Below are 57,671 nucleotides of genomic sequence, written 5' to 3'. Positions count from 1 at the left end.
TTGAAACGGTCTACGGCGCTGACCCTAAAGGTTTATCACCACGTACTGAAGGTGAATGGTCACTTACAGAAGAAAGCCAAGAGCAAACGCTTGAGAACAGCCGTTGGCGTAAGTTTAGTCGTGAATGGATTAAAGAACAAAAAGGCGATTCTTTAGATATTTCATGGTTAAAAGACAATGACGCCGTGGATGCTGCAAACTTACCAGAACCGCATGTGTTGGCAAGTGAAGCAATGTCTGAACTAACGCAAGCATTGGTTGAGTTGGATGCGTTAATGAAAGCCTTAGGTCAAACCGATGAAGCGAATACTCAAAAACAGCTATTAGCAGATGCTTTAGGTTTAAACGCTGAGGAACAGGCATGAGTTTAGATAATTTGCCTGAAACGTGGTTAAGTACTAAATTAGTAGACGTATGTGAAATTATTCTAGGTCAATCTCCGGAAGGTACAAGTGTAAATCAAGATAAGCAAGGCATTGTATTTTATCAAGGTAAAACTGAATTTGGTAAATTACATCCTACACCTAGAAATTACTGTACAGCACCTAAAAAAATTGCTGAAAAAAACGATATTTTACTGTCTGTAAGAGCACCTGTCGGACCTACAAATGTTGCTAATGAAACTACTGCTATTGGACGTGGATTAGCAGCTATTAGATCGCCATTAAATATTAGTTTTTCATACGTGCTTTATTATTTTAAATATCTTGAGCCGTGGTTAAGTCAACAAGGGACAGGAACAACATTTAAAGCAATTTCTGGTGAATTTATTAGAAATTTGGATTTTATTGTACCTACTGAAGTCGAACAACAAGAAATCGTTCGTCAGCTTGATGTGATGCTTGCCCAAGTCGAGCAAATTAAAGCCCGTTTAGATGCCATTCCTGCCATTCTTAAAAAATTCCGTCAGTCGGTTTTGGCAGATGCGGTGAGTGGGAAGTTGACGGAGGAGTGGCGTAAGTCTAATCCGCATACGATTTCTATCGAGACTATAGAATCTTGTAGACTAAATAAATGGTGGTTAGAGAAACAAAAAGATTTACTTTCAAAGGGAAAAAAAGTAACAGAAAAGGATAAGGCTAAATATAAGCCCGCTTATTTACCTGAATCTAATTTTTATGGAGCTATCCCACCAGAGTGGTCATTATGTACTATCGATCATTTGTTTGATGTGACGAAGCTTGCTGGTTTTGAGTTTACAAAATTTGTTAAATATCATGATGATTATGATATTCCAGTAATTAAGGCAGAGAATGTAGGTAAAAATGGTTTTAAAGAAACCCAATTTTCTAAGGTAGAAAAAACAGTTGTTGATGCCTTACCTCGTTCGTCAATATTTGGTAATGAGCTATTAATTGTATTTGTGGGTGCTGGTACAGGCCAAGTAGGAAGAGTGCCAAATAATAGAAGGTATTTTTTGGGACCAAATGTAGCTTTAGTTAAACCAAATCTTTGTGATTTAATAAATTCTGAATTTTTTGAGTATTTATTAAGATCATTGAGTGGGCAGGATAGTTTGCTAAGTTTTGCAAAAGGTGCTGCACAGCCATCTCTATCTATGGATCAAATTAGACATGCTACGATTGTAGTGCCTCCGATTGAAGAACAAGAAGTGATTTTGGCTAGTATTAAGATTTTATTTAATAAGGCTAGTCAAATTGAATCATTAGTAAATATAGCCCAAAAACGAGTGAATTTACTGACTCAATCTATTTTAGCCAAAGCCTTTAGCGGTGAACTCACTGCCGAATGGCGAGAGCAGCATCAAGAGCTGATTACAGGGATCAATAGTGCTGAAAGTTTGCTTGCTAAAATTCAGAAGGAAAGAGAAGCGAGTAAGCCTGTGAAAAAAACACGGGTGAAGAAGGCTAAGTAGTTTTTTATTTCCCAAGTTTTAATGTTTTCGTTTTTTTGGCACTTGTAAAAAGTGCCTTAATTTTGAGTGTGTACGTGTTTATATTATTCTGTTATTTCGTTGCTTTATCTTGTTTCTTTTATATTTGTATCCAAGTTGGACTCATTATTAAAGAATCATTAGATAAACTTAGTGCTAAAAAGACTCAAGCCAAACAAGTAGCTCAGAAAATATCTCAGGGTTATCAAGCAACGAGTAAAGTTGTTAAGACAGGTGCAGAGGCTCTCAATAAAGGCTTACATCATTTAGAAAATGGTGCAGATAAAGTAAATAAAGCTGCTGCTGATCTAGAATCAAAAACAATAAAATGGGCTGATGAAGAACGCATACGTGATTATTATCGAGTAAAAGCTGAATTAGTTAAAATTAATCAGTCACGTAAAGAAGCAGGTTTACAAGAGATATCATTGGTTGATTTTTTTGATCATGATAAAGAATTACAACAACTAGCAAGAGAGGAAGCATTAGCTGAAACTCGTACTCAACGTATTAAAAAGGATGAAGAAGAGGAAAAGCAGAAAAGGGCTACTGAAGTCGAAAGAATCAGAGCTGAGCACAAACAGAACTTGGCTCAGGAAGAGCAGTTAAGAAAAGAGAAAATAGAAGCTGAGAAGTTAAAGGAAGAACAACTCAAAAAAAATCAAACGATTGAAATCGAATTAGACCACCTAGAAACTGCTTTAATAGAATTTATCTATATTCGCTACTATCTAACAGGTCTAAAAACACTGCCTCTGCTTAAATGTATATACGACAGTTGGGCTAAAACACCGTATTCGGCAACTGAATTAAATGAAGAAGTGTGGGGCAAAATTATAGAGCAGATGTCTTTTGATGAGACGAAGTGTAAAAAAATTGATGCACTGTATCACTTCACGCATAAATCTAATTTACCTTCTATTATACAAAGAGGCTTGATGACGAAAAAAGCTTTGGATGATAAAGATATTTATTATAAACATAACGATGAACATCGCTGGGATGAAGTCGAAGATTCAATATCTTTATCATTTAGTCATCCCAATTGGAAGATGTTCTATAAATATCGAGCGTTATCAGGTCTGAATGATTGGGTGGTTTTAAAAATATCACCTACACTCTTGGCGGGTGTGGAGCGAAGTCAGTCTGAATCAATCAAAAATTATGATTATTTAGATAAAGCAATATTTAATAAATTTAATGCGGCTTCTTTTTCAGTTAAAAATTTCAGCATCGAAGAAAGGAAAACACACAAAGCATTTTTAGATATGTTTGAGTCTAGAATAGGTAAGACTTTAGAAACGTATACCTATGATAACCAAGCGGAAGTACTTTATCAGGGTAATATTCCAACGTGCTTTTTTGATGAACTTTATATTTTTGAAGAAGATGATAATTTGGCTTGGGTACAAGATTTCGGTTTTAAATTGACTGTGAATAAGACAGTATTTGAGAAAAGATAAGGAAATCATCATGGCAAAAAGACCAGTATTTGTACCTAAATTCGACGGCGCTACCTTAGTTGATATTGTAGATGTCGAGTTTGAATGGTTTGCAGGTATGCACTTTACTCAAAAGCAAAAATCTATCCGTTCACTACATGATGCGTATAGATCACAACATCCAGAAGCACAAATTTTAGAAATCTCCAGTAAATCTGAGATTGAGTTGGGTACCAAGCTCAGTGCATTTAATTTAATGTTTAAAACCAAGAGTGGTAAAAGCATCAGTGTGGAAAGTATCTTCCAGGCATCGAAAGTCTTTTCCAATGGTGGTCCTTATAAAGACATCATGGACATGACTTCACGTGACGCAAAGAAAGATGAACGCCTAAAGAACTCGGGGAATTTAATTGCTTTTGAGTATAGGGATACACGTTGGAAGCTTGAACCTAAAACCGCATTCTATGACTGGATTTATTTGAATGCACTCAATCTGAATGATGACCTAAAGCAACAAGCACTTGCATATGATGCATTTACTGATATTGAGTTTAACCCGCAAAAGTCGATTAACTGCCAGGCGTATTCAATAGCACTCTTTGTTGCTCTAACTAAACGTAATCTGTTGGTGGGTGGCACAATCCCGCCTAAAGATAAGTTTATTGCGTTGATTGAACAATTTACGATTAAGAATACAAGTGACGGTTTATTATTTTAGATTTTGACTATACCAATTGAATAGCACTTCCGTAGATGTGAAATAAATAATTTTAATTAACTGTGTCGTATATACAAAAAAATGAGAGAGAAAATGAGAGCACTTGGTCTACACCGTAAATCTAAAGATTACTTAGATACATTAAATATTGACCCTTATGCTTTTGAAAAGCGATTCATATACCTCGAATCATTAATAAAAGCGAATCTTGCATTCAAGACAAAACTTGAAAACTTTAAGCAATTTATTGACTGTTTAAGTGCAGATCGTTGTTTTTCTCTATGGATATGGGAAACGGAAGAACTGCTTGCTCAGTCTGAAGAAACGCTTCGCCACTTTTCACAAGACTATATTTCTGAAGATTCTCTAATTGAAACACATTATAAACTCGCAGAAAAAATGTGTGAGTTAACAGAGCGTGTTTACGAAGGACATTGGGAATATGGCGTTGCAAGTGAAGTAGACCAACAATTTAATGATCTGACTGAATTATGCCGTCGTATTTGGTCCAAAGAAAGTAAGGCTTGGCTAACCTTGGCTAAAGCTTGGAATAAAATTGATATTCATCTAATAGTCCATAATGATGAACATGTTTGAAAAGGAAAATATGGATGAACCAACATATTGAAAATAATCTATCCCAAAAAGAATATCCATTTATATGGTGTACAGGTCAAACACAACTTAGAGGAGCTTTTCTGACCTTAAGTCAAAGCACATCAAACAGTACCACATTAAGTGACGACGTACCTAATGCCCAAACTGATCTGATTGCAGCGTTATATGGGCTACATTTCAAGGTTAAGCCTTTAATTCTGAATACGGCGCTGCAAAGCTCAAGTACATCAAAGCAGCTCATTTGGGTTGAACAATCTCAGAACATGAAGGCAGATGAATTTGATGCAGCCTTGAATAAGATCATCCAATATTTTGAGATTGATCCATTCTGTACAATTCGTATAGACAATGAGAAAGCTGAAGTTTGTATAAGCCAGCAACAACAGCAATCTCATTGCCATATACCGACCGATCAGATTGAGCAGTATCTACAAGAGAATTTTTACAATTTATGTTTACCGTCTGCTGGTCAGGCCTATCTGGTTGAACTCGATGCTGGATATATGGGGACTCTCGAACCGCAAACAAACTTAGGGAAAGTAGCAAGAGATCTTCGAATTAAAAGTGTCCTTGAAAAAATGAAATAATAAAGAGCATAGATTTATTTTTTGTGCGACATATAATGTCGCTAATGTGCTTATGATTGTAGATAAATATTAGGTAATTGATTAATATTTAAAAGAAAAGAGAGTAAATATAATAAGAGGGTAAACGTATTTCAAATCTAGATCAGGCATTAAAATTGGCATGTGAGCGCCATGCAGGGCAAGTAGATAAGGCAGGACAGGATTATATTCAACATCCATTGCGCGTTATGGAAAATGTTCAACAGCCACATGCCAAGATCTGCGCTGTTCTCCACGATATTTTAGAAGATACACCAACGACAATAGATGAGCTCAAAGTCTTGGGATTTGAGCAAAAGATAATAGATGCGATTATCGCCGTGACTAAAGTAAATGGTGAAAATCGCTTCCAAGCGGTACAGCGTACTGTTAAAAATCCGATTGCTTGTGAAGTTAAGCTCGCTGATTTGAGCGACAATATGGATTTATCTCGACTCCCAAAAATATCTGCCAAAGATTTGATACGCTATAAACAATATCAAAAGGTCCAAGAAATACTAAAAGAGGCTTATGCAATTCATCAGCATGTAAAAGCTTTAGATCTGGATACTGAATATCCAGAGTTTGAATATGGAAGTATGCGATTTAATTTTCAATATTTACTTAATGCACTATTTGATCAATTGCATCCGCTAGGAGGGAACCAAATTGATAGTCCCCAGGAATGGTGGATTTTATTTGAAGATGCTAGTGAATATTTTGCTTACTGTAAGCGTAAAAAATTAAGACCTTCTCCAAAACACTTTATCCAATTATTTAATACGACTGATCGTGATTTTTTCGGCAGTTCATTTCAAACCTTAGCGGATCAAGATGTTTTGATGGATGTCTACAATAATGTTCTTAGTCATCATTTTACGAAGGATATCGCATGATTTTGAAAGAAGACTTGATGATTGATGGATTACACTACGTATTAAAGTTTGATCATTATAGTTTTTCCTTCTCATTGAATAACCCACCACGCGCCAAAGTCCAAATCAATTATCGTAGACATCCAGAATTAGCCTTATTTAGAGATGACCCCATATATGAAGATCTCAACTTGAAGTTACCAGCCTTGAAAGTTTTTAATGCGATTAGTCAGAGAGTTGAAGAACTTATTTATAAGCATAGGATTCATTATTGGTCTTTTAGTGCCACTTCAACTAAAAAAGCCAATGTTTATGAAAAACTTTTAAAGCGATGGATGAGTCGTAACACCATGGTCTTTAAATATGATCGTGTGGGAAATGATTTTTATGTATATGTAGAGAACAATTTTAATGAGTAATATTGCCATAATATAAAGAATCTAATGCGGATATTGATTAAAAGTTCTTGAAGATCTAGAAAGCTTAAAACTGAAATGTGTTAAATATAGTAAGTGTATTTTTGTCGTATATACACAAATAGATTGTAAGAAATGAGGGTGTTGTGAGTACTGATATACTAAAACTATGGTTCAACGAATATCTTGAATCAGGTGATGGAAAAGGTTGGCGTAAAGATTATGAAAGTACTTTCAAAAAGGTACAGGAAATAAAACATAAGCTGAATAATGGTTACAAATTAAGTGCCCAAAATGATTTCGAGTTTTTAAGTGAACTTTTAAAAAATGATGCAAATGGGGTTGCATCTAAAGGACAATCAAATCTCGCAAACGAAGTATTTTATAAGATCATTCAGGATGTGGAATTTCTTAATGTTGTAGAAAAACTGATTCAACAGCCTAATGAAGAGACATATAAAGCACTGCATAGTTATGGTAGTCAATTACTAGCTCAGTTAGGCAGTACTAAGCGACCTTTATTATTCAATCGAGCATGTGCTTCATGTACTTTAGATGTTTCCACAATTGTCGATCGGAATAAATTTCATCAATTCGTTGAGTATGTAACAGCTCAACAAATCATAGATTTTCCTCAAGAAATCAGAGAGAAGAATTGGTATGTACAGAATATATATCTAGTTCAGCAAGTTAGAGAGATATTAAAAGCAGAACTTGAATCAGGTCAAACAGATATATTTTGGTTAAATATGTTCTTGTGGGACATATATGCTGAGAAAGTGGCAACAAACTTTAATGCAAAAAATGCTATTGATTATCTAGACGATAGATATCCAAATACCTATACGAGTACTAAACATATAGCAGCGTTTAAGACATCTCAAGGTCGAGAGTTGGCATTAGATCCAAAAGCAAAAACGCCTGTTATTTTCTGTGATGCAGAGCCACCAGTAGAACTTAAATTACCAATTAAAAAAGCCTATTCAGAAGATGATACGCGGAATCATCATTTGTCTACACATGCAAAATCAATGATGGTGGGCAAAAAAGCATATTCTATTATTGTGAGTACGCTTGATGATTTAGAAAAGCTTTGTGATTGGTATGAACAAAGTGGTGATCAGACCACGGCGCTTGAAAAAAAGGTACAGCAATTTTTAAAACTTTGGTCAATTGAAAATTTAAACAACTTATCTATAGAGGATTATCATCAAGCGAAAAACACAAATTGCTTTATTGCTCAGATTGACAGTTTTGACCCAACCCAAGGGGATCCTACCTTTGCTAACTATTTTGATATCTGGGAGCCTATTAGCTTAGGTAAGGATGATAAATATTATAATGAGAAGCCGTATTCGTGGCATAAACGACTAGGGGATAATGCAGAGTTAGCATTTGAAACGCTCAAACAAGAAATACTCAATATTGTAGATGCCGTTCAGCGCCGTGACTTAAAAGCAATTGATGCAATTCAGTTCCCTAAACGACTGAAATGGATGATTGCATTTTTATACCAAGATTTTAATGATCCTTTGGTTATTCCTATCGTGAGTAAGGTAAATACCAAACGAATTGGTTATGAACACTTATATCCAAAATTACCACTTCCTGAGTTTTTGCCAGTTTTATTGAAAGATCGTGGTGAACAAGCATTTTTCCCATATGTGGAAAAACTTTTTGCAATGGTTAGAAAAGGCTATTTGGATAACAAACAAAAGACACAGCAAACTAAAGAATTAATGGATGAAGTCATGAATCAACAACCTTTAAACCGCATTTTATTTGGTGCAGCAGGGACAGGTAAAACCTTTCACAGTATTAACCATGCTTTATCTATTCTTGAAAACAAACCTCTCGAAGTTTTAGAAAAAGAAGATCGCACGGCGCTAAAAGTACGTTTTGATCAATACAAAGAGCAAGGTCAGATCAAATTTGTGACTTTTCATCAAAGCTTTAGTTATGAAGACTTTGTTGAAGGGATTCGGGCTGAAACAAATGATGCGGGAAAGTTAACCTATGATGTTAAGCCCGGTGTTTTTAAAGAGATTTGTGATATTGCCTTTAATCAAAATTTGCCTCATTCAAATATTGATGAGGTGATCACCAATTTTTGCAATGAAATAGCTGAACAGCCTTTGCAACTGAAAACTAAAACTGGTTTAACATATGAAATTACATATGAGGGTGGAAAAACCCTAAAATGTTTTTTGTTGGAGTCAGTAAATAAAGGTACTTATAGTTTAAGCTTAGATACAATCAAAAAATTATTAAATGGTGTCAAACTTGAAACTTATGGAATGCCTAGTTATATAAAACCAATTGTAAGTTTGCTATCTGATAAAATTAAATTTTCAGAAGAAAAACAAGATATAGAGTACAAACCCTACATATTGATCATCGATGAAATCAACCGAGGGAATATTTCCCGTATCTTTGGGGAACTAATTACCTTAATTGAGGATTCCAAACGCCAAGGTGCTGAGGAAGAGTTATCTGTAACGCTGCCATACTCAAAAGAAGAATTCTCTGTTCCAAGTAATGTCTACCTCATTGGTACGATGAACTCATCAGATCGTTCTCTAACAGGATTAGATATTGCTTTGCGCCGTCGGTTTACCTTTATTGAAATGCCCCCAAAGCCAGAGCTATTAAATGAAATTGAGGTGGAAGGGCTGAATATTGGTGAGCTGTTAAAAGTCATTAATCAACGTATTGAAGTGCTTTTAGACCGTGATCATTGTATTGGTCATGCCAACTTTATGAATTTGAAGAAACAGCCAACACTTGAGAATTTAACATTAATCTTCAAACAAAAAATAATTCCTCAACTTCAGGAGTACTTCTTTGATGATTGGTCAAAAATCAATATGGTGTTAAATGCCAATGGGATGCTGAAAGCTAAACTGGTTGAACGCTCTGTATTATTTCCAAATGTAGATAGTGAGCCAGAAGGGTTCTTCGAAGAACAGAAAACGTGGCAATTGGTAGATACGGCTTTTGATTCGATCACAAGCTTTAGCAAAATCATCAAGCATTAATCGGGGATTTATATGCCTGATTTTACCGTCCGAGAATATGCCTTCATTAGCGTTGCTTATGAAGGTTGTCCTACGTCTAGTCTAGACCATGCTTATATTCCCGAAAAAGCATTTGAGCATCTGTGTGATCTCTCTGCTTCTTTTTCCAAGCATGGCGCAAGAGTCTTTGAACTTGCAGGACGTAGAAAGATAAAGCTAGACCAGTATGTTGGTGTAATTGAAACGCCGTGTGGTACACGTATAGAGATATTACCGAAGCATGTAGAGCTGAATGGAACAAGTGATCAAGAGCTTATTTTAGCAGAGCGTAAACTCCTACAAAAAATGTTGAGTGTATCCTTACACTTACCTTATAGAGAGGCAGGGAGTGCAAATCTAAATCGTTTTAAACAACCTCTGCATGAATGGATTATTACTCAGTTCCTCGCGTCATTTGAGCGTTTATTGCAACGTGGTTTACGATTTGACTATAACCGTGTGCAAGAAGAACAAAAGTTTCTACGTGGGCAATTACAGCATATGAAATATATGCGACAGCCACCTGCAAAGAAACATATATTCCCGATTGAGCATGATGTTTATGAGGTCAATCGACCTGAGAACCGTCTAATTCGTACAGCGTTGGAAGTCGTTTGTAAAAAGACCGAAGATGCGAACAATTGGAAACTTGCCCAAGAACTCAGGTTGATGACCAGTGAAATACCACGAAGCCAAAAGATTCAGCAGGATTTTAGACAATGGCAGTCAGGTCGCTTACTTGCGCTATATGCTGAGATCAAACCCTGGACGGAATTAATCTTAGGTGAATACATGCCTGTGTCTACACAAGGTACATGGCGTGGCATGAGTCTATTATTCCCGATGGAAAAACTCTTTGAACACTTTGTTGCATATCATTTGCGCCGTGGAATGCCTGAATATCAGGTCAAAACACAGCATTCAACCGAACATATTTGTGAACATCGACAGAGTAAGATCTTCAAGTTAAAGCCTGATATTTTTATTGATCGTTCACAAGCGAATGCAAAAAATATAGTGATGGATACCAAGTGGAAACTGATAGATCAGAATGACCGTGGTGGACGGTATGGCTTAAAGGATAGTGATATCCAGCAGATGTTTGCTTACAGTCACTATTACCTGAAACATGAGAGTGAAGTGATTTTGGTATATCCGTATCGAGCAGGAAAGTTTGATAAGCCTTTGGATGATTTTGGCTTTAGGCATACATATGGTGCAAAGCTTAGAGTGGTGCCTTTTAATTTAGATGAGCCACAAAATTTCAAAATAATTTAAGGTGAAGGTTCTGTGTTAAGTACAAAATTTTGTACTTAAAGCTACTTTTTTGATGATTAAGTGCAATTTTCTGTACTTAATCTCAAGTTATAATGACTTTGCCTCATTAAAAGAAAAACAGATATTTTTGTTATAGGTATATGTATACCATCAATGCCATGAGAGTTCATCTGGAATGAACTCCATGTTATGACAGCTATTTTAAATTAGAAGAAAATTTTCTTGTTAAGAAATTCAGAGATGTGTAGTAAAGAAAAAATTGTAATTGATCAGTTTCTTAAACTTGGGAAAGGTGAATTATTCTGTCGCTCCGATTTTGGTATTGAAATTAGCGATAGAGAACTTAAAAGGATTTTATATCACTTTATCCTGTCAGGTGAGGTGCATATCATCTTATCTAAAGTTTATTATAAAGTTGAAATGAATAAATTCAGCCAATTTAAAAATAAACCTTTGAGTCCTGATATCACGGCTGTACTTCAGACATTGTCGAGAGCCACGGCACTCAAATTTCAGGAACATGGGGGCGTTGCTGCTAATCGGATAGGATTAAGTACTCAGGTGCCTGTTATCCATGTTTTTTATACAACGGGAAGATCTAGGGAAATTAAACTGTACGGGCAAACTGTACGTTTCATTCGCACCCGTTGTCTAGATGTATTTCAGTATGCTCATGAGCCAGTTGGACTGGCAATTTCCGCGTTATATTTTTTAGGCCCGAAAATTGTTGATTTAGTTATTATTAAACAGTTAAAAAAATCATTGGGTGAAGATAATTTTCAGAAGTTTTTAAAAGCTAAAAAGCCGTTGTGGATACAAAAGAGAATATTAGAGATAAAAAATAATATTTGTTTTCTTGAATAAACTTCTAAAAATATTTTTATAAAATTTTGATTAATAAATGTGCTGTAATTTTTTTATTTATTTTTATTGGTTGTTAATTGTACAGGTTAAAAAGTGGATTAATTCAATATGTAGTAATATAAAATAAAATTAGAGGATTATTTAAATATGTGGTTCTTCTGGTATCTAATTTTATTTTTAATTATTGCTTTTTTGGTCTATATGACCATAAAAACAAAGGGGAGATATCCTTTACATAAGCTAATTTTAGTTTTATGGAGAGTACTTCGATTTAAGTATTTTTTAGATCCTCAAATTGAAAATATAAAACGAGGACATGCAAAAATATTTATCACACCGCAGACCTTATGCTATTTGGATGCCTTATTGCAATTCCGATTTAAAGGCTTAGATTGGTTAGATAAACGTGACCTTCTAATGGTTTACAAAGTCACTCTTGGAGTTCCAACGGAAAAACTTGAAGAGCTAATTGATATATTTATTTTTTATAGAGAAAATCTTGCAAAAAAAGATGATCTCAATTTTGAATACTATTTAAGTGATATTGAAAAAGAATATTTAGTTGATCGAAAATATTGTAATTCATTTTTTGAATTGAATTTAAAGATGAGTCGTTTTGACAACTACAAAAAATATTCAAAGTATTTAGTTGCAGATGTGTAAAAAATAATTTTAAGTTAGCTCCCAATAGCCACAAACGAAATCTATGCGTGGCTTTAATTCACCTAAAGAAAATCTATTATGTTAAATCTTTTACATTACGTAGCTATTGCAGTAATTATAGGCCTGTTATTTTACTTCATTAGTTTAGATAAAAAATATCAAAAAGCGAATCCTCAATTTCCAAGTATGCTCATAACAGTTGGTATTGGATTTACTTTTTTAGGGATTGCTTGGGGCCTTAAAGACTTTAATACAGAAGATCCAACAGCAAGTTTAGGAACTTTAGTAAATGGTATTAAAACAGCATTTTGGGGTTCTTTAGCAGGTGTTATTGCATCAATCATAATAAAAATACATGCTCTTATATACTTAAAAGAGCAAGAAGTTGATAAACAATATGATCAAAAAATTGAAGAGTTTTATAAAAATCATGAAGACTTAACTAAGAATTCCAGTTATTTGGAAGTAATTAATAATAATCTAAATACTAATAATGAAAAGTTAATGGCAGTAATTCATTCATTAGGAGTTAATTTAGAAACAACCAATAAAACAAATATGCAAAATGTTTTAAATTCAGTAGTGAAAAGCTTAGATGGTATTGAGCATATCCAAAGAAGTACCCAAAGTTTAATTGCTGGAGAAATATCAGAGTTGCGTCATGAATTTGTTCAGTATTCACAGAAGCAAGCTGAGCAAAATACACAAATATTTATTGAAGCTTTGGAAGGAGCGATTAATCGATTTAATGAAAGTTTAACTAACAGTTTGGGTGAAAATTTTAAACAATTGAATGAATCTGTAAATGCTCTGGTAGAGTGGCAGGATAACTATGCTCAGCAGGTCGAAGATCAGACAAATAATTATGCTGATATGTTAGCTCAAGTGGACTTATTAAAATCAGATTTTGCCACTTTCCTTGAACAAACAGACTCATTTGGTCAGGTGGTAGATCAGCTCGCTAATGGGTTGGAATCTATCGATCATGCAAATAGTAACTTTAATCGACGTATCGAAAGTTTCTATGGGGCACTAGATGAAAAAGTTGCGGACATTGAAAAAACTAGGAATTTACTTGAAGGCGGTTGTGTCAAAATTGAAGAGCAGATGACATATACAATGCAATCTACTCGCAAGATATTTGATGGCATTAATACATATATTGAAGAAAGTCATAAAAATAGTACTCAGATTCAAAATAACACAACTCAAGAAGTGCAGCGACTGGCTCAACAGATGCACACGACTTTTGATCAGACACAAAAGCAATTAAGTGATAGTTTAGGAATCATCGAGAATAAGCTTCAGCATACCCTTAACCAATCTTTGATGACGTTAGGACAGCAGTTAGGCTCGTTATCGACTAAATTTGCAAATGACTACGAGCCAATTACAGTAAATTTAAAGAAAATTATAGACTCATTAGATGGGGGAGTTAATTGATGCTCCCTTTTATGAAAAACCATTCGAATAATGGATCAGATCATTGGATTAGCTTAAGTGACATTATGACGGCGCTAATGATGGTTTTTTTACTGATCAGTATTATTTATATGATTCGAGTAAAGGAGTCTGTGGATATTCCAAGAATATTCAAGGCTGATGAGCAGCAGTTATATTCTCAACTCAAAGATAAATTGACAGTTAAACTTAACAAGTGGGGGGCAACTTTAAGCCCAGATTTAACAGTCCGATTTAGTAATGAAGATATTCTGTTTAAGGCAGGGTCATCAGATTTACAACCAGAATTTAAAAAAGCATTAGACGAGTATTTCCCAGATTATCTGCGTTCGCTCATGCAAGCTAAATTTATCGACAATATTAAAGAAATCCGTATCGAAGGACATACATCAAGTTTCTGGGCCAAGGGTGCATCCCCAGAAGTTGCTTATATAAATAATATGCAACTTTCCCAGCAGCGAGCACAAAATACACTGATTTATTTGCTGAAAAGCGATAGGTTAACAAAAAGTGAAAAGGAATGGCTGAAGATTAAATTTAGAGCCATTGGTTATTCTTCTGCTGCAACACTAGGCAAAGACGGTAAGCCGTCAAGTGCTAGTAATCCAGAAAACTTTGGTACATCTCAGCGTGTAGAGTTTAGGGTTGTAACGACCGCAGAAGATAAGATTCGTGCTGTTGCTTATGGGAATAAATAATGCAGTTATATGATTTCCTGCAAGACAGTAGTCTGAATAATTTAAGAAATAAGATGAAAGCACCACTGATAGATCCATCAGAGATGCCGTATAGACCAGGTATTGTATATGCGGATATTTTTGATGTCTTTGGGGGAAAAGAAGTTGATTTTCAAGAATTAACAATCGGGGAAAATGGGCTTTTATATCATAAGGGAATCCTGATCTCTCTCAATATTAAAGATGTGAATCAAATGTCTCAGGAGGAGAAACTACCGCGTCTTCATATTTCTTTTTGTAAGACGCTTCAAGAAATGAAAAATGGTGGGAGATTTAAGCGCTATATAACATCCTGTAAAGATAATTCTATCCGAGATATTCGCTTTATTTCATCCAATCATCGCAATGGTTTTAAATTAGTCACTAGCGAATTAGATGTCTGTAAATTTTGTTTAGAAAAAATCCGTTGGAATGATTATAGATCTAACATGTCTATGCTTGATAAAGATAGATTGGTCAAATCATTTGATTTAGCAGCGTTTTACAAAAAATTTGAGCCACAGTTTTATAGTGATTTCCAGGGCGTGTTATTTCGAGAGAATGACACAATGGATATAAATAACTATCAGCTCAATTGGAGTTTTATATCGCACAATTATCGAAAATCGAAGAATTGGTGCTGTGAAATTTGTGGCAAAAATTGTTTACAGAATAAAGGAAACTTGCATGTACATCATATAAACGGGATCAAATCGGACAATAATCTATCCAATTTGAAAGCATTATGCTTTGATTGCCATGCTAATCAGCCATTTCATGAACATATGCGTAAATAAGAGCAGTTAGATGTTATGATTTGAATCCGAATGAACAACAAAATTTCAAAATAATTTAAAGTGAAGGTTCTGTGTTAAGTACAAAATTTTGTACTTAAAGCCACTTTTTTGATGATTAAGTGCAATTTTCTTTACTTAATCATCAGTCATGCTGAATTTGCATTGTTAAAAGGAAATGACATATCTTGGTAATAGGATTATTAATTTCAACAAAATATGCAATTTCACCGCAATGATTTCCCTACGTCGATTGCTGAAGCTTTAGGAAGTAGGCTTAAGCGTGCAAGGCTCAATAAAAACTTCACGCAAAATGAAGTTGCTCAATTGGCATGGGTCTCAAGGCGAACAGTGTTGAATGCTGAGAAAGGTGACGTACGTTTAGTCGATTTAATTGCGATTTTACACGCACTAGATTTGGTTGATCAGTTAAACCTATTTCTGGCAGAGCAACCACTATCACCAGTCCAACTTTTGAAATTACGAGGCAATATACGTAAGCGTGCATCGGGTAAGAATGAAAAAAATAATAATCAGAGTTTAGAATCCTTAGATTGGTAGCATAAGGCAAAGCGAGAAAGATTTTTTCTTTTTTAGGGCGGATGACCATGGTGAATTACTGTGTATTCATTCATTTTTTAAACCTAAGTAATTGATTTTATATAGGGTGAGAAAGGTATTTTCTCGTTAATAAATTCAATAGTCATAAATCAGTAGACTAAAAAATAGAGTGCAATTGAAAAGTTGAGCTTGCTTTTATTATGTTATCAGGCTTCATTTGTTGGGCGAGTGATTAAAATCCTTCACAGGGTAGTGACTATAAAGGTATACGCACTATGCTAGAAATAGTTAAAAGTATAGACGGTCAAGAATTCTCAGCTATATATATTGTAGGTGACTTACATGGTTGCCATAGTTTGTTGATTCGAGAGCTTAAAAAACTTAATTTTGACTTTAGAAATGATTTACTTATTTGTACTGGTGACCTTGTAGATCGAGGGAACGAAAACTTGGAGTGTATTGGATTACTTAATGAGCCTTGGTTTTCTACAGTACGTGGTAACCATGAAGAGATGTGTATAAGATCACCAGTTGATCACAAAATAAAAGATATTCATGCACGCAATGGAGGGGAATGGTTTTATCAACTGCATAGGATTAAGCAATCGGAAATTATTGAGCGTTTCCAACAATTACCTTTGGTTGTAGAAGTTCAATTAGAAAATAAAAAAATAGGCGTGGTGCATGCAGATATTGATATTCATGATTGGAATGCTTTTAAGGCAGATATTATGCAAGGTGACTACAAAATATCAGGTGTAACTTCTGCTTATAGTAATGCGTTATGGGGGAGAGGACGTATTCGCCAGCAATCAGCTCACTATGATAGTGTCGGGAATATTGATGAAATTTATCTAGGTCACACCATTGTGAAAGAGCCAATTAAAGTCGATAATTGTTATTATATAGATGTCGGTTCCTACTTCACCAAGAAGCTCTGTATTGTAAAAGTTCAATAAAGATATTTGGGAACACCTCATCGTATAGTTCAATAAAAAAATGATTTTCTTGTAGAGGGAAAGGTTATTGAATTTAGTGTCAACACACTTAATTTTTACAAAAAATTACAATAAAAAGCATATATTTTCTTGTATCACCACGTGTATCACTAAATTTGATTTGTAAGAAAAGTTATTTAAAATCATTGGATTAAATGTTGCTACGGTAGAGGATATACCTACCAGGATTCAAAAACTAATGTTATAAGGGTTTTAAGCGAAAACAGTAGCTTAAAACCCTTTTTTTATACCTACAATAAAAAGTATCTTTATCCGCGTTATCCTTAAAATCGCTGCTTTTTACCGATTATCCAGCTTAATTTACGTCAAGGTTACGACAAGAATTTTGGAAAGTACGTCATGAAATTAACTGAGCCAAGAATAAGAAAGTACATTGAATCTTTTGATAATAAAATAATGCTATGAATAAGGTCAGATCATTCTGTTATATGGACATTTCGGTTTGCACTTAAAACTGCAATGTGATGGGGGAAATGGGTATAAAGATAAAAAATATTTACGATAGAAATGTTCATCTGCCAAAGACTAAAAATGGTGATGCACTTAATATGCCGTTAACTATAAAGGCTATAGAGCTTCTGGATTTGATTCAATATGACGGACTTAATATTAATCCCTCAAAAAGAGAATTCATTTAAGTTGATATGGAAACGTAGAAAGCAAAAGGCAGGGCTTCCAGATATTCATTTTTATGACACGCGACATAAAGTACTCAACTCTTTGTGAATAAATAGAAATTATCGATTGATGTGCTGGCCCTGATCACTGGGCGTATATCAAAGTGCTGGCAAATACTTACTACACCCGGGATCGAAGATATTGCTGACATGTTAGAGGCTGCATACGAAAAGCCTTATTCAGTTAATGGGGTAGGGTGAGTAGTGAGGCTGAGGATTTTTGTGTGATATGAGATTGTTAATCTTCAGTTATCGTAAAGTGATGTCTCATTAAGTCAGTATTATTTGCATCATTTATTATAGAAATTAATACATCATATATAGCAGTTAGCTCATCTAGACTATGGAAAGCGCTCTTTCTGTTTATACGCTTACACATATCAAAAATATCTTCTTGGACTTCTTCAGCATGGTTAACTTTTTCTTTAGTGAGTGTAATTAACTTTCGAATATCACCTTCTATTACTTCGCTATTCTGATCGAGTGATTTGATAGACCCTTCCGACAATTTCAATATTTTTTTAAAATTATTTATTTTTAATGCGTTTTTATCTAAAGCTATGAGTGACATATTAAGGGATTGTATCTTTAATTCAAATTTTCTTTGTTCATCTGCACGATCTTCATGTTTTTTTGCAATTTTTATCTGTTCAATTATTTGTCTATAACCAAAATATAACCAAAAATTGCAAGACTTAGCGCTAATATGCCTATCAGAATCTGAATCTGTCCTGAATTGCTCTCAGCCCATGTCGAAAAACTAACTAAATAATTCAGCATAAAATAAGTCCTTATTGTAAATTAATCAGCATTCTACCCAAATTTAATTAGAAGATTCTTATTAATTAAACCAACATACTGGCATTATCTAAAGCCTATTAAACCAATAGAACCATTTTTTTATTTGAATTACGGTCGATACATTTCCAGTGTTTGTAAAGGTAATTAAAAAAATGCACATAATTTAAACTGAACAAAGAGTAGAAAGGTGACTATTATTTAGGTTGTCTTAAGTCTTTAGGATTAACTATCAATTTATCAGGTGCAGATCATAGATTTCGATAGGGAATAGCAGATCTGTTTCAATTCGCTTTTTAACCCATACTTATGGAAATTACGGCCATTGATAATTTATTTTCATGATACCCAACATGTAGATAAAAATTGATGGCAAAAAACCGAATTAAGCACACATTAAGTTTATAGGTGAATTTGTCTGATTTTTAATTTAAGTAATTGAATCATAATGATTAAATTATAATTTTTGGTGAAATTAAGCAAAATCTGCAAATTAACCTTCTAATGCACAAATCGCATGGTTTGGCAATGTGCCGATTCGAAAAAAGGTTCATTTTCACGTAGAATACTGCTGTCGGTGAATCACGCTGACAATTTTTACGAATTTTTCAGGCAAAGTTGAATATGTATTGATATTCCTTTGACTGAGGTGCAACCAGCACCACTACTTTCAAAGTTTATTTAAGTAACCGGTTCGCTGAAATTAGGCCAAAAGCCTGATGATCAGAAACTCAATCCAAAGCAAGGGGCTATATATGGCTGGTGGAAAGTCAACAATCATTTACACACTGACCGACGAGGCGCCATTATTGGCGACTTACTCTCTACTGCCGATCATTGAGACCTTTACTAAGCCGGCGGGCGTTGAGATTGTTAAGACAGACATCTCTGTAGCCGCACGCGTACTTGCAGAATTCGCAGACTATCTAAGCGATGAGCAGAAAGTTTCAGATAACCTGGCAGAATTAGGTCGTCTTACTCAGGACCCAGATACTAATATCATTAAACTCCCTAATATTAGTGCGTCTGTTGCTCAGTTGACGTCATGCATTAAAGAACTTCAGTCTAAGGGCTATGCACTGCCTGATTATCCGGAAAACCCGACTACTGAAGAAGAAAAAGCAATTAAAGCGCGTTATAGCAAGTGCCTAGGTTCAGCAGTGAACCCAGTACTTCGTGAAGGTAACTCTGACCGTCGTGCGCCGACAGCAGTGAAAAACTACGCGAAAAAACACCCACATTCTATGGGTGAATGGAAACCTTGGTCACAAACTCACGTTTCTCACATGCAAGAAGGCGACTTCTACCATGGCGAAAAGTCTATGACTTTAGACCGTGCACGTAATGTGAAAATGGAACTGATCACCAAGTCTGGTGAAACTATCGTTCTTAAGCCAAAAGTTGCGCTTCAAGACGGCGAAATCATCGACTCAATGTTCATGAGCAAAAAAGCCCTTTGCGACTTCTATGAAAAAGAATTAGAAGATTGTAAAGAAGCTGGCATCCTGTTCTCTTTACACGTTAAAGCGACCATGATGAAAGTATCACACCCGATCGTATTCGGTCACTGTGTACGTATTTACTACAAAGATGCGTTTGAGAAACACGGTAAATTATTCGACGAGCTCGGCATTAACGTAAATAACGGTATGGCTGGTCTTTACGAAAAAATCGAATCTTTACCAACTTCTTTACGCGAAGAAATCATTGAAGATCTTCATGCATGTCAAGAACACCGTCCAGCACTTGCGATGGTTGATTCTGCAAAAGGTATTACCAACTTCCATTCTCCAAACGACGTGATTGTAGATGCTTCTATGCCTGCAATGATCCGTACTGGCGGTAAAATGTGGGGTGCTGACGGTAAACCTTACGACTGTAAAGCAGTTATGCCTGAATCTACATTCGCACGTATTTATCAGGAAATGATCAACTTCTGTAAATGGAATGGTAACTTCGACCCACGTACTATGGGTACAGTTCCTAACGTTGGTCTGATGGCTCAAAAAGCTGAAGAATACGGTTCTCACGACAAGACTTTCGAAATTCCAGAAGCGGGTGTTGCGAACATCACTGACCTTGAAACTGGTGAAGTGTTGATGTCTCAAAACGTGGAAGAAGGTGATATCTGGCGTATGTGCCAGGTGAAAGACGCACCGATCCGCGACTGGGTGAAACTGGCTGTAACTCGTGCACGTAACTCTGGCATGCCAGCAATCTTCTGGCTTGACCCGTACCGTCCACACGAAAACGAACTGATCAAAAAAGTTCAAACATACCTGAAAGACCACGATACAGAAGGTTTAGACATCCAAATCATGTCTCAAGTACGTGCGATGCGTTATACACTTGAACGTGTTGCTCGCGGTCTGGATACCATTTCAGTAACTGGTAACATCCTGCGTGATTACCTGACTGACTTGTTCCCAATCATGGAACTTGGTACTTCTGCGAAAATGCTGTCTATCGTGCCTTTAATGGCAGGTGGCGGTATGTACGAAACTGGTGCTGGTGGTTCTGCACCTAAACACGTACAACAATTGGTAGAAGAAAACCACTTACGTTGGGATTCTCTAGGTGAGTTCTTGGCATTGGCTGTTTCTCTGGAAGAAATGGGCATTAAAGAAAACAATGCACGTGCGAAACTGCTTGCGAAAACACTGGATGCTGCGACTGGTAAATTGCTTGACAATGACAAGTCTCCATCACGTCGTACTGGCGAGCTAGACAACCGTGGCAGCCACTTCTACCTGGCTAAATTCTGGGCTGAAGAACTTGTAGCGCAAGACGAAGATGCAGAATTGAAAGCGAAATTTGCACCGATCGCTCAGTCTCTTGCTGAAAATGAAGAGAAGATCGTAAGCGAATTGAATGCAGTTCAAGGCCAATCTGTAGATATCGGTGGTTACTATGCAGTTGATCCTGCAAAAGTAAATGCTGTAATGCGTCCAAGTGCTACATTGAACCAAATCATTGAATCACTAAATGCTTAATCAGGCTGTACTAGCTTTAAAGCTCGTAAAGTGAATAAAACCGGTGCTTAGGCGCCGGTTTTTTATTGTTTTTAGATATACATTTAGATAAGAAATGAAGAAATGAGATTTCAGTTAAGTTTCTGATCTATCGTTATTTGATTGAATAATCGAAATGATTAAAAAATAATTCTGAAATTGTTATATTGATTTAAAGTATAAGCGCTATATTAAAAAAAAGGTTTTATTGACCTGGGTAGGGTAGAGCCATGAGTAATCAGATATTCATACAGCAGACTTTTGATGGTCCGGTGGATATTGTTGGCGATATTCATGGTGAGATTGATGCGCTACAACAATTGTTAGAAGTATTGGGCTACGATCTGCAAGGTCGTCATCCTGAACAGCGTAAACTGATTTTTGTCGGGGATCTGTGTGATCGTGGACCAGACAGTATCGCTGTCATCAGACAGGTTAAAACCTTAATAGAAAATGGCAATGCGCAATGCATTCTGGGTAATCATGAAATCAACTTGTTAACCGATACGCTACGGGAAGGCAATGGCTGGTTTTTTGGTTCACCGCATCAGGATGATTTCAAAACTTTTGATTCAGTTCAGGCTTCAAGTCGGGATCGTGCATGGATTCTGAAATTTCTAAACAGCCTGCCTTTGGCTCTAGATGCACCCCATTTAAGAATTGTGCATGCTTGCTGGGATACGCAGGCAATTCAACAATTGAAATCTGTTCCTTTTAATTCAATCAGACAGGCTTATGATTATTTTGTCCTGAAAAATGAGCTTGAGTTGCAGACGTTAGGCTTTGATGAATATATCCAGAGTGAACAGCAGCAATACCAAGGACAATTCAAGGATCCAGCAGCTAGCATTCCCTTATTAAAATATATCGCTGAGAAAGAGTTACGCGACCAGATGCAAAATCCGATTCGTACCTTAAGCTCAGGCGCAGAGAAAATTGCGCAACGTCCAGTCTATGCAGGGGGACGCTGGCGCATGATTGATCGTTTGCCATGGTGGGAGTATTATACAGATACGATACCTGTCGTGATTGGCCATTATTGGCGAAACTTTAAAACCACCGAAGAAAAATCCGGTCTGTTTAAGCATATTGATGCCCTGCAATGGTTTGGACAGCAGCAGAATGTATTCTGTGTCGACTATTCAGTGGGCAGGCGTTATCGTGACCGACAGCAACAGGCTGAGTATGCTCATCATCTTGGGGCTTTAAGACTGCCTGAAAATCTGGTGATTTTTGAAGATGGCCAGCAGTATTTCACTCAAAAAATGACGTAAAAAAAGCAGCCACGAAGACTGCTTTTTTAATGAAATTAGCGGATCATTCCACTTCTACAATTTCAAAATCGTGGGTGATTTCGACACCACCATCAGACAGCATTTTGCTGGCAGAGCAGTATTTCTCAGCAGAAAGCTCTACGGCTTTAGCGACCTGTTTCTCTTTGATGTCTTTACCGCTGACCACAAAGTGTAGATGGATTTTGGTAAATACCGCAGGAATTGTATCGGCACGTTCTGCTTTTAATTCACAGCGAACATCAGTAATCTCCTGACGTGCTTTCTTTAAAATCGTCACAATGTCAAAAGAAGCACAACCACCCAGACCGGTCAAAATCAGTTCCATTGGGCGAGGACCACGGTTTTCACCGCCATATTCAGGTGAACCATCCATGATGATACTGTGAGCACTTTGAGTTTTTGCTTCAAAAGCAACATTCTCTAGCCAATGAACACTCGTTTGCATTGCAACTACCTAAAAAAAGCTATAAATTTACGAAGTAACTGTACACTAACATAAATTGGGTTGATAAGGAATTTCAATCCCACTGTGTGACAAGTTCACATTAGGTCTTGTGCGATCTATAAATTATCCATATTCGGAACTGTAAGCATGACTTCAAACTTTTCACAATTAAGCACAGACGCACTTTCGCCGGGGCAACTACCTGAATCAGTGAAAGCGTTATTAAAACGTGCATATATCAATCGCTATCCAAAACGTACCACGATCGTGGATGCAGGATCAGAATCTAAATCGCTGTATTTAATTCTGAAGGGGTCTGTATCTATCATTCTTCGTGAAGATGATGAACGTGAGATTGTGGTAGCTTATTTAAATGCGGGAGACTTCTTTGGGGAAATGGGTCTTTTCGAAGCAAATCCACAGCGTACTGCAGAAGTGCGTACTCGTGATGTCTGTGAAATTGCTGAAATTACCTATGAAAACTTTCATGAAATTAGCAAACAATATCCAGATCTAAGCTATGCAGTTTTTGCTCAGCTGGTTCGCCGTCTGAAAAATACCACACGTAAAGTGACTGACCTGGCATTTATTGATGTATCTGGTCGTATCGCACGTTGTCTGATTGACTTGTCATCTCAGCCAGAAGCGATGATCTTGCCAAATGGTCGTCAGATCCGTATTACCCGTCAGGAAATTGGCCGTATTGTTGGGTGTTCACGTGAAATGGTCGGTCGTGTTCTAAAAACTCTAGAAGAACAGGGCATGATTGAAACCGATGGTAAGGCGATTCTGATTTTTGATGCATCGCTGGAAGAACCTGAAGCACTGGGTGCTGGCGAGTTCGAAGACGAATAAGCCAAAAGCACGATAAAAAGCAAATCTTCGGGTTTGCTTTTTTTATTCCTGTTTAAAAATTTCAGCCTGATTCAGAACATAACAAATTGGCACAAGCTTGTTAGAAAAGATGATTTAAGTCCGTCTTATAATTCCGATAGGCTATAGCACACTTGCTCTTGATAAATAACAGATAAACTTAAAGGACATTTTTATGCAATTCAGACCATTGGCGGATACGGGAATCTTATTGCCAGAAATCTGTTTGGGCACCATGACTTTTGGTGAGCAAAATACTCAGGAAGAGGCTTTTCAGCAATTAGACTATGCCTTGGATCAAGGTTTATATTTCTGGGATACCGCAGAAATGTATCCAGTGCCACCTAAGGCAGAAACGCAGGGTGCAACTGAACGCATTATTGGTAACTGGATTGCTTCACGCGGTGGTCGTGACAAACTGTTTTTAGCTTCGAAAATTGCGGGTCCGTCACAAGGTGGGAGCCATATCCGTGATGGTCAGACTAAGTTCGTGGCTTCGGAAATTGCATCAGCAATTGATAATTCATTGTCACGTTTGCAAACTGATTATATTGATCTGTACCAATTGCACTGGCCACAGCGTGCGACTAATTTTTTTGGCAAGCTGGGTTATGGCAATGCAGAAGCTGCAGATGATCGTGCCGTAACGAATCTGGAAGAAACCCTGACGGCTTTGCATGACGAAATTAAGAAAGGTCGTATCCGTTATATTGGCCTGTCGAATGAAACCCCTTGGGGCACCATGAAGTTCCTGCATCTGGCAGAGAAACTGGGACTGTCCAAATTTGTTAGCGTGCAAAATCCATATAGCCTACTGAATCGTACTTATGAAATTGGCATGTCGGAAATTGCCAAATATGAAGGTGTGGGTTTGTTGGCTTATTCACCGCTGGCATTTGGTTATCTGACTGGTAAATTCCGCAATGGTGCACGTCCAGCCAATGCACGTGTGACTTTATTCTCTCGTTTTAGCCGTTATAGCAATCCGGAAAGCGAGTGGGCCGTCGAGCAATATGCAAAACTGGCTGGGCAACATGGCCTGACATTAACCCAGTTGTCACTGGCTTTCATTAAACAGCAGTTCTTCGTGACCAGTACCATTATCGGTGCGACCAATCTGGATCAGCTCAAAGAAAACATTCAGGCGTTTGACGTGAATCTGTCTGAAGAAGTCTTGCAGGGCATTGAAGTGATTCACCGTCAGCAGCTCAATCCGGCACCATAATCGTTTAAGTGTTCTCTTTAAATGCCCTCCAAGTGAGGGTATTTATTGTTTCAATAAAGGATCAAATTTAATGATAAACAATATAGCAAGAAAAGGATAAAGGCAGCATAATCAAAACAAGATTGATCAATAGAATTTGACAAAAATGAATAATGAAACGGATATTTCTAAATCCCAAGTATTAGCTATAGCAATATTCAATCTCGCTGAACAGTTGCAATTGCAAGAATTTGAGCTTGCATTAGTTCTGGATCTATCTAAAGCAGAATTATCGTCAATCATAAATCAAAAAGAATTAGAGCCAAATACTACCGCAGGTAAAAGAGCAATAACTTTAATCAATATCTATCAGGCATTATTTAGTCTGACTGGTGGAGACTTGAGCTGGATGCGCCAGTTTATCAATTCGCCTAACAAGCTTTTAGATGAGCAAACGCCAAGATCCTTGATACAAACAGAACATGGTTTGAGTGCAGTAGTGCGATTACTAGGACGCTTGCAACCGCACTAAAGGTCTTTCTCTATTTTCTACCCAGCCGTAAAATAGCAGAGTCAATTAAATCAGATATTAATTATTGATCTTCACTTTAAAAATTCTACTTTCGCTCACTTGAAATATTTTCCTGGAATACCAATATTAATACTGATAACTCTGTCCATTATTAAATTAAGTTTTTGAAAAATAAATAAAAAAATTATTTGAAATTTTATTTCCAGCACCCATATATTCATCAAGTAGAAAATTTGTTGTGAGGAATAACAAGAATGCGTTTTGAGAAATTTACCAATCGCTTACAGCAAACCCTTTCCGATGCGCAATCTCTGGCAATGAGCAAGGATCATGCTGCCATTGAAGGGATTCACATCTTGTCCACCTTGATGGAAGAAGCATCGAATGTGAGCTTGCTGCAACAGGCAGGAGCAAACCTGCGTGAACTGCAAAGCAAAGTACAAACTGCGCTAAATAATGTAGCTACGCTCGGCAATCCCTCTGCCGATATCAATATCAGTCAGGAAGCAGCCAAAGCTCTGCATCTTGCGGACAGTTATGCACAGAAAGCAGGAGATGAGTTCCTGTCTACAGACTGGGTATTACTGGCACTTGCAGAAACGGGTGCCACCAAAACCTTATTAAATAGTGTTGGCGTAAAAACTGAAAATTTACGACAGGTTATTAATCAAATTCGAGGCGATGAAAAAGTCATGAGCAATAATCATGAAGATCAACGGGACTCACTGAATAAATATACGATTGATTTAACTGAACGTGCCATGTCAGGCAAACTTGACCCGGTGATTGGTCGTGATGATGAAATCCGTCGTACGATTCAGGTGCTGTCACGCCGTACAAAAAACAACCCGGTACTGATCGGTGAACCGGGTGTCGGTAAAACTGCGATTGTCGAAGGTCTGGCACAACGTATTGTCAATGGTGAAGTTCCAGAAGGCCTGAAAGGCAAACGCGTTCTGTCACTGGACTTGGGTTCATTGTTAGCTGGTGCCAAATATCGTGGTGAGTTCGAGGAACGTCTAAAAGCTGTTCTGAAAGATCTGGCTAAACATGAAGGCGAAATCATCCTGTTCATTGACGAGCTGCATACATTGGTCGGTGCCGGTAAAGGTGATGGTGCTATGGATGCGGGTAACATGCTGAAACCTGCATTAGCGCGCGGTGAATTACGCTGTGTCGGTGCAACGACTCTGGATGAATACCGTCAGTACATTGAAAAAGATGCAGCCTTAGAGCGTCGTTTCCAGAAAGTGCTGGTGGATGAACCAAGCGTGGAAGACACCATTGCGATCCTGCGTGGTCTGAAAGACCGTTATGCGACTCACCATGGTGTGCAGATTCTGGACTCAGCAATTATTGCTGCGGCGAAAATGTCACATCGTTACATCACTGACCGTCAATTGCCGGATAAAGCCATTGACCTGATTGATGAAGCAGCATCCCGTATCAAAATGGAGCTGGATTCTAAACCTGAAGCACTGGATAAACTCGAACGCCGTCTGATTCAGCTGAAGATGCAGCTTGAAGCGGTGAAAAAAGATGCAGATTCTGGTGCGCAGGGCGAAGTGAAACACCTGGAAGAGCAGATTGCCACTGTAGAGAAAGAGTACAGCGAACTGGAAGAAATCTGGCGTGCCGATAAAGCGCTGGTAGCAGGCAACAAAGATATTCAGGTGAAACTGGATCAGGCTCGCATTGCGCTGGAAAAAGCCCAGCGTGAAGGTGATCTGGCTGAAGCAGCACGTTATCAATACGGTGTGATTCCGGAACTGCAAAAACAGCTGGAACGCATTGAAGCGGCTGAAGAAAGTGAAGCACCAAAACTGCTACGTGACAAAGTCACTGACAATGAGATCGCTGAAGTAGTCAGTGCTGCGACCGGTATTCCTGTGGCGAAAATGCTGCAAGGTGAGCGTGACAAACTGCTGCATATGGAAGACTTCCTGCATAACCGTGTTGTTGGTCAGGAAGAAGCCGTAGTAGCTGTATCTAATGCTGTACGTCGTTCACGTGCCGGCTTGTCAGATCCAAACCGTCCAAGTGGTTCATTCCTGTTCTTGGGCCCAACAGGTGTAGGTAAAACAGAATTGACCAAAGCCTTGGCGAACTTCCTGTTCGACAGTGACGATGCCATGATTCGAATCGACATGTCCGAATTTATGGAAAAACATTCGGTGAGCCGCTTGGTCGGTGCGCCTCCGGGCTATGTCGGTTATGAAGAAGGTGGTGTGCTGACTGAAGCGGTGCGCCGTAAACCATATAGCGTAGTGTTATTTGATGAGGTCGAAAAAGCGCATCCGGATGTATTTAACATTCTGCTGCAAGTGCTGGACGATGGTCGTCTGACCGACTCACAAGGCCGTGTGGTGGATTTTAAAAATACCGTGATTGTGATGACTTCGAACTTGGGTTCACAAGATGTCCGTGAGCTGGGTGATAAAGCAACTCGTGAAGAAGTCCGTACAGTGGTGATGAATGCGGTATCGGAACATTTCCGTCCAGAGTTTATCAACCGTATTGACGAGCTGGTGGTGTTCCATGCACTGGAAAAAGACCAGATCCGTGGTATTGCCGATATTCAGTTGAACCGCTTGCGTCAACGTCTGGCAGAACGCGATATGCGTCTGTCTGTGGATGACAGTGCTTTCGATCAGTTAATCGAAGCTGGTTTCGATCCGTTGTATGGTGCGCGTCCATTAAAACGTGCGATCCAGCAACGTATTGAAAATGGTTTGGCACAAAGCATCCTGGCAGGTGAGTTTGGCCCTGGTGATACCATCGTCGTTCGAGGTGAAAGCGGTGAGCTGGTCTTTGAAAAATTGAAACTCAGCTAATACCAGTTTTCCTCGCAACAAAAAACCCAGCCTAGGCTGGGTTTTTCTTTATCTTATATTCACACCTTACATTTTTGGATGAGTAATTTTCCAGGCACGGTGAATTTTCTGGTTACGCTTGAAGTCTGGACCAATGGTTTCATGCGTGATTTCTTCCACGTCATATAAACCTTCAATCATTTCATCCATTTCGAAACCACGGTAGTTGTTCGAGAAATACAACGTACCGTCAGTGGTTAAACGGTTCATGGCACGTTTCAATAAAGAGACGTGGTCACGCTGAACGTCGAAAGTCCCGTAGAATTTTTTCGAGTTAGAGAATGTCGGTGGATCGATAAAGATCAGGTCATATTGTTCATGACCTTCTTTCAGCCATTCAAAACAGTCAGATGCAAAGAATTGATGTTGTTGATCGGCATGATCTACAGTCAGACCATTTAGCACAAAGTTCTCTTTTGACCAGTTCAAATAAGTATTAGACAAATCCACGCTGGTGGTACTCGCTGCACCGCCTAAAGCTGCATGTAAGCTCGCCGTAGAAGTATAGCTGTACAGATTCAGGAAGTGCTTGCCTTTGGCTTCTTTGGCAATACGCAAACGTATCTGACGGTGATCCAGGAACAAACCAGTATCCAGATAGTCGGTCAGGTTGACCAGAATCTTGGCTTGGCCTTCCTGGACGATAAAACGTTTAGACGCTGTACTTTGTTTGGTGTACTGGTTTTTACCTTCCTGACGGGCACGGGTCTTTATAAAGATCGCATCACGGCCCAAACCGGTTACGGCGCGAATCGCCTGTAGAGCCAGGTTAAAACGTTTTTTAGCTTTTTCAGGATCAATTTTCTTCGGTGGTGCATATTCCTGAACATGCAAACGTTCGCCGTATAGATCAACTGCTACGTTAAAGTCCGGCAAGTCCGCATCATACAAACGCAGACAGTGAATATTTTCTTTTACCGCCCATTTTTTCAGGGTTTGCATATTCTTGGTCAGGCGGTTGGCAAATTCCATCGCACCTTCGATCGGCTCGAATTGTTGTGGCTGCCAGCTTTCCAGGAAAGGACGTGTGACTGCTGCTGGTTTTACTGTACCAAAACGGATATAGATCGGCAGTTTACCGTTCATCAAACGCAGAATTTGTGGATCATTGAAAGCCAAGACATCGGCCTGTTCTACCTGAGCAGCAATGACTGCCGCTTTCTGATTCGGGAAATTCTTTTGCAGCAGATTAGACAGACCCAGATACAAGGCACGGTTAGAGGCTTTATCACCTAAACGCTCACCGTACGGTGGATTGGTGACGAAGAACACTTTCTTGCCTTCAGCCTGGAAATCTGGCCAGTCATTCAAAGTACGCTCTTCGATCTTGATCTGATCGAGGGCTGATTCAAAACCTGCCGCAATAATATTCTGTTTAGTGGCTTTCACCGCTTCCCAGTCTGCATCGAAAGCATAGAATTTTGGTAATGGGTTTTCTAGCGCAGCTTTATGACGTTCAGCCGCTTCAGCTTTAATCCCCATCCACAATTCATGATCATGACCATTCCAGCCATTAAATCCGAAACGACGAACCAGACCTGGGGCACGATCCGTCAGAATCATCAGGGATTCAATGATAAACGTCCCTGAACCACACATTGGATCAACCACAATATCCGGGTTGATGTCTTTCAGGCCGCCTTTTTGCAGGATCGCAGCCGCCAGATTTTCCTTAATTGGTGCTTCAGTCATAAAGCGGCGATAGCCACGTTTATGCAGGGAATCACCAGATAAATCTAAACAATAAGTGTGTTCTTTTTTACCGGCCAGAATGTACATGGTAATTTCTGGCTGTTTGGTATCAATACTTGGACGTTTGCCCACAGCTTCCATAAAGGAATCGACGACACCATCTTTGGCACGTAGAGTTGCAAACTGGGTGTTGACCTTAATATCACGTTCAACGTGCAGACGAATCGCAAAGGTGCTTTGTGGTGCAAAAATCAGTGACCAGTCGAAGCTCATCGCACCTTCATAAAGCTCTTCTGCAACATCACGCGCATCGTGGGAGAATTCGATTTCATGCGTGTGAATTGGCATCAGGACACGAGAAGCCAGACGAGACCACATACAAATGCGGTAAGCATTTTCAAGCGTGCCTTTGAAGGTCAGACGACCTGGGAAACGTTCAATATCCTGAACACCTAAACCTTTGATTTCTTCTTCTAATAAGGTTTCCAGACCATCGGCACAGGTGACCCAATAATTGCTTAAACGTGAAGAGGTATTCATAAAATAGAGAGACCGGAAAAGAATAAATAAAAAACTGCGCTCAGTTTAGCGTATTTTGCCTGTTAAAGCTTTGGAAATTTTTTAAATTCGAGCATATACAGCCTAGTTTTACTCATCCTAAAAAGCGCTAAATGTTGACTTAAAAAGTAAACTAAAAATTGACGAGAGATATAAAATTACAAAATACCAAGAATGAAAATATTTTGAATAAAACCTTTATTTTATAGATGGGTATGTGATGATTATTAAACTAATTCGCAATCTAGATCTTCAATTGCAGCCATGTTGTATGTGTGATTTAAAAAATAAATAATCGGGTTATTGATGTGATGGATCTGATGCCGGATCGTTTATATACACCTTATGGCATCAACATTACTCTAAAAGTAAAAGCTAAAATTGGGTCACTTATGTCAAGTGATCGAGACTAAGAATTGATTAGCCAGACGAAGATCGAATCTAAAACAAAAAAGACGCTGACCTAATATTGCTCAGGGGTAGATCAGTTTTCATTCATATCAATTTATAACTCACATAACTTATTTATTAATTTTGGTACGTTTATTGCTCTATCTAATATCAATGAAGCTGTAATGCTGAGGGGAATCATTACAGCTTCATCTTTATTTTTAATTATTATTTCGGAGGGGTTTAGATGTTGGATCTTCAATTACGCAGGAATGAGGCATTTTCAATCGCTACCTTGATCTATGCACGGTTAAGACGAGTAACTGGGCGAGTGATTGATGCCATGTATCTTGCAGAAAATATCCACTATGCAAAGCATGTGATTGGGCTGGCAGAGCAGACTGAAGATCCTGAATTATTACATCTAATCAACCGTTTAAAAACCACTCTGGATTTATCGTCATTTTCAGAACTGCAGGCTGAAGAACAGGCGGAAAAGGAACTGATTTCTGTGGAACCAAGTGAAGAAGATATCTATCGCGCACAGGTTTCACATCATTATATTGGCGCATTGCGCTAATTGGGGGATTGAGTGTGGATGCTCCAGACTGAAGCACTCATGTTTAAATGAAAAAACAAGCATATAGATAGACAGGTTAAATTATCTTATTGAAAAAATACATGGGAATTTAAATTTCCATTCTTATTACCGAGATGGTTTTTGTACAACCGAGCTTTTTATCAACTATAAAGATTCGCTAATCTCTGTATAATACGTTGACTTAACGTATAAGGAATCTCTCATGCACTTGGCGGCATTGCATACACCGAGCCAGATTCAACTCAACAAAGCAGGTAATCTTAAACATTTCCTGACCATCGAAGGTCTTTCTAAAGAAACTCTTACAAAAATACTGGACACTGCGTTGTCCTTTTTTAATGACCAAAATCAGCTGATCACCAATAATTTGCTCGAAGGCAAAACGGTGATGAACCTATTTTTTGAAAATTCTACCCGAACGCGTACTACTTTTGAGGCAGCGGCCAAACGTCTGTCTGCCAACGTGCTGAATATCGATATTGCCCGTTCAAGCACCTCTAAAGGTGAAACTTTACGTGATACCTTGTGGAATCTTGAAGCCATGGCGGCAGATATTTTCGTGGTACGTCATTCATCTTCAGGTGCAGCGCACTTTATTGCCAAAGATGTCTGTCCAAATGTCGCCATCATTAATGCAGGCGATGGCCGTCATGCCCATCCAACTCAAGCGATGCTGGATATGCTGACCATTCGCCGTGAAACCAATAAAAAATTCGAAGATATGTCGATTGCGATTATTGGCGATATCAAGCATTCGCGTGTAGCACGTTCAGATGTGGCGGCACTGCAAACCTTAGGCTGCAAAGATATTCGCGTGATTGCACCGAATACGTTATTGCCATACGGTTTTGATGACTACAGTGAAGATGTACGCCTGTTCAATAATATGGAAGATGGCATCAAAGACTGTGATGTGATCATTACCTTGCGTATTCAAAACGAGCGTATTGATTCGCCAGCGCTGTCTTCTCAGGCTGAATTCTACAAAATGTATGGCCTGAATAAAGAACGTCTCGCCATGGCCAAGCCGGATTGTATCGTGATGCATCCAGGACCAATGAACCGTGGTGTGGAAATTGATTCCAGTATTGCAGACGGTCCGCAATCCGTGATTCTGAAACAGGTTACTAACGGGATTGCAGTACGTATGGCGGTACTGGCTCTTGCGATGCAGGGTCAGTTACAGGAACAGGGTTTGATTGAAGCGATTGCGGTATAAGGAATAAGTCATGTCTATTGTAAAAATTGAAAATGTCCGTGTTCTTGACCCAATCCAAAACACTGATTCAGTCGAAACGGTTTATCTGGAAAATGGTAAACGTATTGCAGAAACTGCTCACGTCTCTGAAACCATTGATGGGCAGGGCAAATGGCTGATGCCCACTATGGTGGATCTATGCGCACGTTTACGTGAACCGGGCCAGCAGCAACACGGAACTTTAAAGTCTGAAGGTAAGGCTGCACGTGAAAACGGTATTCTGCATGTCTTTACCCCGCCAGATTCCAAACCGATTGTGCAGGATAATGGTGCGCTGATTCATGGTCTGGTTGAAAAAGCCATGCTGGATGGCGGTATTTATTTACAGGTGATCGGTGCGCAAACCCAAGGTTTGCAAGGTCAGCAACCGGCCAATATGGCTGGTTTGAAAAAGGGCGGTTGTACTGCGGTTTCTAATGCCAGTGCGCCGTTTGCCAATGATGATGTGGTATTGCGTACACTTGAATATGCAGCGGGTTTGGATCTGACTGTAGTGTTCTATGCAGAAGAGCCGCAAATTGCCAAAGATGGTTGTGTGCATGAAGGCTTTATTGCTTCGCGCCAAGGTTTGCCAATGATTCCATCGCTAGCGGAAACTGTGGCCATTGCCAAATACCTGCTCATGATTGAAGCAACTAAAGTACGCGCTCATTTCGGTTTGTTATCTTGTGGTGCATCAGTAGAACTGATCCGTATTGCTAAAGAAAAAGGTCTGCCAGTAACTTGTGATGTCGCAATGCACCAATTGCATCTGACTGACCATCTGATTGATGGCTTTAACTCTCTTGCACACGTGCGTCCACCATTACGTTCTGAATCTGACAAAGAATTACTGCGTCAGGGCGTAAAATCTGGTGTGATTGATGCGATCTGTACCCATCATGAACCCCTGAGCAGCTCTGCCAAAATGGCACCCTTTGCGGAAACACAGCCTGGCTTTACCGCGTTTGATACCTACGTACCGTTCGGTATCCAACTAGTGAATGAAGGCTTCTTTACGCCGTTAGAATGGGTGGAGAAAGTCACAGTTGCTCCCGCGAAAGTCGCTAACATGTTTAATCGCTGGAAGGCAGAAGCTGGCTGGGTACTGGTTGATCCAGAACAGGAGTGGACGCTGAGTAAAGAAACGATCGTTTCTCAAGGTAAAAATACACCACTGCTCAATCAAAAAGTGAAAGGTAAAGTGCTGCAAACTTTTATTGCTGCATAACACTTACATTTCGCGTTTACAAAAAGTCAGCTTCGGCTGACTTTTTTATATCTTAATTAAAATACTAGAAAAGTTAGCCTTACATAAACAGTGAAACTTTATGATATCAGTACAATTATTAACATTCCAAAGAGGGTGGGTCGCTACACTGATTAAATATTAAACATTATAAATCAGAATAATGGTGATCTTGATGAATACAGATTTAATTGAACGTTTAAAGAGTGATGTGACCGCCATTGTGCTGCAAGGTGAAACAGAACATCTATTTGCCAAGGATCAGGCCTTAGCCCAATTCTATCCTGTATTGTTAAGTATTCTTCGTGCAAGACCGGCCTGGATTGAAAGTCTGGGTCAGCAACTTAATCCCAAGATTGATGAATTATTTAATAATAATCCGACCCTAAAACAACAATTCCTGGCTCAGTTAGATTCAACTGCACCTCAAGATGAAATTGAACAGACCCTGAACCGGGCAATTGTTCCAACCATGAACTTCTTGCAAGCAGAAGCGGGTGCACCCACTGCTGAAGCAGTAGGCCATTTGTTAGATACCCATGCAGACTCGATTCAACGGGCATTACCAGTCTGGGCTGGCCCCATACTGGCATCTCTAGGCGTATCTCCGCTGGCGGGACAAAATCTGAACCGCGCACCGGGTCTGGCTTCCGAACCGGAAGCAGAACCAGTACTGACTGAAGAGAAAAAGGCAGTGGTGTTCTGGCCTTTTATTCTCCTCGTGATTATTGCGGCGATTATCTTATTCTTCTTCCGTGGATGCCTGCGTGATGATGATCCGGATGAATTGCGAAATGCCCAAGCAGTGAGTGAAGCTGCTGCAACGAACCCTGCAATTCTCAAAATCAGCACCGGTAGTCAGGGTGAAATCGTCAACTGTCAGGTACAGATGAATGATTCGAAATATATGCAGATTTTGCAAAATGAAATCAAACAGATCTTTAATTACAGTATTGGCTGTGGTGCAGTAGCCAATGAGAATTACCACTCAGAATTTATTGATCAGGATACGATTCCATCTGTATTGAAACTGCTGCAAGGCATGTCAAATGTGACTTTGACTTGGGCGGGTAATCAGGTGTCTGTACAGGCAGCAAACAGTGCGGATGCACAGCGTTTGGCAGGTCAGATTCGTGGTCTGGCTAAAAATGTAGAAGTCGTGACCCAAAAACCAGTGGATATGGATGAGGCGATCAATACAGCCAATACCGAGGCTAAAAAAGCTTTAGACGAACTTCAGATGGAGAATATTGAGGCATTGGATGTTGCTACTGCCTTAAACCTGCAACTTATTCATTTTGCGACAGGTTCTACAGAAATTCCTGAAGTGAATAAAAGCTTGCTGGATCAGACCGCAGCTTTATTGCAATATGCCAAAGATGTACGTCTAACCGTAATAGGCCATACTGATACGGAAGGCAGCAGCACTCAAAATCAGGAGCTATCTTTAAAACGTGCTCAAGCCATTGTGAATTATCTGGTACAGAAAGGGGTGAATCCGGCACAATTACAACCTGTAGGTATGGCGGCGAATCAGCCTGCTCAACCGAATGCAACCTCGAACGGTCAGTATCAAAATCGTCGTGTAACTTTTGAAGTTATGAGTACCGAAGATGGTCGTGTACATACTGTAGATAATGAAGGCGTAGTTGAAAAGAAAGCCAGCTAAATAATTCTTTCATCATAAAAAAGGACGAATGATTCGTCCTTTTTTATTTGTTATGAATTAAGAGAAGACAGGTGGGGTATAAGTCAGGGTTCTTCCTAGAAACCAGAGCAAGAATAGTACCAATGGAAGATGAAAGACCAGTTGGGTCACTGTAAAACCAATCACATCTTTGGCTTTTAATTTTAAGATACCCAGCATAGGGAGCATAAAGAAAGGATTGATCAGATTGGGCAAGGCTTCGGCCGCATTGTAAATCTGGACAGACCAGCCCAGATGCACTTTCAGGTCATGTGCAGCCTGCATCACATAAGGCGCTTCAATAATCCATTTTCCTCCACCAGAAGGAATGAAGAAGCCTAGAATCGCTGAATAAATTCCCATCACCACTGCAAAGGTTTCCTGCGAGGCAATCGAAACGAAGAACTCGGCGATATAGTGCGATAGGGACAGGTCAGCAGAATTCAGGGCATTGGTCATCATAAAGGCGATGCTGCCATAAAGCGGAAACTGGATCAGCACCCCTGAAATGGCCGGCACAGCTTTGGACACAGCATTGAGAAAATTACGTGGTGTACCATGTAAAGCTACACCCAAAATCAGAAAGATAAAGTTATAGGTGTTTAAGCTGGAGATTGCCAGAATAGGATTACTTTTGGAAAACTCGTTAAACATCCAGACCAGACCCAGAACCACAATCAGAATACTTAAGATTGGCGAGTTTTCCAGCCAGTCACCCGGCCGTTTATGGGTCACGGTTTCAGTCTTTTCTTCTTCAATCTGGATCGGGAAGTGATCAATAGTTTTAATATGATTGCCTTTGGGCGCAGACCAGTAAGCAATGGCAATCGAAGCAATAATCAAGACTGCTGTCATGATCATGGATTGCGGCAGGAAAATCGTTTCGGTAAAAGGAATCACACCAGTCAGATTATAAAGCGGTTCTGGTAGGCTGGATTTGTTGGCTTGTAATTGCGCGGCAGAGGAGCTGATGCCGAGCGCCCAGGTTGCACCCATTCCGATAATCGCTGCTGCGGCAGCTGCACGGTAATCCATATTCAGCTCTTTACGCTGCGCCAGTGCAATCACTAGAAGAGCAGTTAGTACTGTACTCATCGCCCAGTTAATCAGGGAAATCAGTAGACTAACTGTGGCGACAAGAACGATGGCTCCACGTCCAGAATGAGGAATGCGCGCCATTTTCTGAATCAGTAATTGCATCGGTTTGGAAACTGAAACTACATAACCGACCACGATCAACATGCACATCTGTAAGGTAAAGGGAATCAGACTCCAGAATCCGTCACCAAATGAAATCGCGACGTCTTGTGCCGGCGCACCAATGCCAATCGCGGCAATCGCAACGATGATGACACCGAGTAGGGCAAAGATATAAGAGTCCGGAAACCATTTTTCAGACCAGTCGCTGACGCGCATGGCAAAGCGCTGCAAGATATTTTGTTGAGTTTGCATGATTAAAATCCATTTATTCTGCATTTGTTATTAAGAAGCGGCTTTCTTCAGCCAAAAAGAAACCCTTAAAATTTTTCATTTTAAGGGCTGGGAAAAATCAGGCTGCTTTACGGAGTAAAGGTACGCCGGTGACTTTCTGAATTTCATCAAAACTGACATCGGGTGCCAGTTCTACAAGTTGAATACCTTCAGGTGTGACATCCAATACACCTAAGTCAGTAATAATCCGGTTCACTACGGCCTGGCCAGTAAGCGGAAGACTACATTGTGAGACAATTTTAGGCGTACCATCTTTAGCGCAGTGTTCCATCAGCACCACAACTTTTTGTACACCCGCGACCAGATCCATGGCACCACCCATCCCTTTGACCTTTTTGCCCGGAATCATCCAGTTGGCCAGATCACCAGTTTCAGACACTTCCATAGCCCCCAGAATAGCGATATTGACATGACCGCCACGGATCATGGCAAAGGAGTCGGCACTGGAAAAGAAAGATGCACCTTTGCGGGCAGTTACCGTCTGTTTGCCAGCATTGATCAGGTCGGCATCCACAGTCTCTGCCGTTGGAAATTCTCCAATACCCAGCAGACCATTCTCAGACTGAAGCCAGACATTAATATTCTCTGGAATATAATTTGCGACTAAGGTTGGCAGACCAATACCCAGATTCACATAGAAACCGTCTTCAAGTTCCTGTGCGGCGCGCTGCGCCATTTCATTACGTGTCCAAGCCATGATCAAGCCTCCGCCTTTAAAGTCATCTGTTCAATGCGTTTTTCCGGTTGGGTATTCAGTACAATCCGGTTCACATAAATACCTGGAAGATGAATTTCATCTGGATCAAGGGCACCGATCTCGACAATTTCTTCAACTTCAGCAATGGTCACTTTACCAGCCATGGCACAGACCGGATTGAAGTTCTGGGCAGTTTTACGGAAAATCAGGTTGCCGGCTTTATCGGCCTTATAAGCTTTAACCAAAGCTACATCAGCAGTTAAGGATTCTTCCAGAATATAAGACTTGCCATTGAATTCGCGGACATCTTTACCTTCAGCAATGACGGTTCCAACACCGGTCGCGGTATAGAAAGCGGGAATACCTGCACCACCGGCACGTAATTTTTCAGCTAAAGTTCCTTGCGGGGTCAGTTCAACTTCAAGTTCACCGCTTAAGTATTGGCGTTCAAATTCCTTATTCTCGCCTACATAGGAAGAGATCATCTTTTTAATCTGTTTGGTTTCCAGCAATAGCCCCAAGCCAAAGCCATCGACACCGGCATTATTGGAAATACAGGTGAGACTTTTGGCACCGGTTTCTTTTAAAGCTGCAATTAGGGCTTCTGGAATACCACATAGACCAAAACCGCCTACCGCCAAGGTATGTCCATTCTGAACCACGCCGTCTAAAGCGGCTTTTGCACTGTCATACACTTTATTTGACATTTTTACCTCGATTTATTCTTCTCTTACAGATCTCTTTCATCTAAAGATCTGCTGATTTCTATCCATGAGGACTTATAGAGTGTCCGGCTATTTTAAGTTTTTAAGCACAGGCTTTTTGCCAATAGGCATTGGCATAATTGGATGGATTATTGCGTTGTAATACCTCGCTGATATTACGGCTGGCCTGCATCAAAGCATCCAGTTGAATACCGGTTTCAAAGCCCATCTTGGAGAGCAGGTAATACAGGTCTTCAGTTGAAACATTGCCGGAAGCACCTTTGGCATAAGGACAGCCACCGAGACCGGCAATAGAGGAGTCAAATATCCGAATCCCTTGCAGCAATGACTGGTAAATATTAGCGATGGCCATGCCATAGGTATTATGAAAATGACCGGCTAGCACTTTACTATCAATTTCTGAAAGACAGGCATCCCAGACGTTCTTCACGCGATCCGGAGTTGCCGTACCAATGGTTTCACCTAATGACACTTCATAGCAGCCCATGTCTAGTAGACGCTGTGTAACTTTGACGACCTGCTTCGGATCAATTGCACCTTCATAAGGGCAGTCCACCATACAAGAGACATAGCCACGCACCCTGACATCATTTGCTTTGGCAGCTGCCATCACATCTGCAAACTTCTCAAAGCTTTCATCAATCGAGCAGTTGATATTCCTGTGGGTAAAGCTTTCAGAAGCTGCGGTAAATACCGCAACTTCTTTACAATCCACAGCCAGCGCTGATTCAAAACCTTTCATGTTTGGCGTCAGCAAACTGAACTGGATATTCGGATCTTTAGGCAAGCTGGCAAATAGCGTATCGCTATCTGCCATCTGTGGAACCCATTTGGCTGAAACACAGGAGCCGACCTCAATCGCCTGCAAACCTGTTTTCATCAGGTCCAGAATCAGATTTTTACGGTCATCTAGTGTTAAAGGTGTTTTTTCGTTTTGCAGGCCATCGCGTGGCCCGACTTCTACGATTTTAACGAAATCTGTCATGCAACTTCCTCCGCTAGAGGCTGAAACTCAACCAGTTCATCACCGGCTTTAACCTGATCACCTTTCTGGAAGTATGAGTTTGCGATAATGCCATCATGCGGAGCGCGAATGGTATATTCGATCTTCATTGCTTCCAAGGTCAGCAGTACATCGTCTTTTTTCACTTTGTCATTTGCCGCGACCAGAACCTGAGTAATCACGCCAGGCATTGGCGCAGTCAAGTTATTTTCAGTCCCTTGTTCATCCTGGTTATTAAAGTCATTTTTCAAATAATTGAACTTGTAGCTTTGACCATTCTGGAACAGGGTAATGCCATGCTCAGTCTGGCTAAATGCCAGTTTCTGCTGCTGACCCGCAAGATTTAACTGGAGTAGGTGTTGATCAAGCAGCTCACCCTGGATGGTAAGTGTCTGGCCTTCATAATTTGCCAGGAAACTATTTTCTAGCGCTTTAAAGCTCACCACACGTAAAACGTCATTACATTGTAATTTAATTGTGTAGCTATTTTGCTGATTCAGACGCCAAAATGCCTTTTGCTGCCAGACGGGATTATTGCTAGTCGGGTTTTGAGCCAGACGCGATAACAGTTCAACCAAGGCTGCAGTGACCACTAATTCTGCACTGATATCAGCAGATGGTTTGAGTAGGAACTCTTCTTCACGTTGAATCAGGCCAGTATCGAGATGGGCATTTTTAAATGAATCACATAATACTAAGCGATCAAGAAAAGCGATGTTATTGCCAAGACCATCGACATGAAACTGACCCAAGGCATGATGCATCTGGGTTAAAGCAGCTTCACGGTTTTTGCCCCAAACAATCAGTTTGGCAATCATCGGATCATAATAGGTGCTGATTTCATCACCTTCGACAATGCCACTATCCACACGCACGCTGTCATTTTGTTCTGGATAGTGCAAATAGCTGATCTGACCGATGGCAGGAATAAAACCTTTTTCTGGTTCTTCGGCATAAACACGGGCTTCCAGTGCATGACCGTGTATCTGTAATTCATGCTGCTGTTTCGGTAAAGGTTCACCGAACGCTACACGTAACTGCCATTCCACCAGATCCTGACCGGTGATCATTTCAGTGACTGGATGCTCAACCTGCAGACGGGTGTTCATTTCCATGAAGTAAGCAGTACCGTCTTGCTCAACGATGAACTCGACTGTACCGGCACCGACATAATTTACAGCACGTGCAGCATCAATTGCGGCTTGGCGCATCGCCTCAAGTTTGTCTTCTGGCATTTTAGGTGCAGGTGCTTCTTCCAGAACTTTCTGGTGACGACGCTGCACGGAGCAATCACGTTCAAACAGATGCACATAATTGCCATGTGTATCACCAAAGACCTGAACTTCAATATGGCGTGGCTGCACGACATAGCGTTCAATCAGCACATCTTCATTGCCGAAGCTGGAACGTGCTTCGCTTTTACAGGAAGCGAGTGAACTCAGGAAATCTTCACTACGCTCGACCAGACGCATGCCTTTACCGCCACCGCCGGCACTAGCCTTGATCAGTACCGGATAGCCAATACTGTCTGCCTGCTGTTTCAGGAAATCCGCATCCTGATTGGTACCATGATAGCCGGGGGTTAAAGGTACACCAGCTTTTTCCATTAAGGCTTTAGAGGTCGCTTTCAGACCCATTGCTAAGATCGCATCCACTGGCGGACCAATAAAGACAATGTTGTTATCCTGACAGGCCAGGGCAAACTGGTCATTTTCAGACAGGAAACCATAACCTGGATGAATGGCCTGAGCACCGGTAGTTTTTGCTGCCTGAATAATACGTTCAATCTGTAAATAACTTTGTGCAGCAGGCGATTCACCAATATGGATGGCTTCATCTGCCAGTTTGACATGCTGTGCCTGTGCATCGGCATCGGAATATACGGCAACGGTGGCAATCCCTAACTTTTTCGCTGTACGAATCACACGGCAGGCAATTTCACCACGATTGGCAATTAAAATCTTTTCAAACATCCTACGATCCTTCTTGTTGTTATGCCGTGGTCTTAATCCAGGCCGGGCTTTGTTTGTTTAAAAATGCATTCAGTCCATTTTTCGCCTCATCTCCCTGGCGAACATGGGCAATATGCTGTGCGGTTTTAAACAGCAGATCTTCAGTCAGGACCTGTTGATCGACCAGTTGAATCAGCTGTTTTGAGGCGTTTTGCGCTGCTGGTCCACCGAGTAAGAGCGCTTCCACAATCTCATCAATTTTGCTGTCGAGCTGTTCTGGTGCAGTCACTTCATGTGCCAGACCAATGGTTTTCGCCTGTTCAGCTGAGATTCGCTCAGCAGTCAGGAAATAACGTGAGGCCTGACGGGCGCCAATCGCACGAATCACATACGGACTAATGGTCGAAGGGGCTAATCCTAAACGTACTTCAGACGTTGCAAACTTGGCATCAGTGCTGGCGATACAGATATCACAAGCGGATGCCAGTCCCATACCGCCGCCAAAAGCAATTCCATGGACACGGGCAATCGTCGGTTGTTTCAAGGTCGCCAGACTTTGCAACATTTTTGTCAGTTTGAGAGCATCGGCTTCATTGTCTGCCTGTGAGGCCTGACCGGCCTGTTTCATCCAGTTCAGATCTGCACCCGCAGAGAAGCTTTTGCCTCGGCCTGCCAGAATCACCACGCGTACGTCATCACGCTGATTTAAAGACTGGAAACAGGCATGTAGCTCTTCAATGACCTGGGTATTAAACGCATTATGCAGTTCAGCCCGGTTAATCCAGACCGTTGCCACCTGATTCTGCTGTTCGAGCTGTAAAAATTGATAGTCCATTTTTGTCACCTCTTACATGCGGAACACGCCGAATTTGGTTGGCTGGATTGGTGCATTCATCGCTGCAGCCAGACTTAGGGCCAGGACTTCACGCGATTGCGCTGGATCAATGACACCGTCATCCCATAAACGCGCAGAAGCATAATAAGGATGGCCTTGGCGTTCATATTGGTCACGAATTGGCTGTTTAAACTGGTCTTCTTCTTCAGCTGACCAGGTTCCACCTTTTTGCTCAATCTGATCGCGTTTCAAAGTCGACAATACGCTAGAGGCCTGTTCACCGCCCATCACCGAAATACGTGAGTTTGGCCAGGTCCACATAAAGCGTGGCGAGTAAGCACGGCCACACATGCCATAGTTACCGGCACCAAAAGAACCGCCAATCACCAGAGTCAGTTTAGGCACATTGGCTGTCGCGACGGCCATCACCAGCTTGGCACCATTTTTAGCAATACCTTCATTTTCATACTGACGACCCACCATAAAGCCGGTGATGTTTTGCAGGAAGATCAACGGAATATTGCGCTGGGTACACAGTTCAATAAAATGTGCGCCTTTTTGTGCTGACTCAGAGAATAAAATTCCATTGTTGGCAATAATTCCAACTGGCATTCCATAGAGCTTGGCAAAGCCAGTGACCAGGGTAGTCCCAAAGCGTGCCTTGAATTCGTCAAAGCGTGAACCGTCGACAATACGCGCAATCACTTCACGGATATCAAACGGTTTACGTGCATCGCTTGGCACAATGCCATATAGTTCTGAACTGTCAAAACGCGGTGCTTCAATTTCATCTGCAGTTTTATTTGGCTTTTTATTCAGGTTCGCCACAATGTTGCGGGCAATGGCAATTGCGTGTTCATCATTTTCTGCCAGATGATCGGCAACCCCAGATAAACGGGTATGTACATCACCACCACCTAAGTCTTCACTAGAAACCACTTCACCGGTTGCCGCTTTCACCAGAGGAGGGCCGCCGAGGAAAATCGTGCCTTGATTACGCACAATAATGGTTTCATCTGACATCGCTGGCACATAAGCACCACCTGCCGTACAGCTACCCATTACCACTGCAATCTGGGCAATACCCAGACTCGACATACGTGCCTGATTGTAAAAGATACGACCGAAGTGATCACGATCCGGGAAGACTTCATCCTGTAAAGGTAAATAAGCACCGCCAGAATCGACCAGATAAATACATGGCAAATGATTCTGTTCGGCAATTTCCTGGGCACGTAAATGCTTTTTCACCGTAAGGGGATAATAAGTCCCGCCTTTGACTGTGGCATCATTGGCCACGATCATGCAGGTCACACCATTGACCTGACCTACACCTGCGACCACACCTGCTGCAGGAACATCATCCTGATAAACCTGATAGGCAGCCAGTTGACCGATTTCCAGAAAAGCCGTGCCTGGATCAATTAAATGATTAATCCGTTCACGCGGCAGTAATTTGCCGCGATCCAGATGTTTCTGGCGGGCATTTTCTCCGCCACCCAAGGCAATTTTTTCTACTTTCTGTTTCAGATCATCCACCAGTTGCAGCATGGCAGCCTGGTTGGTCTTAAACTCTTCACTACGTATATTGATTTTGCTCTGTAACTGATTCATGACGAACATCCTTGTTTTATTCTAAGTGTTAATGTTTAGGCTGTTTCGTTGAAGAGCTCACGGCCAATGAGCATGCGGCGGATTTCGGAAGTTCCGGCGCCAATTTCATAGAGTTTGGCATCGCGCCATAAACGGCCTGCAGCAAATTCATTGATATAACCGTTCCCACCTAGGGTCTGAATGGTTTCACCCGCCATCCAGGTGGCTTTTTCAGCGGCATATAAAATGGCACTGGCAGCATCTTTACGCAGGCTACGGCTATGATCGGCCTTGTCACATTCAGCACCAACGGCATACACCAGCGCCTTACATGCCAGCCAGGTAGAGTACATGTCAGCAATTTTGCCTTGCATCAACTGGAATTCGCCCAGTGCCTGACCAAATTGTTTACGGTCATGAATATAAGGAATCACGGTATCCATGCAGGCATCCATAATGCCCAGTGGGCCAGCACTCAGAACCGCACGTTCATAGTCCAGACCACTCATCAGCACTTTAGTCCCATTGCCGACACCGCCAAGCACGTTTTCTTTCGAAACTTCGACATTGTCAAAAAATAGGGGATAAGTATTGGAACCGCGCATACCCAGTTTATCTAAATGGGTGCCGTGGCTAAAACCTGGCATATTTTTCTCAACCAGGAAGGCGGTCATGCCTTTGGCGCCAGCTTGTAAATCGGTTTTAGCATAGACCACAAGTACATCGGCATCACCGCCGTTAGTGATCCACATCTTGGAACCGTTGAGTAGATAATGATCGCCTTTGTCTTCAGCTTTCAGTTTCATGCTGACTACATCTGATCCGGCATTCGGCTCAGACATGGCCAGTGCACCGACATATTCGCCAGAAATCAGTTTTGGCAGGTAGCGCTGCTTCTGTTCTTCATTACCATTTCGCTTAATTTGGTTAACACATAGGTTAGAATGGGCGCCATAGGACAAACCAATGGATGCTGAAGCACGGGAAATTTCTTGCATGGCAATAATATGGGCCAGATACCCCAGATTGGTACCGCCATATTCTTCACTGACCGTTAAACCAAGTAGGCCCATATCACCAAATTTTTTCCAGAGGTGAGCCGGGAATTCATTGTCACGGTCAACTTGCTGGGCAATTGGGGCAATTTCCTTGGCGCAAAATGCGACCACTGAATCACGAAGCGCAATAAGAGTTTCATCCAAACCGAAATCTAAGCTTTGTAAATTCATTCTTCATCCATCCTGAGATTATATTTGTTGTGTCCAAAAGCATTTTTGTTGTGCTTGTTTTTTTAACATACAACGAAAAATTAAAAAAGTGAACCTATATTCACAAAATGATTTACAATTCATTTTATCTGGTTGAGAATAAGATTATGAGTTATAAAAGATCATCACTGATGCAGGAACGAATGGAACAAAATCGTTTGTCGATTTTACAGTCTGCTCGTGAACTGATTACTCAAGGGGGCTTTAAAGAGGCGTCGATTCAGGCGATTGCAGAACGCGCAGGCGTTTCTACAGGGCTGGTCTATCGATATTTTGAAAACAAAAGCCAGATTTTGATTGAGGTTTTGTCGGCAGCGATTCAGCATGAAGTTGGAATTCTTGTTTCCATTGCCGGGTCGGATTTATCGCCAAAACTGAAATTGCAAAAATCTGTTACAACTTTTGTGAAACGTGCCATGAATAGCCCCCAGTTGGCGTATTCACTTATGTTTGAACCGGTTGATCCGGAAATGGAACATGAGCGTTTTCGCAGTAAACAGCTGCTTAAACAAAGCATTAAGGAAATCCTGGCCGAAGGAAAGGTGAATGGAGAGTTCGAGTTTGAAGATTTAAATACGGCAGCTTTGGGTGTGGTCGGTGCCATGACCTTTGTCGTGATTGAACCTTTAAATCCGTCCCGTAATGTAATGTTTGATCAGAACTACAAGGATCACTTTGTCAAACAGATTGCCGATTTTTGTGTTAACGCAGTACATCGACAGGAGGGAAATTCAGCAGCATAGACGCACAAAAACAGGCACATAGACAAGGTCGTCGTGGTCATAAAACAATTAGTAAAGTTGAAAATCAGAATTACAAAGAATCAAGGAGATCGATTCAATGACACAAGTACGGTTAAGCTATGCCTATGGAACCAGCAGCCAGCCTTTATTGGGTATGACGATTGGTGAAAAATTTGATCAGGCTTGCGAACAATATGCAGATCGCGATGCAGTTGTCAGTATGCATCAGAACATACGCCTGAGTTATCGGCAGCTACAGGATCAGGTCAATGCCTTTGCCTGTCAGCTGCTGAAATTGGGTATGCAAAAAGGTGACCGTCTGGCGATCTGGTCGCCGAACTGTGTGGAATGGACTATTACCCAGTTCGCAGCTTTCAAGGCAGGCATTATTCTGGTTAACCTGAATCCGGCCTATAAAAGCAATGAGCTGGAATATGTCCTGAATAAAGTGTCCTGTAAGGGACTGGTCATTGCATCGCAGTTTAAAACCACGGACTATCAGGAAATCCTGACCAAAATTGCGCCTGAATTAAAACAGGCTGAAAATAAATTACTGAATGCAGAGCGTCTCCCACATTTAAAGCATGTTATTAAAATTGATGAGCAGCAGCATACTGGCATTCATCGTTTTCAGGATTTAATGCCTACACCAAGTGCTCAAGAGCTGGAACAGCTGCAACAGATCTCCACTGATTTGCAGTTCGATGAAACTATCAATATCCAGTTTACGTCAGGCACCACAGGGAATCCTAAGGGTACGATGCTGACCCATAACAATATTTTAAATAATGGTTACTTTGTCGGTGAGGCGATTCACTTAAGTCCGGAAGACCGTGTCTGTATTTCTGTTCCACTATTCCACTGCTTTGGCATGGTAATGGGCAATCTGGCCTGTATTACCCATGGTTCAGCCATGATTTATCCGTCTGCCGTATTTAATCCGCTGGAAACCTTAAAAGCTATTCAGCAGGAAAAATGTACGGCAGCTTATGGCGTACCGACCATGTTTATTGCCGTGCTGGAACATGAACAGTTTGACGATTTTGATCTGTCTAGCCTGCGTACCGGCATTATGGCGGGTAGTCCGTGTCCACAGGAAATTATGCAGCGTGTAATAGAGCGAATGCATATGTCTGAAATTACCATCTGTTATGGCATGACTGAAACAGCACCGGTAAGTGCTCAAAGTTCAACAGAAGACAGTGTTGAACGTCGTGTGAGTACAGTTGGCCGTGTCCATCCGCATCTGGAAGTTAAAATTGTCGATGAAAATGGCAAGGTGGTGCCGCGCGGTCAATTAGGTGAACTCTGTGTGCGGGGTTATTCCGTGATGCTCGGTTACTGGGAGGACCAGGACAAGACCCAAGAAGTCATTGATGCTGCGCGCTGGATGCATACTGGTGATATTGCGGAAATGGATGATGAAGGTTTTGTCAAAATCAAGGGTCGTATCAAGGATGTGGTGATTCGTGGCGGTGAAAACCTGTTCCCGAAAGAAATTGAAGATTTTCTTTATACCCATCCAGCGGTGTCGGATGTGCAGGTGATTGGCGTGCCAGACCATAAATATGGTGAAGAGCTTTGTGCCTGCATTATCCTGCATGAAAATGACCCATGTACCGAAGAAGCCATCCGTCAATATTGTGCTGAGCATATTTCTCACAATAAAGTGCCACGTTATGTGCGTTTCTTCCATGAATTCCCGATGACAGCTTCAGGTAAGGCACAGAAGTTCAAGTTGCGTGAATTTATGCGTGAAGAATTAAATTTAAAAGAGATTGCTTAAATTAATTAAAGCTAAGTTTAAATAGTATTTGATCAGATGACCTGGCGGCATGGATGCCGCCGTTTCATTGTATGGCAAGGATGCCATATCAATGAAACAGAGGGGTTTGGTTACTTTGCCCAGTCAAAGTAACGAAGCACCTGCACAATGGAAGAAGAATCCATCTTGCAAATTGAGGTCATGTATTTAGCAATTTCTTTAAATAGATAAAAATCTATTTCTATATAAATCAGAGTAAACAGATGGCAAAAAACTTTCACAGTGAAGTGGTGGTCGCCAGTTATGATGATCATATCCGTAAACTGATTCCTGGCTATGAACTGGTGCATCAACAGATTGAAGCAATACTCAGTACTGAGCTTCCAGAAAATGCACATATCCTGATCGTGGGTTGCGGTACTGGTTATGAGCTATCTTATTTATTGCAGCAGCATCCCAACTGGACATTTACTGCGATTGATCCTTCCGCTGCGATGCTTGAACAGGCAAGGAAGCATCTGGCTTCTATTGGAGCTGAACAACGAGTTCAGTTTATACAGTGCACCACTCAGGAACTGGATCAGCAGGATACTTTCGATGCTGCACTTGCTATTTTAGTCGCCCATTTTATTCCTGAACCTCAGAAATCTGATTTTTTTCAGGCTATCTATCAGAGCCTTAAAGCTGGCCGGATCGCGTTGACTTATGATCTGATGCAGCCAGAAGGTGAGAATGAATTAAAGGTGATGCAAAAAATGGCACAGCAAACCGGACTTAGTGTGCAGCAAAGCGAAAATATGCTGGCCAGATTGCAGCAGGACTTTTTTCTGATTTCAGCGGAAGATTCAAATGAACTTTTAACAAAAGTCGGATTTAAACAGCACAAAATTTATAGTCAAATCATAAATTATTATGGTTTTTTACTTAGAAAATAAAGATCATGAAACTTTATATGAATTTTAAAGTTTAAGAGAATAATCAAGGAAGTTTAAGAAGAATGTCAGCATATTATAGTTTGATCCAGCGCGAGCAGCATACAGATGGCAGTACTACTGCCTATTATCGTTCCAATATTCATGCTCAAGGTGCGTGGAATCCTCATGAACAGCACATGGCGCCAGCAACCGGTATTCTATGTGTTGAACTGGAACAGTTTCAGCCTAGATCAGAAATGCGCATTGGCCGGGTTGGACTGGATATTTTTGGGCTGATTGCATTTGGTGAATTTTCTATTACTACACGCATGATCCGTCCTGGCAAAACTATTGAACTGATTGAGGCGGAAATGCGTGCCAATGGAAAAACCTGTATCGTTGCTCGTGCCTGGAGGATGCTGACTTCGGATAGCCGGGCCATTGCAGGTATCGAAGATTTTCCGATTGAAAGCCCTGAGTTTTTACCGGTTTGGGAGGGTATGAGTTGCTGGCCGGGTGGTTATATTCAAAGTATTGAAACCCGTGCACATACCGACCATCGTGCAGGTAAAGGTATTGTCTGGCTCAGAAATTCATTGGATATGGTAGAAGGACAACTGACTACAGATTTTAGTCGTTTACTCGGTATGGTCGATACCGCGAATGGCATTGTGCCACGTCAGGATCCAAATGCAGGCTGGGGATTCCCGAATCTGGATTTGCAGATTCATATGCACCGTCTGCCGCAAGGTGAATGGCTGGGGCTGGAAGTGGTGCAACAGTATGGTGAAGATGGGATTGGTCTCACCAGCGGTGTGCTGCATGATATTCACGGGCCTTTCGGTCGCAGTGAACAGATTCTGACCTTACGAAAATTCTAAAACTGATTTAAAAGCAAAAGGATGAATTGATTCATCCTTTTTTTATTGGCATGCTGTGCGCAATGGTTCAGGAATATTGATGAATGCGGATTAGTATTATTGGGGCGGGGCGTGTGGCTTATCATCTTGCCCATGCATTGTCAGCACAACATGAAATTGTACAGATCTACAGCCGGACTCTGGATAAAGCACAGCAACTGGCTGATCAATTTAAAGCGCAAGCCATCGCTCAACCTGAAAATCTGAATCAGGATATAGACTTGATGATCATTGCCGTGAGTGATCAATCAATTGCTGAGGTCATCAGACAAGTCTATTTTTACTTGCAAGATGTGCTGATTGTCCATACTTCAGGCAGTTCTCACCTGAATGTTCTAGCAGATGTACATGCAAAGTCTGGCGTCTTTTATCCATTGCAAACCTTTAGTCTGGAACGTGAAATTGACTGGGAAAATACACCTTTATTTATTGAAGCGTCTGAGCCAGAAGATCAAGAAATCTTAACTCATTTAGCAAATAGCCTAAGCAAACGAGTTTATCAATATAGTTCAGACCAACGTTTGAGCTTACATCTGGCTGCAGTGTTTGCCTGCAATTTTAGCAACTACTGTTATGACATGGCCAAGCAGATTGTGGATGCACAGCAGGTAGACTTTAGCCTGCTTTATCCATTGATTCTGGAAACAGCCCATAAAGCGACGCAAAATGATCCACGCCCGGGGCAGACTGGACCTGCGATGCGTGGTGATCAGAATATTCTGAATATGCATCAGCAGATGCTAGAGCAATCTGAACGACAAGACTTGGCAGATGTATATAAATTATTCAGTCAGCAGATTTTAGAACGCCATAAGAGCTAATAAAAAAGCGCTGAATAATCAGCGCTTTTTAGACTTATAGATATTAAGAAATTTTCTTAAAGATAAAGTCATTAATCTTGTGGCCAGCTTCGATCCCGCGACATTCAAACTTGGTTTGTGGGCGCCATTCAGGGCGAGGGTAGCTGTTGCCTTTACCTGCCAGGTTTTCTAAACGTGGACGTTCTTCCAGAACTTCCAGCATCCACTCAGCATACGGTTCCCAGTCTGTTGCAGCATGGAAAGTACCGCCAAGTTCCAGCTTTTGCTCAACCAATGGCATGCGGTCATGAGATACAAAACGGCGTTTAAAGTGACGTTTTTTCTGCCATGGATCAGGGAAATACAACTGAACGGTGTTGATGCTATTGTCTGGCATTTCACGAAGTACCTGAATCGCATCAGCATCCAATACACGTAAGTTCGTCACGCCAGCCATACCTGCTTCATACACGCACTGCGCAATACCCGGTACATGCACTTCGATTCCGACAAAGTTACGTTCAGGATTCGCTTTAGCCATGAGTACCAGTGAACGACCCATACCGAAACCGATTTCGACAGTCAGCGGACGTTCAGGATGCTCAAAATGCTGACGCAAGTCACCCACCGGATATTCCAAAATTAAGTGACCATATTGTTCAAGCGCAGTACGTTGAGAGGTATTTAATGGCGCTGAGCGGCGCATAAACGTTACAATTTCACGGTGCTCGCTTAAATTGTCCAGCTCCACGACTTGCTGGTCTAATTGATCGTTCGACATAATTTTGGCAAATCTAAAAATTCAGAATGCGGTATTTTAAGTCCTGAGCGGTGCAAGTCAAACTTTTCTCGGTATTTCTCCATAAAAATCGAGTCAGATATCTCAGACAAAATAAAAGAGCCAATCGGCTCTTTTACAGATCAAGCTTGATTAGGTACTAAAACGGTCGATCAAAGTGCTACTGGCTTCATTTAAACCGATTACAGTCACGTCTATGCCTTGGGCTTTAAACTTCTGGATGACGTTATTGAGCATATTTACTGAAGTCACATCCCAGACATGCGCATGGGTCAGATCCAGCTCAACATGATCCAGCTTTTCTTTAAAATCAAAAAACTGGTAGAACTTTTCTGTACTACTGAAAAAGATCTGTCCAGAAATTTTATAGCTACGTGAATTAGGCTTATGCAAATAAGTCGAGACATGTACAGTTCTTTCCAGTTTATTAATAAAAAACAGGGCAGAGAGCAATACGCCGACAAATACACCGAGCGCCAGGTTATGAGTAGCAAGCACGACAATAATCACTGCAATCATCACGGTATTAAATTCTAGCGGATGCTTGCCAAACTGTTTGATTGCACCCCACTGGAAGGTGGTAAATGACACCATAATCATAATGGCTACCAGCGCCGCCATAGGAATATAAGCCAGCCAGTCTTTCAGGAAGACCACCAGACATAGCAAAAACACCCCAGCCACCAGAGTGGATAAACGGGTACGAGCACCTGATGAGACATTGATAATCGACTGGCCAATCATGGCACAACCGGCCATCCCACCCATAAAGCCACTGACAATATTGGCCATACCCTGACCACGACATTCCTGATGACGGTCGCCTTCAGTTCCGGTAACTTCATCAATCACTGTAGTCGTCATCATGCTTTCAAGCAAACCGACAGTGGCTAAAGTAAAGGAATAAGGCAGGATAATCTGCAAAGTTTCCAGATTCAGTGGAATTTCTGGAAGAAGAAAGACTGGCAAGGTATCTGGAAACTGTCCCAGATCGCTCACAGTACGCATATCTGCACCAAGCAATAACGCAAGTGCGCTCAGTACGACGATACAGATCAGAGGCGATGGAATCGCTTTACCGATTTTCGGGATATAAGGAAACAGATAGATAATTGCCAAACCTACTAAAATGAACAGATAACCCGTACTGTCCATCCGGTTAATTTCCGGGATTTGTGCCACAAAAATCAGGATTGCGAGGGCATTCAAGAAACCATACACCACAGCCTGTGATACAAAACGCATCAGCTTGGCAACTTTAAAAAAGCCCGCAATCACCTGAATAATCCCGGTCAGAATTGTGGCTGCAAGCAGGTATTGCAAGCCATGATCCTTGACCAGCGTAATCATCAGTAGCGCCATTGCACCAGTCGCCGCAGAAATCATGGCAGGACGACCACCGAAAAAGGCAATGGACACGGCAATACAGAAAGAGGCATATAAGCCGACTTGCGGATCGACACCGGCAATCGCAGAAAAGGCAATAGATTCAGGAATCAGGGCGAGTCCAACCACCAAACCTGCCAGTACATCAGTCCGGATATTGGAAAACCATTCTTCTTTTTTCAGGTTAATCACGAAATATCATCTAAATTTTGAGAACCTGCGTATCTTAAACAGATACAGATAAAAATCTACACAAGATTGACTTGCAAAAGCCTGTAAATTCCTCAATATTAAATATGTAACTGTGCTGAATCACAGTTACGCTTTTTTGCAATTTACAGGTTTGATCACTTGAAAGTTTGTCAGAAGCGATTTAAAACATTGAGAAGTGTATAACAAGGATCAGAAATGAAGCTTTACTATTCGCCAGGCGCGTGCTCTTTGGCAGCTCATATTATTTTAAATGAAATTAATGTCGATTTTGATTTGGAACGTGTTGACTTAAAAACCCATAAAACAGAAAAAGGTGCAGATTATTACGAAATTAACCCAAAAGGTTATGTACCAGCATTAGAAATTAATCCGGGTTTAATTCTTACAGAAAATGTTGCAATTTTACCGTTTCTTGCTCAACACGATCCAAAACAAGATCTGATTCCACCTTCTGGCATGGGACGTGCCAAAGTGCTGGAGTGGTTAGGTTATCTCAATTCAGAACTGCATGATGCTTATGCTGTATTCTTCACTGGAAAATTATCAGATGAAGCCAAAGAAAAAGCCTATGCAGAAATTGACCGTTTATTGAGTTATATCGATAAGGCCATTGGTGAATCGGACAATGATTATCTGGTCGATGATAATTTCGGTCCGGCAGATGCTTACCTGTTTGTTCTCACCAACTGGTCGAACCAGATTGAACATGATCTGAGTCCATATAAAAATATTATTCATATCCGTAATAAGGTTGCAGAACGTCAGTCTGTACAGATTGCAATGCGTGATGAAGGTTTGATTCCTTAATACTGAAATTTTGAAAAAGCGCCATAAGGCGCTTTTTTATTGCTTCCAAAGTGATTATTGATATTTAGTCAATAATGATTTGCAAAATCACTGCTTTTTAGCAATAAGCAGAGTCTATATAGTGCCTGCATAAATTTTTGATTTCAGGTTCTTTTCATGAAAAATATTTTATTAATTAATGGCGCAAAAGCTTTTGCCCACTCAAATGGTCAGTTAAATGATACTTTGGCCGAACTGGCTCAAGAAGTATTAACAAAGCTGGGGCATCAGGTTCAGGTAACTCGTGCTGACAATGAATATGATGCAAAAGCAGAAGTAGAAAAATACCTTTGGGCAGATACGGTCATTTACCAAATGCCAGGCTGGTGGATGGGTGCGCCGTGGCCAGTGAAAAAGTATATTGATGATGTTTTTACCGAAGGGCATGGCAGCCTGTATGCAAATGATGGTCGCTCACGTTCAGATGCTTCAAAACAATACGGCTCAGGTGGCCTGATTCACGATAAAAAGTATATGTTATCTCTTACCTGGAATGCACCAATGGATGCGTTTACGGATGCCGAGCAGTTTTTTCATGGCGTGGGCGTAGATGGCGTTTACCTACCTTTTCATAAAGCCAACCAATTCCTGGGGATGCAGGCTTTACCGACATTTATTGTGAATGATGTAATTAAAGCCCCTGAAGTTGAAGCGTATATTGCACAGTATCGTGAACATTTAACTCAAATTTTTGCTTAACCAGGAGATATGATCATGCTAACCGTTATTGCTGAAATCATCTGTCATTCGGAACAAGATCTGAAAACAGTGCTGAATTCATTTAACAACATCCGCGCACAGGTATTACAAGAGCCAGGCTGTCATCTTTATGATGTCTATATTGATCATCCTGCGATTGAGAGCCAATTACAGACCAAAGTGCCTTTTTCAATCATGATGTTTGAAAAATGGGAAAGCATTCAGCATCTGGAAACTCACATGCATAGTGTAAATATGCAGCAACATGCTAAAGCCACTCAAGGTGCGGTTGCGAGTGTAAAGATTCGAATTTTAGAAGCACTTTAAGCTGTAATTCTCAGTTTGAAAGAGTTTGTGATATTTAATTTTTTATTCGAACTCTTGTGACTGATTAAATTGAACCTGTTCAAGTTTCAGTGCGTAGCGGTGTTTTAAGGTGGACCATTGAACTTTGGCAGGTTGCGTCTGTTCTGCAAATTCATTTTCATCTGTTGTAGTTTTTACCTTGCCTGTCAAAAAGTTAAGGCTTCGTGCTGTACTATCACCCGAGGCACGGTGAAAATCATCTACATCATAGCCAATCAATTTAAAAGCATTATCTTGGTATCGAAAGGTATAAGTATAATTGGTGACATACCATGAACCACAGCTTAGCCAGTAATGTAAATGAACCCGAAGTACACCTTTTTGAATGCTTAAGGCTTCGGATTCACCAAGTGGATCAGCGAGACAAGGTGATTCAACATCACCTTCGCTTGGCAAAGTAGTATTGCTAGCTGCAAGTTGATAACCATTTGCCTGCTTGAATAAAATCAAAAGTTTTCGTTTGTTGGTATTCAGAACATGATTACCTACACCTGCATTTGCAACAAAGTTTTCGGGATTAGTATCTTCAATAATCAGGGCAATATCCGCTTGACCGTCCTGATTTAAATCACCTTGTGCTTTTTCTAGAACTTTCCAGTTTTTCGGAACAAAAGATTGATAGCTTGATTTAGGAGAACTACCTGTCTGAGGTTTCGCACAAGCACTTTGTGTAAATGCTAGACACAGCAGGGTGCTAAATAGGAAAGGCAGTTTGATCTGATAAAGCATCGGTTTAAATTCCTTTTATTTATAATTTTATTGATGATCAAAGCTGAGTGATAAGTTTAGCAAAATAGGTTAAGTCATCTCTTTGAATATTGGATAGATATTTATGGTGAACTTTAAAGTTTTTTTATAAATTCAACTATGGATTTGAAGTTCCTATTCGAATTAATCCGAACCAAGACGTGAACTTTTAATATTTAATTTTCAAAGTTGACCTGGGTATCTAAATTTAAAAGTTCAGGAGTTTGCTAGAAACTCCTGAACAGATCGACATGATTTAAATAATTTTTTGGGCCTCTAGCCTCGATTATTATTTAAAGAAATAACCGGTTTCAGGTGAGCTGGCATTGGCCATGCGTTTGCGTGGCATACGTCCGGCAAGAAATGCTTCACGACCTGCTTCAACTGCCTTACGCATCGCAGAGGCCATCAAGACCGGATTTTGTGCTGCTGCAATCGCCGTATTCATCAGTACGCCGTCACAGCCCAGTTCCATGGCAATCGCTGCATCACTGGCAGTACCGACACCCGCATCAACCAGCACAGGCACTTTGGCATTTTCTTTAATGATCGAAATTGTATGTGGATTCAGAATCCCCAGACCAGAACCGATCAGGCTACCCAAAGGCATAATTGCTACGCAGCCCATACTTTCAAGTTCTTGTGCCACGATCGGATCATCTGAGGTGTAGACCATGATTTCAAAACCGTCATCAATCAGGGTACGGGCTGCTTTCAAGGTCTCGGTAATATTTGGATAAAGGGTCTTTTCATCGCCCAGTACTTCCAGTTTTACCAAGTTATGGCCATCCAGCAGTTCACGTGCCAGCATACAGGTGCGTACTGCACTATTAGCGTCAAAACAGCCCGCAGTATTTGGCAAAATAGTGTATTTTTCTGGTGGAACCACTGAAAGCAGGTTCGGTTGGTCTGGATGCTGACCAATATTCACCCGGCGAATAGCAACCGTTACAATTTCTGCACCGCTGGCCTGAATGGCCTGATTTGTTTCATTTAAATCTTTATATTTGCCTGTGCCTACTAAAAGACGAGACTGGAATTGGCGTGAACCGATCTGTAATAAATCTTGCATAATTGTTCCAAGTGTTATTAGCCGCCACCGACTGCGTGAATAATTTCTATTTTGTCTGCTTCGCAAATGGGCGTTTCACCCAATCTGCTTTTAGAAATAATCATTTCATTGACCTCAACTGCAAAGCGCTTACCCTCAAGCGCCAGACTTTGAACCAGTTCCAGCAGATTCTTGCATTGAGTTTCTTGTTGTTCGCCATTGATATATACCAGCATCTTGGCAACCCTCCATGATTATTGATTAAAGCATCAGACCTATTTGAGGTATTTTACGGCATTCCAGGCCAGAATTAACCAGCCAGCAATCATTAAGGCACCACCAATTGGTGTAATTGCACCTAAACCGCGCGGCAGACCCAGTGCCATGACATAGAGTGAGCCACAGAACAGGAAAATCCCCGCCTGAATCAGGAGAAAACTCCATTTAATTGGTAATTCAGGAATCACACGGCTGATGACTGCCAGAATAAGTAAGCCAAGAGCATGGTAGAAGAAATAATCTGTGGCCGTTTGCCACCAGGTCAACTGTGCTTCAGTCGCTCGAGTCTTTAAACCATGGGCACCAAATGCGCCGAGCATGACTGCAAGCGCAAGATTAAGTGCTGAAATCGCAATCCACATTTGAATTGATCTTCCCAATAAAGTTTGCGCTTAACCTTAGCATAAAAGCCCAGGCTGAAACACGGCATTAAAAGACAAAAAAGCCTTCATATATGAATAATGCCAGTCAGTTAAG

Annotated in this window: 51 protein-coding genes and 1 pseudogene (1 of these 52 running past the window's edge); 35 read left to right on the top strand and 17 right to left on the bottom strand. The window is 40.6% G+C overall.

All coding sequences use genetic code 11. The features are described from left to right. From G5T77_RS02440 to G5T77_RS02360, 17 genes and pseudogenes are all read left to right on the top strand, one after another. Nucleotides 1–365, top strand: partial view of an N-6 DNA methylase gene (locus G5T77_RS02440; protein WP_166137325.1) — the 3' end only. 1,198 nt of this gene lie to the left of the window's left edge; the window shows 365 of its 1,563 coding nt (coding positions 1,199–1,563); the start codon falls outside the window, past its left edge; it ends in the stop codon at nt 363–365. Next, a complete protein-coding gene (locus G5T77_RS02435; protein WP_166137322.1) occupies nt 362–1,876 on the top strand; it encodes a restriction endonuclease subunit S in 1,515 nt (504 codons plus the stop codon). Before G5T77_RS02440 ends, G5T77_RS02435 begins: the two co-directional genes overlap by 4 nt. A gap of 35 nt (nt 1,877–1,911) precedes the next feature. Next, a complete protein-coding gene (locus G5T77_RS02430) occupies nt 1,912–3,357 on the top strand; it encodes a DarT ssDNA thymidine ADP-ribosyltransferase family protein (RefSeq protein WP_205683242.1) in 1,446 nt (481 codons plus the stop codon). Nucleotides 3,358–3,367: 10 nt separating this feature from the next. Continuing rightward, a complete protein-coding gene (locus tag G5T77_RS02425) occupies nt 3,368–4,054 on the top strand; it encodes a hypothetical protein (protein ID WP_166137316.1) in 687 nt (228 codons plus the stop codon). Between the two features lie 93 nt (nt 4,055–4,147). Continuing rightward, nucleotides 4,148–4,651: a hypothetical protein gene (locus tag G5T77_RS02420; RefSeq protein WP_159153502.1), complete on the top strand. Its 504-nt coding sequence runs from the start codon at nt 4,148–4,150 to the stop codon at nt 4,649–4,651. 14 nt (nt 4,652–4,665) lie between these two features. Beyond that, entirely contained in the window at nt 4,666–5,259 is a 594-nt protein-coding gene (locus G5T77_RS02415; RefSeq protein ID WP_227607464.1) for a hypothetical protein, read from the top strand. Nucleotides 5,260–5,387: 128 nt separating this feature from the next. Continuing rightward, nucleotides 5,388–5,798 (top strand): annotated as a pseudogene (locus G5T77_RS17125) (guanosine-3',5'-bis(diphosphate) 3'-pyrophosphohydrolase); the annotation flags it as partial. A gap of 371 nt (nt 5,799–6,169) precedes the next feature. After that, nucleotides 6,170–6,571, top strand: coding sequence for a hypothetical protein (locus G5T77_RS02405; protein ID WP_166137313.1), 402 nt, complete (start codon nt 6,170–6,172; stop codon nt 6,569–6,571). 143 nt (nt 6,572–6,714) lie between these two features. Then, complete coding sequence (locus G5T77_RS17120) at nt 6,715–9,606, top strand: AAA family ATPase (RefSeq protein WP_166137310.1); 2,892 nt, start codon at nt 6,715–6,717, stop codon at nt 9,604–9,606. Nucleotides 9,607–9,618: 12 nt separating this feature from the next. After that, nucleotides 9,619–10,902 (top strand): McrC family protein, encoded by a 1,284-nt coding sequence (locus G5T77_RS02395; protein ID WP_166137307.1) that lies wholly within the window; start codon nt 9,619–9,621, stop codon nt 10,900–10,902. Between the two features lie 240 nt (nt 10,903–11,142). Continuing rightward, a complete protein-coding gene (locus G5T77_RS02390; RefSeq protein ID WP_166137304.1) occupies nt 11,143–11,766 on the top strand; it encodes a DUF6088 family protein in 624 nt (207 codons plus the stop codon). Between the two features lie 147 nt (nt 11,767–11,913). Further along, on the top strand, nt 11,914–12,429 hold the full coding sequence (locus G5T77_RS02385; RefSeq protein WP_166137301.1) for a hypothetical protein: 516 nt from the start codon (nt 11,914–11,916) through the stop codon (nt 12,427–12,429). 78 nt (nt 12,430–12,507) lie between these two features. Beyond that, nucleotides 12,508–13,872, top strand: coding sequence for a hypothetical protein (locus G5T77_RS02380; protein ID WP_166137298.1), 1,365 nt, complete (start codon nt 12,508–12,510; stop codon nt 13,870–13,872). After that, a complete protein-coding gene (locus G5T77_RS02375) occupies nt 13,872–14,588 on the top strand; it encodes an OmpA family protein (protein ID WP_166137295.1) in 717 nt (238 codons plus the stop codon). Before G5T77_RS02380 ends, G5T77_RS02375 begins: the two co-directional genes overlap by 1 nt. Then, nucleotides 14,588–15,403 (top strand): HNH endonuclease, encoded by an 816-nt coding sequence (locus G5T77_RS02370; RefSeq protein ID WP_166137292.1) that lies wholly within the window; start codon nt 14,588–14,590, stop codon nt 15,401–15,403. The genes G5T77_RS02375 and G5T77_RS02370 overlap by 1 nt, the downstream gene beginning before the upstream one ends. 216 nt (nt 15,404–15,619) lie before the next feature. After that, nucleotides 15,620–15,961, top strand: a complete 342-nt coding sequence (locus G5T77_RS02365) for a helix-turn-helix transcriptional regulator (protein WP_152342314.1) — start codon at nt 15,620–15,622, stop codon at nt 15,959–15,961. Nucleotides 15,962–16,236: 275 nt separating this feature from the next. After that, the gene (locus G5T77_RS02360) at nt 16,237–16,920 is read left to right on the top strand and encodes a metallophosphoesterase (RefSeq protein WP_166137289.1); all 684 of its coding nucleotides are present in this window, start codon (nt 16,237–16,239) and stop codon (nt 16,918–16,920) included. Between the two features lie 975 nt (nt 16,921–17,895). Here the strand turns inward: G5T77_RS02360 and G5T77_RS02355 are convergent. After that, entirely contained in the window at nt 17,896–18,228 is a 333-nt protein-coding gene (locus G5T77_RS02355; RefSeq protein ID WP_166137286.1) for a hypothetical protein, read from the bottom strand. Nucleotides 18,229–19,210: 982 nt separating this feature from the next. Between G5T77_RS02355 and G5T77_RS02350 the strand changes: the two genes are divergently transcribed. Together G5T77_RS02350 and G5T77_RS02345 are read left to right on the top strand one after the other, a co-directional pair. Beyond that, complete coding sequence (locus tag G5T77_RS02350) at nt 19,211–21,448, top strand: NADP-dependent isocitrate dehydrogenase (RefSeq protein WP_034170011.1); 2,238 nt, start codon at nt 19,211–19,213, stop codon at nt 21,446–21,448. 248 nt (nt 21,449–21,696) lie between these two features. Next, on the top strand, nt 21,697–22,740 hold the full coding sequence (locus tag G5T77_RS02345; RefSeq protein ID WP_166137283.1) for a metallophosphoesterase: 1,044 nt from the start codon (nt 21,697–21,699) through the stop codon (nt 22,738–22,740). A gap of 43 nt (nt 22,741–22,783) precedes the next feature. On the opposite strand, the gene G5T77_RS02340 is transcribed toward G5T77_RS02345, so the two are convergent. Further along, entirely contained in the window at nt 22,784–23,206 is a 423-nt protein-coding gene (locus G5T77_RS02340; RefSeq protein WP_166137280.1) for an OsmC family protein, read from the bottom strand. Nucleotides 23,207–23,353: 147 nt separating this feature from the next. On the opposite strand from G5T77_RS02340, the gene crp reads away from it, so the two are divergent. The 4 genes from crp to clpB all read left to right on the top strand — a co-directional run bounded on the left by crp (nt 23,354) and on the right by clpB (nt 28,649). Beyond that, the gene (gene crp / locus G5T77_RS02335) at nt 23,354–24,061 is read left to right on the top strand and encodes a cAMP-activated global transcriptional regulator CRP (RefSeq protein WP_166137277.1); all 708 of its coding nucleotides are present in this window, start codon (nt 23,354–23,356) and stop codon (nt 24,059–24,061) included. A 193-nt stretch (nt 24,062–24,254) separates the two neighbouring features. Further along, entirely contained in the window at nt 24,255–25,304 is a 1,050-nt protein-coding gene (locus G5T77_RS02330; RefSeq protein ID WP_166137274.1) for an NADP(H)-dependent aldo-keto reductase, read from the top strand. 145 nt (nt 25,305–25,449) lie between these two features. Beyond that, nucleotides 25,450–25,815, top strand: coding sequence for an MbcA/ParS/Xre antitoxin family protein (locus G5T77_RS02325; protein WP_166137271.1), 366 nt, complete (start codon nt 25,450–25,452; stop codon nt 25,813–25,815). A 254-nt stretch (nt 25,816–26,069) separates the two neighbouring features. Next, nucleotides 26,070–28,649, top strand: a complete 2,580-nt coding sequence (gene clpB / locus G5T77_RS02320; protein ID WP_166137268.1) for an ATP-dependent chaperone ClpB — start codon at nt 26,070–26,072, stop codon at nt 28,647–28,649. A gap of 66 nt (nt 28,650–28,715) precedes the next feature. On the opposite strand, the gene rlmKL is transcribed toward clpB, so the two are convergent. Continuing rightward, nucleotides 28,716–30,920, bottom strand: coding sequence for a bifunctional 23S rRNA (guanine(2069)-N(7))-methyltransferase RlmK/23S rRNA (guanine(2445)-N(2))-methyltransferase RlmL (gene rlmKL / locus G5T77_RS02315; protein WP_166137265.1), 2,205 nt, complete (start codon nt 30,918–30,920; stop codon nt 28,716–28,718). Nucleotides 30,921–31,575: 655 nt separating this feature from the next. Between rlmKL and G5T77_RS02310 the strand changes: the two genes are divergently transcribed. From G5T77_RS02310 to G5T77_RS02295, 4 genes are all read left to right on the top strand, one after another. Further along, the gene (locus tag G5T77_RS02310; RefSeq protein ID WP_034702100.1) at nt 31,576–31,908 is read left to right on the top strand and encodes a hypothetical protein; all 333 of its coding nucleotides are present in this window, start codon (nt 31,576–31,578) and stop codon (nt 31,906–31,908) included. Between the two features lie 223 nt (nt 31,909–32,131). Continuing rightward, complete coding sequence (locus tag G5T77_RS02305; protein WP_004782500.1) at nt 32,132–33,148, top strand: aspartate carbamoyltransferase catalytic subunit; 1,017 nt, start codon at nt 32,132–32,134, stop codon at nt 33,146–33,148. A 10-nt stretch (nt 33,149–33,158) separates the two neighbouring features. Continuing rightward, nucleotides 33,159–34,397, top strand: a complete 1,239-nt coding sequence (locus tag G5T77_RS02300; RefSeq protein WP_166137262.1) for a dihydroorotase — start codon at nt 33,159–33,161, stop codon at nt 34,395–34,397. A 193-nt stretch (nt 34,398–34,590) separates the two neighbouring features. Then, the gene (locus tag G5T77_RS02295; RefSeq protein ID WP_166137259.1) at nt 34,591–36,084 is read left to right on the top strand and encodes an OmpA family protein; all 1,494 of its coding nucleotides are present in this window, start codon (nt 34,591–34,593) and stop codon (nt 36,082–36,084) included. A 57-nt stretch (nt 36,085–36,141) separates the two neighbouring features. Here the strand turns inward: G5T77_RS02295 and G5T77_RS02290 are convergent, their stop codons facing one another. The 8 genes from G5T77_RS02290 to G5T77_RS02255 form a co-directional block, all read right to left on the bottom strand. After that, nucleotides 36,142–37,554 carry a TIGR00366 family protein gene (locus tag G5T77_RS02290; protein WP_004782496.1) on the bottom strand — a complete coding sequence of 471 codons (1,413 nt, stop codon included), beginning with the start codon at nt 37,552–37,554 and terminating at the stop codon, nt 36,142–36,144. A 97-nt stretch (nt 37,555–37,651) separates the two neighbouring features. Further along, complete coding sequence (locus G5T77_RS02285; RefSeq protein ID WP_166137256.1) at nt 37,652–38,290, bottom strand: CoA transferase subunit B; 639 nt, start codon at nt 38,288–38,290, stop codon at nt 37,652–37,654. 2 nt (nt 38,291–38,292) lie between these two features. Then, nucleotides 38,293–38,997, bottom strand: a complete 705-nt coding sequence (locus tag G5T77_RS02280; RefSeq protein WP_159123878.1) for a CoA transferase subunit A — start codon at nt 38,995–38,997, stop codon at nt 38,293–38,295. Between the two features lie 100 nt (nt 38,998–39,097). Next, a complete protein-coding gene (locus G5T77_RS02275; protein WP_166137253.1) occupies nt 39,098–40,000 on the bottom strand; it encodes a hydroxymethylglutaryl-CoA lyase in 903 nt (300 codons plus the stop codon). Then, nucleotides 39,997–41,991 carry an acetyl/propionyl/methylcrotonyl-CoA carboxylase subunit alpha gene (locus G5T77_RS02270; RefSeq protein ID WP_004782488.1) on the bottom strand — a complete coding sequence of 665 codons (1,995 nt, stop codon included), beginning with the start codon at nt 41,989–41,991 and terminating at the stop codon, nt 39,997–39,999. The genes G5T77_RS02275 and G5T77_RS02270 overlap by 4 nt, the downstream gene beginning before the upstream one ends. A 19-nt stretch (nt 41,992–42,010) precedes the next feature. Then, the gene (locus tag G5T77_RS02265) at nt 42,011–42,805 is read right to left on the bottom strand and encodes an enoyl-CoA hydratase/isomerase family protein (RefSeq protein ID WP_166137250.1); all 795 of its coding nucleotides are present in this window, start codon (nt 42,803–42,805) and stop codon (nt 42,011–42,013) included. 12 nt (nt 42,806–42,817) lie between these two features. After that, the gene (locus G5T77_RS02260; protein ID WP_005235052.1) at nt 42,818–44,419 is read right to left on the bottom strand and encodes a carboxyl transferase domain-containing protein; all 1,602 of its coding nucleotides are present in this window, start codon (nt 44,417–44,419) and stop codon (nt 42,818–42,820) included. A gap of 35 nt (nt 44,420–44,454) precedes the next feature. Beyond that, nucleotides 44,455–45,627 (bottom strand): isovaleryl-CoA dehydrogenase, encoded by a 1,173-nt coding sequence (locus G5T77_RS02255; protein ID WP_166137247.1) that lies wholly within the window; start codon nt 45,625–45,627, stop codon nt 44,455–44,457. A 146-nt stretch (nt 45,628–45,773) separates the two neighbouring features. Between G5T77_RS02255 and G5T77_RS02250 the strand changes: the two genes are divergently transcribed. From G5T77_RS02250 to G5T77_RS02230, 5 genes are all read left to right on the top strand, one after another. After that, nucleotides 45,774–46,409 (top strand): TetR/AcrR family transcriptional regulator, encoded by a 636-nt coding sequence (locus G5T77_RS02250; RefSeq protein WP_004782481.1) that lies wholly within the window; start codon nt 45,774–45,776, stop codon nt 46,407–46,409. Between the two features lie 97 nt (nt 46,410–46,506). Further along, entirely contained in the window at nt 46,507–48,195 is a 1,689-nt protein-coding gene (locus G5T77_RS02245; RefSeq protein ID WP_166137244.1) for an AMP-binding protein, read from the top strand. Nucleotides 48,196–48,437: 242 nt separating this feature from the next. Continuing rightward, nucleotides 48,438–49,109, top strand: coding sequence for a class I SAM-dependent methyltransferase (locus G5T77_RS02240; RefSeq protein ID WP_159123881.1), 672 nt, complete (start codon nt 48,438–48,440; stop codon nt 49,107–49,109). 62 nt (nt 49,110–49,171) lie between these two features. Next, nucleotides 49,172–49,969, top strand: coding sequence for a thioesterase family protein (locus G5T77_RS02235; RefSeq protein ID WP_166137241.1), 798 nt, complete (start codon nt 49,172–49,174; stop codon nt 49,967–49,969). A gap of 83 nt (nt 49,970–50,052) precedes the next feature. Then, complete coding sequence (locus G5T77_RS02230) at nt 50,053–50,829, top strand: Rossmann-like and DUF2520 domain-containing protein (protein ID WP_166137238.1); 777 nt, start codon at nt 50,053–50,055, stop codon at nt 50,827–50,829. A 43-nt stretch (nt 50,830–50,872) separates the two neighbouring features. Here G5T77_RS02230 and trmB read toward each other — a convergent pair whose 3' ends face one another. After that, nucleotides 50,873–51,589, bottom strand: a complete 717-nt coding sequence (gene trmB / locus G5T77_RS02225; RefSeq protein ID WP_166137235.1) for a tRNA (guanosine(46)-N7)-methyltransferase TrmB — start codon at nt 51,587–51,589, stop codon at nt 50,873–50,875. Nucleotides 51,590–51,739: 150 nt separating this feature from the next. Continuing rightward, nucleotides 51,740–53,185 (bottom strand): SulP family inorganic anion transporter, encoded by a 1,446-nt coding sequence (locus tag G5T77_RS02220; RefSeq protein ID WP_166137232.1) that lies wholly within the window; start codon nt 53,183–53,185, stop codon nt 51,740–51,742. A 216-nt stretch (nt 53,186–53,401) separates the two neighbouring features. Here G5T77_RS02220 and G5T77_RS02215 point away from each other — a divergent pair, with 216 nt between their 5' ends. The 3 genes from G5T77_RS02215 to G5T77_RS02205 all read left to right on the top strand — a co-directional run bounded on the left by G5T77_RS02215 (nt 53,402) and on the right by G5T77_RS02205 (nt 55,078). After that, entirely contained in the window at nt 53,402–54,013 is a 612-nt protein-coding gene (locus tag G5T77_RS02215; RefSeq protein WP_004782472.1) for a glutathione binding-like protein, read from the top strand. Between the two features lie 156 nt (nt 54,014–54,169). Then, entirely contained in the window at nt 54,170–54,751 is a 582-nt protein-coding gene (locus tag G5T77_RS02210; protein ID WP_159123885.1) for an NAD(P)H-dependent oxidoreductase, read from the top strand. A gap of 15 nt (nt 54,752–54,766) precedes the next feature. After that, entirely contained in the window at nt 54,767–55,078 is a 312-nt protein-coding gene (locus tag G5T77_RS02205) for an antibiotic biosynthesis monooxygenase (RefSeq protein WP_166137229.1), read from the top strand. A gap of 42 nt (nt 55,079–55,120) precedes the next feature. Here G5T77_RS02205 and G5T77_RS02200 read toward each other — a convergent pair whose 3' ends face one another. The 4 genes from G5T77_RS02200 to G5T77_RS02185 form a co-directional block, all read right to left on the bottom strand. Next, nucleotides 55,121–55,846 (bottom strand): hypothetical protein, encoded by a 726-nt coding sequence (locus G5T77_RS02200; protein WP_166137226.1) that lies wholly within the window; start codon nt 55,844–55,846, stop codon nt 55,121–55,123. A gap of 307 nt (nt 55,847–56,153) precedes the next feature. Next, entirely contained in the window at nt 56,154–56,936 is a 783-nt protein-coding gene (locus G5T77_RS02195; protein ID WP_166137223.1) for a thiazole synthase, read from the bottom strand. Nucleotides 56,937–56,953: 17 nt separating this feature from the next. Then, nucleotides 56,954–57,151, bottom strand: coding sequence for a sulfur carrier protein ThiS (thiS, locus tag G5T77_RS02190; protein WP_005235073.1), 198 nt, complete (start codon nt 57,149–57,151; stop codon nt 56,954–56,956). A 39-nt stretch (nt 57,152–57,190) separates the two neighbouring features. After that, on the bottom strand, nt 57,191–57,556 hold the full coding sequence (locus G5T77_RS02185) for a DUF423 domain-containing protein (RefSeq protein WP_004782466.1): 366 nt from the start codon (nt 57,554–57,556) through the stop codon (nt 57,191–57,193). Nucleotides 57,557–57,671 lie beyond the last annotated feature (115 nt).

The sequence above is a fragment of the Acinetobacter sp. GFQ9D191M genome (assembly GCF_011174875.1).
Lineage (GTDB): Bacteria > Pseudomonadota > Gammaproteobacteria > Pseudomonadales > Moraxellaceae > Acinetobacter.
Note: the sequence above shows the minus strand (reverse complement) of the source record. Positions and strands in the feature narration are given on the sequence as shown.

Excerpts from the sequence above, each read along its gene's own strand:
- G5T77_RS02435 (WP_166137322.1), top strand. The coding sequence starts at position 362 with ATGAGTTTAGATAATTTGCCTGAAACGTGGTTAAGTACTAAATTAGTA.
- G5T77_RS02425 (WP_166137316.1), top strand. The coding sequence starts at position 3,368 with ATGGCAAAAAGACCAGTATTTGTACCTAAATTCGACGGCGCTACCTTA.
- G5T77_RS02420 (WP_159153502.1), top strand. The coding sequence starts at position 4,148 with ATGAGAGCACTTGGTCTACACCGTAAATCTAAAGATTACTTAGATACA.
- G5T77_RS02415 (WP_227607464.1), top strand. The coding sequence starts at position 4,666 with ATGAACCAACATATTGAAAATAATCTATCCCAAAAAGAATATCCATTT.
- G5T77_RS02405 (WP_166137313.1), top strand. The coding sequence starts at position 6,170 with ATGATTTTGAAAGAAGACTTGATGATTGATGGATTACACTACGTATTA.
- G5T77_RS02395 (WP_166137307.1), top strand. The coding sequence starts at position 9,619 with ATGCCTGATTTTACCGTCCGAGAATATGCCTTCATTAGCGTTGCTTAT.
- G5T77_RS02390 (WP_166137304.1), top strand. The coding sequence starts at position 11,143 with ATGTGTAGTAAAGAAAAAATTGTAATTGATCAGTTTCTTAAACTTGGG.
- G5T77_RS02385 (WP_166137301.1), top strand. The coding sequence starts at position 11,914 with ATGTGGTTCTTCTGGTATCTAATTTTATTTTTAATTATTGCTTTTTTG.
- G5T77_RS02380 (WP_166137298.1), top strand. The coding sequence starts at position 12,508 with ATGTTAAATCTTTTACATTACGTAGCTATTGCAGTAATTATAGGCCTG.
- G5T77_RS02375 (WP_166137295.1), top strand. The coding sequence starts at position 13,872 with ATGCTCCCTTTTATGAAAAACCATTCGAATAATGGATCAGATCATTGG.
- G5T77_RS02370 (WP_166137292.1), top strand. The coding sequence starts at position 14,588 with ATGCAGTTATATGATTTCCTGCAAGACAGTAGTCTGAATAATTTAAGA.
- G5T77_RS02365 (WP_152342314.1), top strand. The coding sequence starts at position 15,620 with ATGCAATTTCACCGCAATGATTTCCCTACGTCGATTGCTGAAGCTTTA.
- G5T77_RS02360 (WP_166137289.1), top strand. The coding sequence starts at position 16,237 with ATGCTAGAAATAGTTAAAAGTATAGACGGTCAAGAATTCTCAGCTATA.
- G5T77_RS02355 (WP_166137286.1), bottom strand. The coding sequence starts at position 18,228 with ATGTCACTCATAGCTTTAGATAAAAACGCATTAAAAATAAATAATTTT.
- G5T77_RS02350 (WP_034170011.1), top strand. The coding sequence starts at position 19,211 with ATGGCTGGTGGAAAGTCAACAATCATTTACACACTGACCGACGAGGCG.
- G5T77_RS02345 (WP_166137283.1), top strand. The coding sequence starts at position 21,697 with ATGAGTAATCAGATATTCATACAGCAGACTTTTGATGGTCCGGTGGAT.
- G5T77_RS02340 (WP_166137280.1), bottom strand. The coding sequence starts at position 23,206 with ATGCAAACGAGTGTTCATTGGCTAGAGAATGTTGCTTTTGAAGCAAAA.
- crp (WP_166137277.1), top strand. The coding sequence starts at position 23,354 with ATGACTTCAAACTTTTCACAATTAAGCACAGACGCACTTTCGCCGGGG.
- G5T77_RS02330 (WP_166137274.1), top strand. The coding sequence starts at position 24,255 with ATGCAATTCAGACCATTGGCGGATACGGGAATCTTATTGCCAGAAATC.
- G5T77_RS02325 (WP_166137271.1), top strand. The coding sequence starts at position 25,450 with ATGAATAATGAAACGGATATTTCTAAATCCCAAGTATTAGCTATAGCA.
- clpB (WP_166137268.1), top strand. The coding sequence starts at position 26,070 with ATGCGTTTTGAGAAATTTACCAATCGCTTACAGCAAACCCTTTCCGAT.
- rlmKL (WP_166137265.1), bottom strand. The coding sequence starts at position 30,920 with ATGAATACCTCTTCACGTTTAAGCAATTATTGGGTCACCTGTGCCGAT.
- G5T77_RS02310 (WP_034702100.1), top strand. The coding sequence starts at position 31,576 with ATGTTGGATCTTCAATTACGCAGGAATGAGGCATTTTCAATCGCTACC.
- G5T77_RS02305 (WP_004782500.1), top strand. The coding sequence starts at position 32,132 with ATGCACTTGGCGGCATTGCATACACCGAGCCAGATTCAACTCAACAAA.
- G5T77_RS02300 (WP_166137262.1), top strand. The coding sequence starts at position 33,159 with ATGTCTATTGTAAAAATTGAAAATGTCCGTGTTCTTGACCCAATCCAA.
- G5T77_RS02295 (WP_166137259.1), top strand. The coding sequence starts at position 34,591 with ATGAATACAGATTTAATTGAACGTTTAAAGAGTGATGTGACCGCCATT.
- G5T77_RS02290 (WP_004782496.1), bottom strand. The coding sequence starts at position 37,554 with ATGCAAACTCAACAAAATATCTTGCAGCGCTTTGCCATGCGCGTCAGC.
- G5T77_RS02285 (WP_166137256.1), bottom strand. The coding sequence starts at position 38,290 with ATGGCTTGGACACGTAATGAAATGGCGCAGCGCGCCGCACAGGAACTT.
- G5T77_RS02280 (WP_159123878.1), bottom strand. The coding sequence starts at position 38,997 with ATGTCAAATAAAGTGTATGACAGTGCAAAAGCCGCTTTAGACGGCGTG.
- G5T77_RS02275 (WP_166137253.1), bottom strand. The coding sequence starts at position 40,000 with ATGACAGATTTCGTTAAAATCGTAGAAGTCGGGCCACGCGATGGCCTG.
- G5T77_RS02270 (WP_004782488.1), bottom strand. The coding sequence starts at position 41,991 with ATGTTTGAAAAGATTTTAATTGCCAATCGTGGTGAAATTGCCTGCCGT.
- G5T77_RS02265 (WP_166137250.1), bottom strand. The coding sequence starts at position 42,805 with ATGGACTATCAATTTTTACAGCTCGAACAGCAGAATCAGGTGGCAACG.
- G5T77_RS02260 (WP_005235052.1), bottom strand. The coding sequence starts at position 44,419 with ATGAATCAGTTACAGAGCAAAATCAATATACGTAGTGAAGAGTTTAAG.
- G5T77_RS02255 (WP_166137247.1), bottom strand. The coding sequence starts at position 45,627 with ATGAATTTACAAAGCTTAGATTTCGGTTTGGATGAAACTCTTATTGCG.
- G5T77_RS02250 (WP_004782481.1), top strand. The coding sequence starts at position 45,774 with ATGAGTTATAAAAGATCATCACTGATGCAGGAACGAATGGAACAAAAT.
- G5T77_RS02245 (WP_166137244.1), top strand. The coding sequence starts at position 46,507 with ATGACACAAGTACGGTTAAGCTATGCCTATGGAACCAGCAGCCAGCCT.
- G5T77_RS02240 (WP_159123881.1), top strand. The coding sequence starts at position 48,438 with ATGGCAAAAAACTTTCACAGTGAAGTGGTGGTCGCCAGTTATGATGAT.
- G5T77_RS02235 (WP_166137241.1), top strand. The coding sequence starts at position 49,172 with ATGTCAGCATATTATAGTTTGATCCAGCGCGAGCAGCATACAGATGGC.
- G5T77_RS02230 (WP_166137238.1), top strand. The coding sequence starts at position 50,053 with ATGCGGATTAGTATTATTGGGGCGGGGCGTGTGGCTTATCATCTTGCC.
- trmB (WP_166137235.1), bottom strand. The coding sequence starts at position 51,589 with ATGTCGAACGATCAATTAGACCAGCAAGTCGTGGAGCTGGACAATTTA.
- G5T77_RS02215 (WP_004782472.1), top strand. The coding sequence starts at position 53,402 with ATGAAGCTTTACTATTCGCCAGGCGCGTGCTCTTTGGCAGCTCATATT.
- G5T77_RS02210 (WP_159123885.1), top strand. The coding sequence starts at position 54,170 with ATGAAAAATATTTTATTAATTAATGGCGCAAAAGCTTTTGCCCACTCA.
- G5T77_RS02205 (WP_166137229.1), top strand. The coding sequence starts at position 54,767 with ATGCTAACCGTTATTGCTGAAATCATCTGTCATTCGGAACAAGATCTG.
- G5T77_RS02200 (WP_166137226.1), bottom strand. The coding sequence starts at position 55,846 with ATGCTTTATCAGATCAAACTGCCTTTCCTATTTAGCACCCTGCTGTGT.
- G5T77_RS02195 (WP_166137223.1), bottom strand. The coding sequence starts at position 56,936 with ATGCAAGATTTATTACAGATCGGTTCACGCCAATTCCAGTCTCGTCTT.
- thiS (WP_005235073.1), bottom strand. The coding sequence starts at position 57,151 with ATGCTGGTATATATCAATGGCGAACAACAAGAAACTCAATGCAAGAAT.
- G5T77_RS02185 (WP_004782466.1), bottom strand. The coding sequence starts at position 57,556 with ATGTGGATTGCGATTTCAGCACTTAATCTTGCGCTTGCAGTCATGCTC.